Annotated in this window: 53 protein-coding genes and 1 pseudogene (2 of these 54 cut by a window edge); 27 read left to right on the top strand and 27 right to left on the bottom strand. The window is 57.8% G+C overall.

Going from position 1 to position 56773, the window contains the following annotated elements:
- Positions 1-501 carry the 5' portion of an alpha/beta fold hydrolase gene (locus ACZ1GS_RS14870; protein WP_472695949.1) on the bottom strand. The gene continues 135 nt to the left of window position 1, outside the view, so the window shows 501 of its 636 coding nt (coding positions 1-501); the start codon lies at positions 499-501; its stop codon lies off the left edge, out of view.
- Positions 395-805, bottom strand: coding sequence for an alpha/beta fold hydrolase (locus ACZ1GS_RS14865; RefSeq protein ID WP_472695948.1), 411 nt, complete (start codon positions 803-805; stop codon positions 395-397). The genes ACZ1GS_RS14870 and ACZ1GS_RS14865 overlap by 107 nt, the downstream gene beginning before the upstream one ends.
- 246 nt (positions 806-1051) lie before the next feature.
- On the opposite strand from ACZ1GS_RS14865, the gene ACZ1GS_RS14860 reads away from it, so the two are divergent.
- Positions 1052-3541: a TonB-dependent receptor gene (locus ACZ1GS_RS14860; protein ID WP_472695947.1), complete on the top strand. Its 2490-nt coding sequence runs from the start codon at positions 1052-1054 to the stop codon at positions 3539-3541.
- A gap of 203 nt (positions 3542-3744) precedes the next feature.
- The gene (locus tag ACZ1GS_RS14855) at positions 3745-6186 is read left to right on the top strand and encodes a TonB-dependent receptor (protein WP_472695946.1); all 2442 of its coding nucleotides are present in this window, start codon (positions 3745-3747) and stop codon (positions 6184-6186) included.
- A 71-nt stretch (positions 6187-6257) separates the two neighbouring features.
- On the opposite strand, the gene ACZ1GS_RS14850 is transcribed toward ACZ1GS_RS14855, so the two are convergent.
- Positions 6258-7115, bottom strand: a complete 858-nt coding sequence (locus ACZ1GS_RS14850; protein ID WP_472695945.1) for an alpha/beta fold hydrolase — start codon at positions 7113-7115, stop codon at positions 6258-6260.
- A 28-nt stretch (positions 7116-7143) separates the two neighbouring features.
- Positions 7144-8565 carry a flavin monoamine oxidase family protein gene (locus tag ACZ1GS_RS14845; protein ID WP_472695944.1) on the bottom strand — a complete coding sequence of 474 codons (1422 nt, stop codon included), beginning with the start codon at positions 8563-8565 and terminating at the stop codon, positions 7144-7146.
- A gap of 74 nt (positions 8566-8639) precedes the next feature.
- Here ACZ1GS_RS14845 and ACZ1GS_RS14840 point away from each other — a divergent pair, with 74 nt between their 5' ends.
- Positions 8640-9416, top strand: a complete 777-nt coding sequence (locus tag ACZ1GS_RS14840; protein WP_472695943.1) for a hypothetical protein — start codon at positions 8640-8642, stop codon at positions 9414-9416.
- Between the two features lie 9 nt (positions 9417-9425).
- Here ACZ1GS_RS14840 and ACZ1GS_RS14835 read toward each other — a convergent pair whose 3' ends face one another.
- From ACZ1GS_RS14835 to ACZ1GS_RS14825, 3 genes are all read right to left on the bottom strand, one after another.
- Positions 9426-10235, bottom strand: coding sequence for a hypothetical protein (locus tag ACZ1GS_RS14835; protein WP_472695942.1), 810 nt, complete (start codon positions 10233-10235; stop codon positions 9426-9428).
- A 69-nt stretch (positions 10236-10304) separates the two neighbouring features.
- Positions 10305-10793, bottom strand: a complete 489-nt coding sequence (locus tag ACZ1GS_RS14830) for a nuclear transport factor 2 family protein (protein WP_472695941.1) — start codon at positions 10791-10793, stop codon at positions 10305-10307.
- Positions 10790-11605 carry a sugar phosphate isomerase/epimerase family protein gene (locus ACZ1GS_RS14825; protein WP_472695940.1) on the bottom strand — a complete coding sequence of 272 codons (816 nt, stop codon included), beginning with the start codon at positions 11603-11605 and terminating at the stop codon, positions 10790-10792. Before ACZ1GS_RS14825 ends, ACZ1GS_RS14830 begins: the two co-directional genes overlap by 4 nt.
- 198 nt (positions 11606-11803) lie before the next feature.
- Here ACZ1GS_RS14825 and ACZ1GS_RS14820 point away from each other — a divergent pair, with 198 nt between their 5' ends.
- Positions 11804-13384 carry a fatty acid--CoA ligase gene (locus ACZ1GS_RS14820; RefSeq protein WP_472695939.1) on the top strand — a complete coding sequence of 527 codons (1581 nt, stop codon included), beginning with the start codon at positions 11804-11806 and terminating at the stop codon, positions 13382-13384.
- Positions 13385-13410: 26 nt separating this feature from the next.
- Here the strand turns inward: ACZ1GS_RS14820 and ACZ1GS_RS14815 are convergent, their stop codons facing one another.
- The 4 genes from ACZ1GS_RS14815 to ACZ1GS_RS14800 are packed head-to-tail and all read right to left on the bottom strand — an operon-like array spanning position 13411 to position 16175.
- Positions 13411-14169, bottom strand: a complete 759-nt coding sequence (locus ACZ1GS_RS14815) for an SDR family NAD(P)-dependent oxidoreductase (protein WP_472695938.1) — start codon at positions 14167-14169, stop codon at positions 13411-13413.
- A 43-nt stretch (positions 14170-14212) separates the two neighbouring features.
- The gene (locus ACZ1GS_RS14810) at positions 14213-15004 is read right to left on the bottom strand and encodes a ThuA domain-containing protein (protein ID WP_472695937.1); all 792 of its coding nucleotides are present in this window, start codon (positions 15002-15004) and stop codon (positions 14213-14215) included.
- Positions 15001-15549, bottom strand: coding sequence for a VOC family protein (locus ACZ1GS_RS14805; RefSeq protein ID WP_472695936.1), 549 nt, complete (start codon positions 15547-15549; stop codon positions 15001-15003). Before ACZ1GS_RS14805 ends, ACZ1GS_RS14810 begins: the two co-directional genes overlap by 4 nt.
- Positions 15546-16175 (bottom strand): glutathione S-transferase family protein, encoded by a 630-nt coding sequence (locus tag ACZ1GS_RS14800; RefSeq protein ID WP_472695935.1) that lies wholly within the window; start codon positions 16173-16175, stop codon positions 15546-15548. Before ACZ1GS_RS14800 ends, ACZ1GS_RS14805 begins: the two co-directional genes overlap by 4 nt.
- Before the next feature lie 178 nt (positions 16176-16353).
- Here ACZ1GS_RS14800 and ACZ1GS_RS14795 point away from each other — a divergent pair, with 178 nt between their 5' ends.
- Positions 16354-17934, top strand: coding sequence for an aromatic ring-hydroxylating oxygenase subunit alpha (locus ACZ1GS_RS14795; RefSeq protein WP_472695934.1), 1581 nt, complete (start codon positions 16354-16356; stop codon positions 17932-17934).
- A gap of 4 nt (positions 17935-17938) precedes the next feature.
- On the top strand, positions 17939-18346 hold the full coding sequence (locus tag ACZ1GS_RS14790; RefSeq protein ID WP_472695933.1) for a PaaI family thioesterase: 408 nt from the start codon (positions 17939-17941) through the stop codon (positions 18344-18346).
- A 44-nt stretch (positions 18347-18390) separates the two neighbouring features.
- Here the strand turns inward: ACZ1GS_RS14790 and ACZ1GS_RS14785 are convergent, their stop codons facing one another.
- From ACZ1GS_RS14785 to ACZ1GS_RS14760, 6 genes are all read right to left on the bottom strand, one after another.
- Positions 18391-19203, bottom strand: coding sequence for a helix-turn-helix domain-containing protein (locus ACZ1GS_RS14785; RefSeq protein WP_472695932.1), 813 nt, complete (start codon positions 19201-19203; stop codon positions 18391-18393).
- Positions 19204-19335: 132 nt separating this feature from the next.
- Positions 19336-19569, bottom strand: coding sequence for a biotin/lipoyl-containing protein (locus tag ACZ1GS_RS14780; RefSeq protein WP_472695931.1), 234 nt, complete (start codon positions 19567-19569; stop codon positions 19336-19338).
- A 2-nt stretch (positions 19570-19571) separates the two neighbouring features.
- Positions 19572-20564, bottom strand: coding sequence for an alpha-ketoacid dehydrogenase subunit beta (locus ACZ1GS_RS14775; RefSeq protein ID WP_472695930.1), 993 nt, complete (start codon positions 20562-20564; stop codon positions 19572-19574).
- Positions 20561-21544, bottom strand: coding sequence for a thiamine pyrophosphate-dependent dehydrogenase E1 component subunit alpha (locus ACZ1GS_RS14770; RefSeq protein ID WP_472695929.1), 984 nt, complete (start codon positions 21542-21544; stop codon positions 20561-20563). The genes ACZ1GS_RS14775 and ACZ1GS_RS14770 overlap by 4 nt, the downstream gene beginning before the upstream one ends.
- A gap of 107 nt (positions 21545-21651) precedes the next feature.
- On the bottom strand, positions 21652-22410 hold the full coding sequence (locus tag ACZ1GS_RS14765; protein ID WP_472695928.1) for an N-acyl homoserine lactonase family protein: 759 nt from the start codon (positions 22408-22410) through the stop codon (positions 21652-21654).
- Between the two features lie 12 nt (positions 22411-22422).
- A complete protein-coding gene (locus ACZ1GS_RS14760) occupies positions 22423-23382 on the bottom strand; it encodes a Kelch repeat-containing protein (RefSeq protein WP_472695927.1) in 960 nt (319 codons plus the stop codon).
- Between the two features lie 115 nt (positions 23383-23497).
- Here ACZ1GS_RS14760 and ACZ1GS_RS14755 point away from each other — a divergent pair, with 115 nt between their 5' ends.
- The 3 genes from ACZ1GS_RS14755 to ACZ1GS_RS14745 all read left to right on the top strand — a co-directional run bounded on the left by ACZ1GS_RS14755 (position 23498) and on the right by ACZ1GS_RS14745 (position 26991).
- Positions 23498-24502: an NADP-dependent oxidoreductase gene (locus ACZ1GS_RS14755; RefSeq protein ID WP_472695926.1), complete on the top strand. Its 1005-nt coding sequence runs from the start codon at positions 23498-23500 to the stop codon at positions 24500-24502.
- Positions 24503-24628: 126 nt separating this feature from the next.
- Positions 24629-25840 (top strand): acyl-CoA dehydrogenase family protein, encoded by a 1212-nt coding sequence (locus tag ACZ1GS_RS14750; RefSeq protein WP_472695925.1) that lies wholly within the window; start codon positions 24629-24631, stop codon positions 25838-25840.
- A gap of 11 nt (positions 25841-25851) precedes the next feature.
- Positions 25852-26991: an acyl-CoA dehydrogenase family protein gene (locus tag ACZ1GS_RS14745; protein ID WP_472695924.1), complete on the top strand. Its 1140-nt coding sequence runs from the start codon at positions 25852-25854 to the stop codon at positions 26989-26991.
- A 16-nt stretch (positions 26992-27007) separates the two neighbouring features.
- On the opposite strand, the gene ACZ1GS_RS14740 is transcribed toward ACZ1GS_RS14745, so the two are convergent.
- Complete coding sequence (locus ACZ1GS_RS14740) at positions 27008-27388, bottom strand: nuclear transport factor 2 family protein (RefSeq protein ID WP_472695923.1); 381 nt, start codon at positions 27386-27388, stop codon at positions 27008-27010.
- Positions 27389-27483: 95 nt separating this feature from the next.
- Between ACZ1GS_RS14740 and ACZ1GS_RS14735 the strand changes: the two genes are divergently transcribed.
- From ACZ1GS_RS14735 to ACZ1GS_RS14710, 6 genes and pseudogenes are all read left to right on the top strand, one after another.
- Entirely contained in the window at positions 27484-28254 is a 771-nt protein-coding gene (locus ACZ1GS_RS14735) for an SDR family NAD(P)-dependent oxidoreductase (protein ID WP_472695922.1), read from the top strand.
- Between the two features lie 79 nt (positions 28255-28333).
- Positions 28334-28741, top strand: a complete 408-nt coding sequence (locus ACZ1GS_RS14730; protein WP_472695921.1) for a Zn-ribbon domain-containing OB-fold protein — start codon at positions 28334-28336, stop codon at positions 28739-28741.
- A gap of 32 nt (positions 28742-28773) precedes the next feature.
- Positions 28774-29919, top strand: coding sequence for a thiolase family protein (locus tag ACZ1GS_RS14725; protein WP_472695920.1), 1146 nt, complete (start codon positions 28774-28776; stop codon positions 29917-29919).
- 116 nt (positions 29920-30035) lie between these two features.
- Positions 30036-31210, top strand: a pseudogene (locus ACZ1GS_RS14720) (acyl-CoA dehydrogenase family protein).
- Between the two features lie 3 nt (positions 31211-31213).
- The gene (locus ACZ1GS_RS14715) at positions 31214-32236 is read left to right on the top strand and encodes an NADP-dependent oxidoreductase (protein WP_472695919.1); all 1023 of its coding nucleotides are present in this window, start codon (positions 31214-31216) and stop codon (positions 32234-32236) included.
- Positions 32237-32266: 30 nt separating this feature from the next.
- Positions 32267-32659: a limonene-1,2-epoxide hydrolase family protein gene (locus ACZ1GS_RS14710; RefSeq protein ID WP_472695918.1), complete on the top strand. Its 393-nt coding sequence runs from the start codon at positions 32267-32269 to the stop codon at positions 32657-32659.
- Here the strand turns inward: ACZ1GS_RS14710 and ACZ1GS_RS14705 are convergent, their stop codons facing one another.
- Positions 32660-33424 (bottom strand): SDR family oxidoreductase, encoded by a 765-nt coding sequence (locus tag ACZ1GS_RS14705; protein WP_472695917.1) that lies wholly within the window; start codon positions 33422-33424, stop codon positions 32660-32662.
- Positions 33425-33696: 272 nt separating this feature from the next.
- Here ACZ1GS_RS14705 and ACZ1GS_RS14700 point away from each other — a divergent pair, with 272 nt between their 5' ends.
- The 4 genes from ACZ1GS_RS14700 to ACZ1GS_RS14685 all read left to right on the top strand — a co-directional run bounded on the left by ACZ1GS_RS14700 (position 33697) and on the right by ACZ1GS_RS14685 (position 39126).
- Positions 33697-36153, top strand: coding sequence for a TonB-dependent receptor (locus ACZ1GS_RS14700; protein WP_472695916.1), 2457 nt, complete (start codon positions 33697-33699; stop codon positions 36151-36153).
- 172 nt (positions 36154-36325) lie between these two features.
- Positions 36326-37129 (top strand): SDR family oxidoreductase, encoded by an 804-nt coding sequence (locus ACZ1GS_RS14695; protein ID WP_472695915.1) that lies wholly within the window; start codon positions 36326-36328, stop codon positions 37127-37129.
- Between the two features lie 110 nt (positions 37130-37239).
- Complete coding sequence (locus tag ACZ1GS_RS14690) at positions 37240-38508, top strand: NupC/NupG family nucleoside CNT transporter (protein ID WP_472695914.1); 1269 nt, start codon at positions 37240-37242, stop codon at positions 38506-38508.
- Between the two features lie 12 nt (positions 38509-38520).
- Positions 38521-39126, top strand: a complete 606-nt coding sequence (locus tag ACZ1GS_RS14685; protein ID WP_472695913.1) for a CDP-alcohol phosphatidyltransferase family protein — start codon at positions 38521-38523, stop codon at positions 39124-39126.
- On the opposite strand, the gene ACZ1GS_RS14680 is transcribed toward ACZ1GS_RS14685, so the two are convergent.
- The 3 genes from ACZ1GS_RS14680 to ACZ1GS_RS14670 all read right to left on the bottom strand — a co-directional run bounded on the left by ACZ1GS_RS14680 (position 39123) and on the right by ACZ1GS_RS14670 (position 44261).
- Positions 39123-41276 carry an FAD-dependent oxidoreductase gene (locus ACZ1GS_RS14680; RefSeq protein WP_472695912.1) on the bottom strand — a complete coding sequence of 718 codons (2154 nt, stop codon included), beginning with the start codon at positions 41274-41276 and terminating at the stop codon, positions 39123-39125. The genes ACZ1GS_RS14685 and ACZ1GS_RS14680 overlap by 4 nt on opposite strands.
- Positions 41277-41411: 135 nt before the next feature.
- Entirely contained in the window at positions 41412-41861 is a 450-nt protein-coding gene (locus ACZ1GS_RS14675; RefSeq protein WP_472695911.1) for a (2Fe-2S)-binding protein, read from the bottom strand.
- A 3-nt stretch (positions 41862-41864) separates the two neighbouring features.
- Entirely contained in the window at positions 41865-44261 is a 2397-nt protein-coding gene (locus ACZ1GS_RS14670) for a xanthine dehydrogenase family protein molybdopterin-binding subunit (RefSeq protein WP_472695910.1), read from the bottom strand.
- Positions 44262-44449: 188 nt separating this feature from the next.
- Between ACZ1GS_RS14670 and ACZ1GS_RS14665 the strand changes: the two genes are divergently transcribed.
- The 8 genes from ACZ1GS_RS14665 (at position 44450) to argC (ending at position 53129) form a co-directional block, all read left to right on the top strand.
- The gene (locus tag ACZ1GS_RS14665) at positions 44450-45244 is read left to right on the top strand and encodes a hypothetical protein (RefSeq protein ID WP_472695909.1); all 795 of its coding nucleotides are present in this window, start codon (positions 44450-44452) and stop codon (positions 45242-45244) included.
- Between the two features lie 133 nt (positions 45245-45377).
- The gene (locus tag ACZ1GS_RS14660) at positions 45378-45557 is read left to right on the top strand and encodes a hypothetical protein (protein ID WP_472695908.1); all 180 of its coding nucleotides are present in this window, start codon (positions 45378-45380) and stop codon (positions 45555-45557) included.
- Positions 45558-45669: 112 nt separating this feature from the next.
- The gene (locus tag ACZ1GS_RS14655; protein WP_472695907.1) at positions 45670-46425 is read left to right on the top strand and encodes a glucose 1-dehydrogenase; all 756 of its coding nucleotides are present in this window, start codon (positions 45670-45672) and stop codon (positions 46423-46425) included.
- Between the two features lie 91 nt (positions 46426-46516).
- Positions 46517-48058 (top strand): flavin-containing monooxygenase, encoded by a 1542-nt coding sequence (locus ACZ1GS_RS14650; protein WP_472695906.1) that lies wholly within the window; start codon positions 46517-46519, stop codon positions 48056-48058.
- A gap of 55 nt (positions 48059-48113) precedes the next feature.
- Positions 48114-49625 (top strand): flavin-containing monooxygenase, encoded by a 1512-nt coding sequence (locus tag ACZ1GS_RS14645; protein WP_472695905.1) that lies wholly within the window; start codon positions 48114-48116, stop codon positions 49623-49625.
- A 43-nt stretch (positions 49626-49668) separates the two neighbouring features.
- Positions 49669-51090, top strand: a complete 1422-nt coding sequence (locus ACZ1GS_RS14640) for a leucyl aminopeptidase family protein (RefSeq protein WP_472695904.1) — start codon at positions 49669-49671, stop codon at positions 51088-51090.
- 158 nt (positions 51091-51248) lie between these two features.
- Positions 51249-52187, top strand: coding sequence for a C40 family peptidase (locus ACZ1GS_RS14635; RefSeq protein ID WP_472695903.1), 939 nt, complete (start codon positions 51249-51251; stop codon positions 52185-52187).
- 9 nt (positions 52188-52196) lie between these two features.
- Entirely contained in the window at positions 52197-53129 is a 933-nt protein-coding gene (gene argC / locus ACZ1GS_RS14630; RefSeq protein ID WP_472695902.1) for an N-acetyl-gamma-glutamyl-phosphate reductase, read from the top strand.
- A gap of 4 nt (positions 53130-53133) precedes the next feature.
- On the opposite strand, the gene ACZ1GS_RS14625 is transcribed toward argC, so the two are convergent.
- The 5 genes in view from ACZ1GS_RS14625 to pyrE are tightly spaced (at most 12 nt apart) and all read right to left on the bottom strand, a layout consistent with a single transcriptional unit that may run on beyond the window.
- Positions 53134-54207 (bottom strand): AI-2E family transporter, encoded by a 1074-nt coding sequence (locus tag ACZ1GS_RS14625; protein WP_472695901.1) that lies wholly within the window; start codon positions 54205-54207, stop codon positions 53134-53136.
- The gene (gene lepB / locus ACZ1GS_RS14620; protein ID WP_472695900.1) at positions 54204-55133 is read right to left on the bottom strand and encodes a signal peptidase I; all 930 of its coding nucleotides are present in this window, start codon (positions 55131-55133) and stop codon (positions 54204-54206) included. The genes ACZ1GS_RS14625 and lepB overlap by 4 nt, the downstream gene beginning before the upstream one ends.
- Positions 55134-55145: 12 nt before the next feature.
- A complete protein-coding gene (acpS, locus tag ACZ1GS_RS14615; protein WP_472695899.1) occupies positions 55146-55550 on the bottom strand; it encodes a holo-ACP synthase in 405 nt (134 codons plus the stop codon).
- On the bottom strand, positions 55547-56281 hold the full coding sequence (locus ACZ1GS_RS14610; RefSeq protein WP_472695898.1) for a pyridoxine 5'-phosphate synthase: 735 nt from the start codon (positions 56279-56281) through the stop codon (positions 55547-55549). The genes acpS and ACZ1GS_RS14610 overlap by 4 nt, the downstream gene beginning before the upstream one ends.
- A gap of 11 nt (positions 56282-56292) precedes the next feature.
- On the bottom strand, positions 56293-56773 hold the 3' portion of the coding sequence (gene pyrE, locus ACZ1GS_RS14605; RefSeq protein WP_472695897.1) for an orotate phosphoribosyltransferase. The gene runs 101 nt beyond the window's last position; only the last 481 of its 582 coding nucleotides appear in the window; the start codon falls outside the window, past its right edge; its stop codon occupies positions 56293-56295.

Raw genomic sequence — 56773 nt, 5'->3', positions numbered from 1 at the left:
CAAGCTACTGCCGGTGGTGATCAGCAGAACCGGCTGCGTGACTTTTCGAAACCGGTCTTCCGCCGCATAGGTGAACACCGCATGATAGGCCTGCCAGCAATCGGGATAGCATTGCATCAGATCGTTGAAATGCTCTTGTCCCCGCGCGAGCGGCAATCCGGCATCGAGCGCGCCGGTGGCAAAGGCCCATTTGCTGGCGAGATGCGATCCATCCTGCTTGACCGGATCGGGTACCGCGTTGCGGTCATAGGCGGCCTGGCGTTCGGTTCCGGTGAAAAAGGGCAGGCCGGGCAGCACCAGGCGGCGCACCAGGTCAGGATGCAGCGCCGCCAGTTCTGTCGCGATCAGGCAGCCGGTATGATAGCCGAGCAGATCGACCGACCCGCTGTCCGCGTCATATCCCAGCTGTTTTAAAGCCGCGGCGGCCGATCGCGCATAATCCGCTATCGATGGCAGCGCCTGGGGGATCCGAATCGCCGTAACCCGGCGTATCAATGGCAATGACTTTGCGATCCCGCGCCATTATGCGGATGAACGGCATGAAATAGTCGCTGGAATAGGGGGTGGGATGGAACAGGACCAGCGGAGGTTTGTCGGTAGCGTGCGCGGGTTCGGCAATCCGTACATGAATTTGTCCAAAGGGACCGGAAACAAATTCACGCCGGATGCTGATATCGCTGGCTGACGGTTTGGCGCTGCCGGCGCTTTGGGTTTCCTTGCCGGTCAGCAGATAGGCTTCGGCAGATGCGAAGGTGAATGGCGCGATCCAGCAAGCGAGGCCGATGAGAATGTTAGAAAACCGCATGCAATCCCCTTTCTTTCCATTTTTCCCAAGCTGACCGGGAAATGCAAGAAAAATGTCCGGACAAATTATATTTCAGCAATGACTGATTTCCAACGCGATTTATGCTCAATACCAACATATGTGATATTATTGTTACAGTTTTTGCACAATTCTGCCTCAAAAAAAATTTGTCTGGACAAATTTCCCGAGAAGTGAAATCCGACAAGGGAGTTCAAGATTCCGGAAATCCGGCAAGGGAGGATGCAGATGACTATTTTATTGAGGGCCGCCTTATTGAGTGCGACCGCTTTGGCGGCTGTGCCGGTTCACGCGCAGGAAAATCAGGATAACGGTGCCGATGAAAATGACGGTGTGATCATCGTGACCGCCCGGAAAAAAGAGGAAACGCTTCTCGATGCGCCCTTGGCGGTGTCGGTGATCGGCGAGGCCGAACTGGAAGGCGCTGGCTTTCAGGACATAACCGAAATTACCAAGGCCGCCCCCGGTGCCTTTGTCGAGCCGTTTGGCGACAATACCAACGGGTCGGCACGGATCAATTCCACGCCCCGCTTTCGCGGCATCACCGTGATCAGTGGCAACCGGCTGCAACAGACCGCAACGGTTTTTCTGGATGGCGTGTTCCTGAGCGGCGGCGCGCAGACAATCGGCATTAATGAGCTGCAGCGGGTCGAAATCATCAAGGGACCGCAGTCGGCCTTGTTCGGCCGCAATACTTTTGCCGGCGCGATCAATTATGTGACCAAGGATCCCAGCGACGAGTTTCAGGTGGATCTGAGTGTGACGGCCGCAACGCGGGATGAATATAATTTCGCGGCCGGGATCGAAGGTCCGATTACCGATGGCCTGTCCTACCGGTTAAGCGGCAATTACGACACCAAAGATGGCCATTTTGCCAATGTCGCTGTGCCCGGACAGCGATTGGGCGATGAATCGCAATGGGCGATCAGCGGAACCCTTCTGATCGAACCGAGCGATGGTCTGCGCCTGAAATTGCGTGGTTCTTATCAGGAAATTGACGATGGTCCAGCGGCCTCGGTCTCCTATTTCGGCACCAGCCAGCATAATTTTGGCGGGTTCCAGATCGTCAACGGGATTGCCGATCAGAGCGATTCTGTCGTGCCCTCTCCAGGGGGCGGCCGTGGAGAATCGGTCTTTCGCGGACGGATCACCCAGCCGCCAGCCAACCGGATCGGGGTCAACTCCGCGCCGGAAAATATTCAGGCCTATCTCGGTTTCCTGAACGATGCGCGGTCCGACCCGTCGGATGCCATATTCGGGTTCAAATATAACCCGACCACCGTCGATGATTTCGGTCTGAATCTCGATTCGCTCCGCCTCAGCGCGCAAGGCTCTGCCGATCTTACGGACAGCGTGACGTTCAGTTTCCTGACCGGGTTTAACCGCGAACGGTTCGGTTTCTATTCCGACTTTGACGCGACTCCGGACAATAGTTTCACCAGCTTCACCAATCGCGAGACCGAAGACCTGACCATAGAAGGGCGCCTGTCAGGCGCGTTCCTCGACGATCGTCTCAATCTTTCGGTCGGTGCGAGCTATGTGAAAATCGACATTGAAGAGCTTGGCGGAACCGCCAGCTTCTTCGGACCGGCGATTTTCTTTGGTGACCTGTTCCGGTCAGATCCCTTCATCTCCGGGGCCGAGACGCTCGGCTTCTTCGGTTCGATCGACTATCAGCTTACCGATCAGCTCTCCATCACCCTGGAAGGCCGGTATCAGAAGGACGAATTCAGCAATCCCGAGATTAACGCGAACCTGGCGGTGCCGATTTCGCCCGGCAGGATCAACAGCTTCCTGCCCCGCGTGACCGTGCGCTATCAGCCCTCGGATTTCACCACTTTCTACGCGACCTATAGCGAAGGCAATTTGCCGGGTGGCTTTAATCAGCAGATCGCGGAACTGGATGCTGGGCAGCTGGCCGAACTGCAGGCGCTGGCGCCGGATGCCAATGTGCTGTTTGGCGAAGAGCAGCTGACCAATTATGAATTTGGCTGGAAGCAACAGCATCCGAGTGGTGTCTTCGCGTTCAATCTTGCCGCCTTCTACATGGAACGGACCAACGAGATTTTCAGTTCGATCGAGGTGGTCAGCGATACCACGCCTGGTGCACCCAATCCGTTCCGCACCGTCAATTTCACATCCAACGGCGCGACGACCGATATTTATGGGGTGGAGCTTGATGCGACCCTGAGCATCAGCGAACAGCTGACCATGCAGGGCTCCTTTGCCTATATTGACGCAACCATCGCTTCGTTCCCGGCCAATGGCGGAACCGGCGACTTTGGTGATATTTTTGGCCCCACAGCGGATATTGCCGGACAACAGGCGCCACGCTTTCCGCCGATAACCCTGTCGCTGGGCGCAACTTATGAAGACGAATTCAGCGGCTTTGGTGATCTTTTCGACAGCTGGTACTTGCGCAGCGATCTCTATTTCACCGGCAACTATTTTGACAGCAATGCCAATGTAGCCAAGGTTGAGGAGGCGACTGATCTCAATCTCCGCCTGGGCTTGCGGGGCGAAAATGCCGATATCGAATTTTTCGTCACCAATCTGCTGAACGAAGATGCGCCGACAACGGCCTTCAATTTCGCTGATACCAGTTTTGGTACGCGCACATTGCCGGGCGGCTTTTTCAACTTCAGCCGCGAAGGCGACCGGGTCGGGCTGCGCGACAAGCGGCAGTTTGGCGTGAAACTGAAATATACGTTCCGATAGATACGGCTAGCGACCGCATAAGCGGGAACAGCGCACGCAGTGTGATCGCGGGGGGGGGCATCCCGCGGTCAAACTGTGATATTTTTGTTACAATCCTCCTCATCCCCGATCCGCCAGCACAAATTTGTCTGGACAATTAATGCCATCAATGGAATTCCGGTGTGGGAATTTGTCCAGACAAATTAGGATGAGGAGTCCGTATAATGAAATTCATTTTGAAATCGGCATTGCTAACGGCAACCATGTTAGCCGGGGCACCAGTTTATGCACAGGATAGCAGCGCAGACGACGGCGCGAGTGATGGTAATGTAATCATCGTGACGGCGCGGAAGAAAGAAGAAAATTTGCAGACCGTGCCGGTCACTGTGAGCGCATTTAGCGAGCAACTGATTGACGATGCCAATATATCTGGCCTCGAGCAGCTTTCCGATTTCACGCCAGGCTTTCAGTTGCAATCGGCTTTCGGTCGTGACGCAGACCGCCCTATCATTCGCGGTGCCTCCAATATTCTGATCTCCGAGGGCAAGGTTGGCTATTTCATCGACGGTGTTCCGTTCGTTGGCGCTTCCACCGCCCTGGATCTGGAAAACTTCAGCCGGGTGGAAGTTCTAAAGGGACCACAAAGCGCTGTATTCGGCCGCGGAACATTGTCTGGTGCGGTCAACTATGTTTCCAAAAAACCAGCAGATGAATTGAGCCTGGAGTTTGAGCTGACCGCAGCGACTCATGATAATTACGAAGTTTTCGGGCGGGTGTCCGGACCATTGGCTGATGGTCTGAGCGGATTTGTTTCGGGCAAATATGACAGCTTTGGCGGGGATTATACCAATGCCGTAACCGGCGAAGACCTCGGCCAGGAAACGTTGACGATCTCCACGGGTCTAACCTACGAGAGCGATGATTTCGAAGCCAGTGTGATGTATATTCATTCCGAGGATGATGATGATCACTACGCCATCGGATTGCAGGATTCGTCGTTCAACAATGTGTTTACCGCCGGAAGCCGCGGATATTTCCAAGGTGTCGTGCAATTGCGCGAACCGATCGGGCTCAATACGGATGCGCTGATCGAACCCGGCATCAACCGAAAATCGGACCGTATCATTGCCTCCGCTACGGCAGACCTCGGTGGTTCCGGATTTACGGCATCAGCTTTGTTTGGCTATACCTCGATTACCGAACGGACGGGCACCGACCAGACCTTCAATGATCAAACGGCGTTGTTCATCACGTCTCCATTTGTGTGTGCCTTTTTCATTCCCGATTGTGTGTTTGGTGTCTCGCCGTTCAACACGGATAGCGAGATTGAGCGCGAGGCGATTTCTGCCGAATTGCGGTTTGCTTCTCCCCAGGACCGCCCAATCCGCGCGGAAATTGGTGGTTTCCTGTTCGACGACACGGTGCGCGGTACCACCTATGGACGCAAGCAAACCGAATTTGGTTTTGACAATGTCAACGAAACCAGCGTGACCCGAAATCTGGCGCTGTTCGGCGGTGTCGAATTTGACGTCACGGACGAGTTGACGATTGGTGGCGAAATCCGGATTGGCAATGATAAAATTGGCACCCGGCCCGGCGCTTCCTTCCGCTTGGGCGACGTTTTTGCCAGCCCGCAATTGTCGGCCACGCGGTCCCTGGATGATATCATCGCTGGCGATGGATCGGTTCGCAATGCGACCTTCAATTCGGTCTTGCCACGCGTTCATATCGATTATCAGATGAATGAAGACACGCTGATTTACGCAGTCTATTCCGAAGGAAACTCACCCGGCGGATTCAACGCAGATGGTGCTCCGGTCGCAACCTTTGGTGAAGAAAAACTACAAAATTACGAAATCGGGATCAAGGCGCAACCCATGGATGGTCTGCGGGTCAATCTTTCCGGATTCTACAACGAATATGGCAATCAGGTCCTGACCAGCAACTTCACGACACCGCTGGGGGGTGTAAACTCGTTCAGCGACAATATCGGTGATTCCGAAATTTGGGGTCTTGAGCTGGATGCGTCCTGGAGCGTCACAGACTATCTGACTTTTTCGGCAACCTATGCCTATCTTGATGCTGAAGTTGTCAGGGGTTCCAGCGCCGATCAGGCGGTGTTGCTCGGCGGGACCACCGGTACTGGCACCGTGGCTAATCCGGCCGGCGGTGCTCCGCTTGTGACGACAGACGGCTGTACCAACCCAGCAGCAACGCTTGATGCGGGGCAACTGCTTGGTGATGGCACGTTGACGACCGGCCCGACATCCTGTGCGGTATTCGCTGACGTAACCGGCCAGACCCCGCCGCTGGTGTCCAAACATCAGGCGACCTTTAGCGCAGCCGTTGATGTCCCCTTGGGTGACAGCGATTGGGATATATTTGCCCGGGGTGACTTTATTTATCGGTCATCATTTTTCGCCCAGATCCACAATCTGGCTGAAACAGGAGATACAGCGAAAGCCAATTTCTCTTTGGGTGTGCGCAACGAGTATCTGACGATACGATTCTGGGTCAAAAATGCGTTTCAGGATGACACGCCAAGAGGCATTTTGCGCTATGTCGACTTTGCGGCGCCACAAGCCAATGGGGTTCGCCAACGGGCTTTCGGTATAACGCCGCCTGAGCGCCGCCAATTCGGACTGACCGTCAGCGGTTCATTCTAAAAAAGACGATCCGAAACGCGTATAAAGGGACCGCTGAAAGGCGGTCCTTTTTCGTTTGCTCATCACCACGATTATGGGAGGAAAATATCGACCAGCTTGTCGGGCGCGGTGATCATTGCATCATGGCCGGTTGCCACGGGATAATAGGCCCAGCTTTTGTCCTTTTGGACCTGGTCGGCATGCCACGCAAAGCTGCTGTTCGGCAGGACCGGATCGGTGCAGTGGATATAGGTCCGCTTGAGGCCATCCGAGCCGCCATTGGGCAATGCGATCGGATCGAGCCAGGTTTTCAGCGGATGTGGCGTCAGTTTTGCCTCCACCCGGGCATAGCGCGGATGCTCGGGCGGTATCCCCAGCAGGCTGGGCGGGAATGCTGCCATGGCGATGCCGTCCGGCGCGAGGCCGGCCAGGCTTTTTCGGGTGCGCTCGAGAATCTCCGGGCTGCGCGGAGGACCCTGGCTGATCATGGTTTGGCCATTTTCGGGCCGCGCCGCGTCGAGATAGATGATGTGTCGGATGCGGTCCTTCATTGCGTCGGCGACACCGGTGATAACCATGCCTCCATAGCTATGTCCGACCAGCACGATATCGGTCAGGTCTTCATAGGCGATCAGCGCCATGATGTCGGTGATATGGGTCTGCAATCCGACCTGTGGGGATAGCAGATGGGCTCGGTCGGCGAGGCCGGTCAGGGTCGGCGCAAGCACCCGATGGCCGAGACTTTCCAGCCCTGTCCGGACATCCCGCCAGCACCATCCGCCATGCCAGGCGCCGTGGACCAGCAAAAAGGTGAGAGACGCTTCGGTTGCCGGTGTCCCGCGCTCGGGCGCAGCGATAACCGGGGTGCAGCCAAGCACGCCAGCGCTGGCGCCCAGGGCAATGGCAGTTTTGAGCAGGGCGCGCCGATTGGCCTGGCTTGGCTTGGTCATCGGAGGCTTTCCTCTTTGATAGCGTTGGTCATAAGGCTTCGAGCACGCTTGCGGCGGCGCGCTCGGCGGTTTCCAGCGCGCCTTCCATGCCCGGCCACATTTGGGTCATATGTTCGCCGGCGAAATGGAGGCGCTGGCCTTGATATTGGACGGTTTCCGCCAGCGCAGCGCCAAGCCCGGTGCCGATATGATGATAGATGCCGCGCGCAAAAGGTTCTCTTTGCCAGCTGAACATGTGCAGATAGGATAATTTGCCGCGGGCAGACGGCCGGATGGTCTCGATCCGCCTGATCATTTCCGCTGCTGCCTGCTCGGGATCCATGACGTCGAGCGCTACGGCAGCAGGGCCATTGACCCAGACCTTGAGCAGCGGGGGATTGCTGTTGAGAGTAAAGACTCGCCCGATCAGCGGATCATCGCTCCAGATATAGTCCGGCAATCCATCCTCTTTCCAGAAGGCATCCTGCGCGCGCAGGAACATGAAGCTGGCTTTGGTATAAGGCAATTGTTGCATGGTTTTGCGAAAGGCCCGCGGCAAAGGCGCTTCGATCTTCATCCGCCGGACCGTGCTGAACGGGGCGGTGCAGATCACCTGTCGCGCGCCAAATTTGCGCCCGTCGGTCAGCGTGATCTCGACGCCGTCGTCTTCATCTTCGATCACCGCAACCGGAGCGTTCAGAATAATATCCGATTTCAACGCATTGGTCATGGCGTCGGTCATGCGCTGGGACCCGCCGCGGACAAATTTTGTCGGACCGGGATTGGCCCGCCGCGCGGCACCAAACATGGCCAGTGTGCGCTGCATGTGGAGCATCGACATCTCGTCCAGTGTGCGGCCATTGAGATTCGCGTTCATCAACCGCATCGCTTCGTCCGATGCGCCTTGCTGTTTCAGCCAGCTGGCGAGAGAGATATCTCGGGCGGCGGTTTCCGGCAGCATCCAGTCGGTGGTTTTCTCCAGCGCCGGCAGCTTGCGGAGATAGCTGAAAAACTGGGCATCGGGTGCGGTCTTTTTCTCGTCGGCCGACAGTCTGTTTTCCGGCAAGTCTGCCCATTGCTCTTTCAGGAATGTTTGCCCGCGAACATTGTAGAGATAGCCGCCCGAACCGCTGTCCGGCAGATAGCGCTCGACTTGGAGACGGTCGGCGATGCGGTTGAACCGTTGATAAGCGGCACCGACCTGAACGCCGCCCGCGTCCGGTTTGCCAGGTATGGAATCGAGCGTGTGGAGACGGCCGCCGGTCCGGTCATTGCCTTCGAGCAGGATGACCTTGTTGCCGGTCTGCTCGATCAACCAGGCCGCATGCAGCCCGGCCAGTCCGGCGCCGATGACAATGACGTCGGCGGTGGTGCTGTTCCATGTTCGGCGGGGGGCGGCAGCGGAGATCAGCGACGCACTCAAGCCGCCGACAAAGGCGCGCCTGGTGATCGGAAGGGATCGAATAGTCATGGCGCTATATTGACAGCAACCCGGCGCGCAAGGCAAGGTAGAATTTGTCCGGACAATTAAGAAAGAACTCCGCCATGATGCGCTTCATTCTCGCCTCGCTATTCAGTCTGTGCATCGGCGTGAGCGGTCCGGTTGCGGCGGAGCCGCGTGCCGCAGAGGAGCAAGCGCTGAGCGGAGCGGAAATATTGGCGATGGCGCGCACCGCAGCCGGGGGCGATGATTGGGCCAACGCCCGGACCCTGGCGCTTTCGGGGCGCGCGATATTCTATGGCGCTACCGGTCCGGAGCCCCGGGTGATTGCCACCGATTACCGGATGTGGCGGGAATTTGACCGCAACCGCACCGTTGCGCACGGCGCCGATGGCAAGGTCCGGATCATCGCCCGCAACCCGGAACGATTAATTTTCGAAGTGGGCTATGACGGTGAAACAACCTGGACCGAAAAAGGCATCACACCCAAGGCGGAAGCGGATAAATTCTGGGCCAGCAATTTCGGCTTCGGGATCATTCGGCACGCCGACAAGCCGGGCTTTGTGGCGACCCGCCTGCCTGACGACAGCATTGCCGAGCATCCACTCTATATGGTCGAGCTTACCGATCCCAAGGGTGGCAAGACCCTGTTCGGCGTGGACCAGCAAAGCCATGCCATCCGGACGCTTGGCTTTCGCACGCCCAAAGGCTGGCATGTGCGGGTCTATGATGATTTTGTGCGCTTGACCGATCCCGACTGGCTGCAGGCGCGGCACGTCACGCTCTATTATGACGGGCGCAAATCCAACGAAGTGTTCTGGACGAAAACCACGGTCAATCAGCCGATCGCCAGCGCGCGCTTTCAGCCTCCGTCCGAATAAGCCCGGCGCTTAGCCGCGGAAATTCTGCGGTGTCACCTCGGAATCGCGCTCTGCTCCGATGATCGTGCAGCTTGACTGCATCCAGCGCAAATTCAGGCCGACCCGGCTCGCGTTGATGTCCGCCCAGCTGTAACTGACGGCACTATCCGGTGCGTCCGGCTTGTGGACATAGAGCACCATACTGGGGCGGTTGGTGCTTGGCGCAGGCCAGTAGACCGCACGCATTCTCAGGATCAATGGATCGGCACCGCTGTCTCCGCCACCGACCATCACGCGCCCGCCCTGATCATGCAGCTCGAGCTTTTGGGCAAAATGCCAGTCCGGGCTGCCATCGGCTTTGGGTTCCGATTTTTTGACCGCGGCCCAGCACTGGACCGGCCGTGCCCGATTGAGCCGGGTCTCGGTGCCATCGGCCAGGCGCAGCGTGAGACCGTTCGCGGTGATAGCGATAATCTGGAACGGCTGGTTGCAGCGTTTGCGATTTTGCAGCGCGCTATAGGTCCAGCCGCTTTCCGTGCGATCAAAATTGCGCGTACAGGTTCCGACGGTCACCTGATCACGCTCTGCTCCGCTGCGTGTCTTTACCGCCTGGTCCGGGCCCACGGGTGTTCCAAAGGCATCGATCGGCGTGAGGGTTAGACGGTCCTCGCTCTTTTCTATGCGCAGGGCGGTCCACGGCGGCGGGATGCGACCGGCATCTTTCTCAAAATAGGCCTGTTCTTCATTGGTGAACATGCCCGTCAGCTGGGCCTCCAGAGCCGCTGCACCGGGATCGGTAGCGGCCAGGGTCAGGGCCGCGAGGCTGGTGGTCAAAGACATGCCGGTTTCTCCGTCAGATAATTTGTCCGGACAACATTAGCATGAAGCAAGACTGGCGCAATCTTTTCCTTAGACCGTTGCGGCAGCCGCGCGCTGGGCCGCCAGTTCGAAAAGACCACGATCGCCCATTTCCCAGGTCACGTTCAGCGTGGTGCGGCAGATCAGCCAGCTGCTGTCAGAGCCTTCGCCAACCCGCTGCAATTCATGGACATAATAGCCGCCGATCGAGTTCATATGGCGCTCTCCATCAACCACCAGATGATGATGCGCCGTGCCATAGCAGGTGCACCGGGCTTGATCGCCATCCGCTTCTACCTTGAAATTTGTCAGGACATGCTGGGTGGCGTCAAAGGGTTCCAAGGTGGTGCGCACGCCGGTCACCCAGTCGTCGGCAGCCATGGGTGCGGCCGGGCTCCCCGACCAGGACGAGAAGTCCATGACAATCTCGTCGGCGAAGATCGAACGATACAAGTCCCACTGACGGCGATCGATCCCGGCGGCATATTGCAGCACATGATCGGTAATGGTGGCGCGGTCGAGCAGTTGTTCCAGAGTCATGATACAGGTTCCTTATTGGTGATCAGAGTACGGCTGGCAGCGATTGCGCGATGGGCCCAGCTGTCCAGATCGTCGGTCGGCCCGGCGCCGAACCAGGGGATTTCGATATCGATGTCGACATGCGGACCGAGCAGGTTCAGCATCCCGGCCAGGGGAAAGACGCCGTCGCCGGGGATCATCCGGTTCATCGCCTCGTCGACATAGCTGCTGCTCACCCGGAAATCTGGGCCATCGCAAATCTGGGCATAGCAGATACTGACCGGATCAACCGCTGCCAGCTGTTCCAGCGTGCCGCCAGTGCGGAACAGATGCAGCGCGTCGATGGCGATACCAAGATTGTCGCAGGCGAGGTCACGATGCAGGGCAACGGCTTCGGTCAAGGAGGCGCAGCCGCCGGCAAAACCGGTAAATTCCAGTCCGACCTCAAGGCCATGCGCCCGGGCGCTGGCGCACAGCTGGTGCAACTGATCAACCTTGCGCGCCGGATCGGTTTCCTGGACATGGGTGACGATGCGTTTCGCGCCCAGCGCGGTGGCCAGCGCGATCGCCGGCTCATAAGTGGTTACGTCCCGATCCGGCAATACCGGGAAATATTCGGCGTTGATGACGCGGATATCATTGTCAGCCAGCAACTGGCGAAAGTCCGATTTCTCGCGATTGCTCACCACCGGGAACATGGCGCTGCCATCCGGTGCTTGCGGCGATGCGGTGAACAGGCAAACCCCCTCGAGGCCAGCCTCCGCCGCAAAGGACACCAGCCCTTGCGGGCCGTCGCGCATCATCGTGATCTGGTGCAGGGCCAAATGGGTCATGCCGGGATCATAGGAGAAGCGGGCCCCATTGCACCTATCAATTGCCCCAAGGCCGGAGGCGGCTGGCTTGGTCAGGACGGGCGACGGATCCGGTTCAGCAGGCTAATCAATATGCTAGGCCGGTTTGGAGATGGCCGGCATTAGATAGGAAGGCAGAATCGGTTTTCTTGATAAGACCGCAAACCATAGGACAGGATCATGTTGAAAGAGCAGATTATCACCATCGCGGACGTCATCAGGCATCAGGCAGAAGAACTGGGCGACGCGCTGGTCTTCACTTTTGAAGGCGACACGGTCAGCTATGCCGGCTTGCATGCACAGAGTAGCCAGGCGGCCAATGGTCTGACCGCGCTGGGGGTTAAGAAGGGCGACCGGATCGCCTATATGGGCAAGAATTCCCATCTCTATTTCGAGATTTTGCTCGGCGCCGCCAAGATCGGCGCGGTGATGACGCCGGTAAACTGGCGTCTGGCCGGTCCGGAAGTCACCTATATCGTCAATAACTGTGAAGCCAAGATCCTGTTCATCGGCCCCGAATTTGTCGATCTTGTGCGGCAGATCAAGCCGCAGCTGGAGCATGTCGAGACGATTATCTGTTCCGAACAGGCGGAAGAGGACTTTCCTGGCTATCCGGACTGGCGTGATGGTTTCAGCAGCGATGATCCCGCCGTGCCCTGTTCGCCCGATGATGATGCGCTGCAGCTCTACACCTCTGGCACCACTGGCCATCCCAAGGGCGCGATCATGACCGGCCGCTCGATTTTCGGACAGCGCGCCAAATTATCAGACGATGATCTGGCTGAATGGCAGAAATCGGTGCCGGGCGAAACTATGTTGCTCGCCATGCCCTGTTTCCACATTGGCGGCACCGGTTCCGGTCTCGGCAATATGTACACTGGCGGCCATGCCGTGGTGGTACGCGAATATGATCCGACCGAAGCGCTCGATTTTATCGAGCAATATGGCATCGGCAAGATCTTCATGGTGCCGGCCGCAATCCAGATTCTGCTCAACCATCCCCGCGTTGGCGAAGTCGATTTTTCCAAGCTCAAATATATCAGCTATGGCGCCTCGCCGATCCCGCTCGAGATGATGAAGGAAAGCATCGATATTTTCGGCTGCGAATTCATCCAGATGTACGGCATGACCGAGACATCCGGGACGATTGTTGCGCTGCCGCCCGAGGATCATGATCCCGATGGCAATGACAAGATGCGGTCCGTGGGCAAGCCGCTCCAGGGTGTCGAGGTCAAGATTATCGACGAACAGGGCAACAGTGTCCCGACCCGCGAAGTCGGCGAGATTGCGACGCGCTCTTCCTATAATATGAAGGGCTACTGGAACATGGACGACGCCACCGCAGCGACGATTGACAGCGATGGTTGGCTGCGGACGGGTGATGCCGGCTATTTTGACGAGGATGGCTATCTCTATATCCACGATCGGGTGAAAGACATGATCATTTCCGGCGGCGAGAATATCTATCCGGCGGAAGTCGAGAATGCGATTTACGGCCATCCTGCCGTGGCGGATGTCGCTGTGATCGGGATACCGGATGAAAAATGGGGCGAGGCGGTCAAGGCCTGTGTGGTTTTGAAAGCCGACAATCAAGCCAGCGAAGCCGATATTATCGGCCATGCCCGGACCAATATTGCCGGGTTCAAATGTCCGAAATCAGTGGATTTCATTCCCGCCTTGCCGCGCAATCCGTCGGGCAAGATCTTGCGCCGCGAATTGCGTGCGCCCTATTGGGAAGGAAAAGACCGGGCGGTCAACTAGACCGCCCGGCTTTCGACGAAAAAGCGTTAGAACTGGACGCGCTTGGTAAAGCCGCCATCAATGACGAGATGCGCGCCGGTCGTATAGCTCGACGCCGGGCTGGCGAGAAACACGACGCTGCGGGCGACGTCATCGGCCCCGCCAAAGTCACCCAATGCAAAACCGGCTTTGGTTGCTTCATAAAATTCCGGCATGCCCGCTTCGATCTGGGACCAGTTGCCACCAGGGAATTTGATCGGACCCGGCGAAACCATATTGACGCGGATTCCTTTCGGACCCAGCGCCTGACTGAGCTGGCTGCCATAGGTGATCAGCGCGGCTTTCATCGCGTTAAACGCCTGTGGCGCAACAAAGGTTTCGAAGGCTGCGGTGGATGACATGAAAATCACCGATCCGTCGTCGGATTTTTCGAGATGCGGTTCGAGCACTTCAAGCGCCTTGACCGCGCCAATAATGTCGGTCTGGAAGGTGACTTCCCAGTCGCCGGTTGCGCCGGCACCGGACGAACTGACATTGTGGATGAAGATATCACAGCCGCCCAGTTCGCCAGCTGCCTTTTCCAGCCATTTGGGATAGCCTTCTGCATCGGTCATGTCGAACGCTTCGGCAAACACCTTGCCGCCATGCGCTTCCAGTTCGCTCTTAGCCGCAGCCACCTGCTCGGCATTGCGGGAGAAGAACGCGACGTCCGCGCCTTCCTTGGCGAAATGCTCCAGCGCCGCGCGGCCGAGGCCGCGGCTGCCGCCCGTGAGAATGACTTTCTTGCCCTTGAGTCCTAAATCCATTTTGCTCTCCTTTTGAGTTTCGTTTCGGGGTTGGAATATGCGCCTAGAATTTTGCGATGGCGGGTTGGCAAACCCATTTGATGCCTCGCCGCAGCAGGTCGTAGATAATCGGCTGCTGCCAACCGGAGCGGTCCACTTCCGGCCACCAGTCGAGCACCGGATCCATGTCATAATGGCCGCGGCAATGGCCCATGGTCAGATAGAGCACCGCGCCTTCGCCCATTTTGCGAATATAGAAAACCGGGTGGCGGCTCTTTGTGATGTCGCTGTGGACGAAGCCGCTAATGTCATCTTCACCATTATATTCGGTGTCGAGCAGCACGTCGATTTCCGCGCGGGTTTCGACAAGATATTGCTCGTCCACCGTTTCAAAGCTCGGAATGCCCTTGACCAGCGGATGATCCGGCTGGGCATTGTCGACGGTGAAGGGAATGATCGGCGGGTGGGACAGGAAGCGGCTGCCCAGCGTGTCGACAAAGGTCGGCATGTCATCCGGCGCATCGACCCGGCCATCTTCGAGGAATTTCAGCACGCTGTTGGTGCCGTGTAGCGCGAAATATTGCCCGCCGCCCTTGACGAAATTCTGGATGTTTTTTTGCGCTGCTTCGCTGGGGAGCAAGTCGCAGGTATAGCTGATCAGGACATCCGCATTCTTGATTGCATCCAGATTCTCGTAATCTTCAAAGACCCGGACACGGATCCGATCATCTTCAGCCAGCAGCTTGAGGATCTCGAGCCGGGCAAAATCAATGTCATGATATTTGCCGGCTGCGACCAGCACGCATTTGATCGGTTTCTGATCCGGGCGGCGTTCGGGAGGGGTTTCGCTCATCATTCTTTTCCAATCACAGGGTTGGTGACTCCATCCCAGTCGAGATGGGCCTGACGCATCGCTGCAAAGCCATCAAGACCCGGCTGCGGGATTTGCAGATATTCGATAATCGTCCCCGGTCCGCCGCCATAGTCGGCATAAAACGCGCCGCCGACACCGCCCGGCAAGGAAACCTCCTGGATCACTTCGCCGCCCTTGTCTTCGGTGATTCGCCGGGCCTCGGCCAGATCATCGACGATGATGCAGAGATGCTGGACGCCTTGCAGGCCTTTTTCGCGCCAGTCCCTGAACATCGAGGGCGCGTCATTATTCGGCCGGATCAATTCGACCTGAACATCCCCCCAATAGCCAATCGCCATGGAAAACTGGATGTCGGATGGTTCGCCGCGATATTTGACATTTTCGACAGCGACGACCTCGGTGTGGAAAAACGGACCGGCCCCCATTTTCTGGGTCCAGTAATCCAGCGCGGCGTCATAATCGTCGGGCACATAGCTGATCTGCATGATCGTGCCGAGCTTGGCGAGAGTGGCGGGCGTCGACGTCATTCTGCGCCGCGCCAGATTTCGGCCGACGGACGCTCTTCCATCATCGCCGCAAAACGCGCCAGATTGTCGGTGCCGTCAGGCAGGGTCCAGCCGACCGTACCGCCAAATTTGATGAAACAGAAGGCAACCAGATCAGCGAGAGTCAGCCGGTCCTGGCAGATATAATCCTTGGTGCCGAGCTGTTCGTCGAGCCAGATCCAGGCCTTGTCGGACATGGCTGACAAGTCGGCTGCGCCTTCCGCGCCGACCACATTCATGCGCGGTTCGAACATCGGCCGGCCCGCGCCGCCGCGAAAGCCGAGCGTCATCGGAATGGCGATTTCATGGTCAATCCGCCGCGCCCAGCGCCGGGTATCGGCGCGTTCTGCCGGAGTCGACCCGATCAACACGGGGTCGGGCTGAATCTCCTCGAGATATTCACAGATCACCACCGATTCCGTCAGCAGCGTGCCGTCATCCAGTTCGAGCGTTGGCGTGGTCTGCAAGATATTTTTTTCGGCATAGTCCGGGCTGCGATTCTCGCCAGTGATGATATCAAGGTGGACGCGCTCGACTTCGATATTCTTTTCAACCAAGAACATACGAACAAGCCGGGGATTGGGGCCTAGACTCGAATAGAGTTTCACGGATTTGCTCTCCTTCTGGGCAGACTCGTGCCTGCTTCTTGAAACGCAAGATACACAGGTAAACCTTGCAAACGGTCCTCTCAAAAACAGTAGGCCATGCTGCCAGATTCACTAGTGGAATTTGCCCGGCTTTGCGTTAGCCTGAGCGGTGAAAAGGTAAAGTTCTCAGGAGAAAATAATGGTCGAGACGCTCACAGGTCATAATCGGTCCAACGGTATTGCCTATACCGAGCTGTTGGAAGGCGACAAAGTTCGTGCGCCGGATGTTTATTTTGAAGAGTCTCCGATGGAACCGGGCCTGACCGAAGTCGAAGTCAGTCGCTACTGGACCAAGGAAGAGCATGACCGCGAAGTGGAAATGCTGTGGAAGCGGGTCTGGCAAATGGCCTGCCACAAGGATGACATCAAGGAAGTCGGCGACACGTTTGTCTATGATATTGCCGGGCTGTCCTTCATCATCGTGCGCGTCTCGGAAGACGAGATTAAAGCCTATCCGAACAGCTGCATGCACCGTGGCCGCGCTATTTGCGACAATCACAAAAAGGGCCAGAAGGCGCTGCGCTGCCCGTTCCATGGCTGGTCCTGGGAACTGGATGGCAAGCTCAAGGAAGTGCCCTGCCAATGGGATTTTCCATCCGTCAGCGAAGAAACCCACAGTCTGAAAGCCATTAGCGTCGGCGAATGGGGCGGCTTCGTTTTCATCAACCCCGATCGGGATTGCGAACCGCTGGAGGATTTCCTCGGCGATATTGACCGCCATTTCCAGATCCCGTTCGAGCGGCGTTACAAGGCGGCGCACATGATCAAGCGGCTGCCATGCAACTGGAAAATCGCGCAGGAAGCGTTCATGGAATCCTATCATGTGGTCGGCACTCATCCCGAATTGATGCCGGCTTTCGCCGATGCGAACAGCAAATATGACGTGTGGCACAATATGTCGCGCGCGATGTCAGCGCACGGCGCGCCGAGCCCGCATACCGATCTCGAAAAGCCCGATCCGACCGCTTTCCCGGACCAGAAAGCGTTTCAGAGCTTCATCCATCCGATCAGCAAGCACAAATTCGAGCGGTTGGAGGAAAATCGCGTCAAAGTATCCCTGCCCAACGGCAAGAGCGGTATTTTCGACATGGAGGCCAATTATATCGAAGGCGATCTGAAATCCGCTGATCCGCATATGTGCAACTGGATCGGCGGCAAGATCGCTCCGGAAGAAGAAGATACGCCGATGATCTATACCGACGTTTCGGCTCATGCCTTGCGCGACGAAGCAGCGCAGGCGCGGCGCGAGGAAATGCGGCCGACCTGGGGTGATATGGTCGACAATATCAGTGATGCCGATTTGACCGACGCGATTTTCTACAGCGTCTTTCCGAACATGAGCCCCTGGGCGGATTTTAATCCGATCTTCTACCGCTTTCGCCCCGATGGCGACAATCCCGAGCAGTCGCTTCACGAAGTGATGTTCATGGTCGCCCTGCCGGAGGGCGCCGAGCGTCCGGAACCGGCAAAATGCACCTTTCTCGATCTGCACGACGATTATACCGAGGCGACCGAGTTTGGCAGCTATCTGAACAAGATCTTCAATCAGGACTATCTCAACCACAAGGCGATGCAGAAGGGCGTGAAAAACCAGCCCCATGGCGTGTCGATCTTTGCCAGCTATCAGGAATCGAAGCTGCGCCATTTCCATGAAACACTGGATCTGTGGCTGAACAGCGAAGAGCCGCCCAAAAGTCCCAAGCTGCAAGCTGCGGAATAGCGGCTTGGTTGCCATTCCCGAAGGGTTTGCGCCCGCCACATTCTCGAGTGGTTTTCTCGACGTGGCGGGCCCCTATTTTACCCGCAAGGACGCAGACCATATCGCGGTCGGCATTCGGATCACCAAGGGGCATCTAAATGGTATCGGCGTGGCGCATGGCGGGGTTCTGACGACGCTGGCCGATGTCGCCCTGAGCTATCAGCTATTTGTCAGCGAACGTCCGCGATTGCCGATTGCGACGGTCAATCTCAACACCAATTTCCTGAGCGGTGCCAAGGCCGACGAGTGGGTTGTCGCCCATGCCCATATCGACCGCAAAGGCAAACGCATGGCTTATTGCCACGGTGAAATTGTCACTGGCGATAGGGTATTGATGACGATGACCGGAGTTTTCGCGCTGTTGCGGAAATAGCCGATAGGGCTCGGATTCGGGATGGCGACTACGGCGGAAAATCGTCAGTCGGTCGCGCCCAGATAGCCCAGTTGCCCGGCCTTGAAGATGGTCTGCCCGCGGTTGACGCTGTTGAGTTTCTGGCCGGCGCGGTTGACGTGATAGCGGATGGTCGCGTGGCTGAGCGACAGGATCATGCTGATTTCCTTGTCAGTCTTGCCAATTGCTGCCCAGTGCAGACATTCGGCTTCACGTTTGGAAAGAATGCAATTGGCCGGCATGCGGTGCTTCTTGCGCATCGCCAGAACATAGCCGGTGACAAAGCGGCTGGTCACCAGGGCGAGAAAATCGGAATAGAGCCGATAGGGTTCGCTGAGATCGGACAGATCCTTGTCGGTCGGCGTGAAGCTGACCGCCGCGATCTGGCCGAAGGGGAGGTGAACCGGAATCAGGATCGCGGATTTCGACCCGGCATCATCGGTGTAGAAATCGGTCAGATCAATCTCGTCGAGATAATCATTGTGCCAGTGGCCATGAAATCCGTCGGCATTGCACCAGACCGGTTCGCTTTCATAGCGGCAGGCGCGCGGCAAGGGGGAGCTCAGGGCCAGCCGGGTATCTTCCCACCAACGCTCGCCTTCGGCCACCCATCCGAAGACATCCTTATTGATCAATTCGCCATCGGCGTCGACCATATGGGCTTTGGATGAAATGTCGGCACTGACCGCGATGCGCAGGTCATAGGATTGTGCAATGTCATGGATCGCTTCCGCCGCAGGGCGTATCTCGGCGGCGCTGGTAATCGTGACGCTGTCGATATTCCGGCGAAAGGTCGCCTTGGTAACGTCAGGTATTTCCTCGACAAAATTCTCTGCCATCAAAGCTCGCTCTCTCCTGGGAGGCGTTTACCGCCCCTTTCATTGCGCATGCTTTTCGCGTTGTTTGGTTTTGCAGTCAACCAAACATTACTATTAATAATGACAGGGTCCCGAGGCTTTTGCCCGAAGCGATTATTCTATCGTGCCGATCAGCTCCCCAACCGGATATTCCGCACCGGTCTCCGAAACGATGATTTTCAACGTCCCGGTTGCCGGCGATTCGACTTCCTGAGTCGATTTGTCGTTTTCGAGCGCATAAATGTCCTGACCCTCGGTAACCTGAGCGCCATCGGGAACCAGCCATTCCGCCAGCGTTCCGACTTCCATGCTGAATCCCAATTTCGGTATGCGTATTTCTGTCGCCATATTTACCCCAATAGCTTTCTGATTTCGCGTTCAATATCGTCTTCGCTGAACATCCACGCCTTTTCGATCGTCGGCGAGAACGGCACCGGCGCGTAGCCGGATCCGACGCGACCGACTGGACCGCGCAGGTCAGCGAACAGTTCCTCGTGGATGCGCGATGAAATTTCGGCACCGGTGCCGAAATTCTTGACCGCCTCATGAACCACCACCGCTGCCTTGGTCTTGGCAACGCTCTTCAACACGGTTTCCTCGTCAAACGGCGCAATCGTACGGAGATCGACAATCTCGACCGAAATGCCTTCGCCCGCGAGCTTTTCGGCCACGGCATGGGCCGCACCAACCCCGCGGCTATAGGTAATCACGCTGACATCCGTGCCTTCGCGGGGAACCGAAGCCTTGCCGAGCGGAACAACATGATCCGGCGCGGGCGCGGGCCCCTTGGTGAAATAGGTCGGCGTATTCTCGATGAAGATCACCGGATTGGGATCCATGATCGAAGAATAGAGCAGACCATAGGCATCAGCCGGATTGGACGCCGCAACGACTTTCAGTCCGGGAACATGCGCCAGCCAGGCTTCGAGCATATCACTATGCTGGCCGCCGAGACCGGTGCCTGCGCCGGTTGTGGTGCGGATGGTCAACGGCACACTGGTTTGCCCACCCGACATGAACCGCAGTTTCGCGGCATGATTGACCAATTGGTCCATCGCCACGGTGATGAAATTCATCAGCATGATTTCCGCCACCGGCTTGTAGCCGACCAGAGCGGATCCGACGGCAGCACCGACAATCGCCTGCTCCGAAATCGGTGTTGACCGGACACGGTCGGTGCCAAATTGTTCGGACAGACCGGCGGTTACCTTGAACACGCCGCCACCCTGTTCATCGGCAATATCCTCGCCCATAAGGATGACTTTGGGATCATCGGCCATCGCCTTGGCCATTGCCATGTTACAGGCCTGAGCGAACATGATTTCTGCTGGTTTATCGCTCATGCTGCAATCTCCACGTCGAGGACATCAATGCGATATTCGTCTCCCGGAGGATAATCGCTGTCCATCGCAAATTGGGCGGCTTCTTCAATAATCGCCGCGTTTTTCGCTTCGATCGCGGCAATGTCCGCATCGCTGACCTGAATATCGAGCAATTGCTGGCGCAGGATCGGCATTGGGTCATCTTTCAGTGCCTGTTTCATTTCCGCTTCAGGAATATAGTGACCGGTGTCGCCGAGCAGATGGCCGTGGAAACGGAATGTCATCGCTTCGATCAGCGTCGGTCCGTGGCCGGCGCGGGCATATTCGACCGCTTCCTTGGCCGCCGCATACATTTCGCTGGCGTCATTGCCGTTAACCCGGACCGAGCGCATGCCAAGGCCTTCGCCGCGCTGCTTGATGGTCTCCGAGCTAGTCGCGAATTCCATCGGCGTGTGCTCGCTGTAGAGATTGTTCTGGCACAGGAAGATAACCGGCAATTTCCACACTTGCGCCATGTTGAGGCCTTCATGGAAAGCGCCGATATTGGATGCGCCATCGCCAAAGCAGCAGACCGTAACCTTGCCGTCCTTGTCGAGCTGGCTGGCCAGCGCCAGGCCGTTGGCAATCGGAATGCCTGATCCGACAATACCGGTGGTGACCATCACCCCGGTTTCCGGATGGGTGATGTGCATGGGGCCACCTTTGCCCTTGCAGGTGCCGGTCACCTTGCCGGCAAATTCGGCCCAGAGGTCCTTGGAGGGAATGCCCTTGGCGAGCTGGTCGTGGAGACCGCGATAGATGGTAACGAGATAATCTTCCTGATTGATCGCCGCCATCATTGCCGAGGACACGACTTCCTGGCCGCGGACGGGATAATAGACGATCTGCAATTGTCCGGCGCCGATCATTTTTCGAAACTTGATATCCGACTGCATGATCAGGTCTGCGCGGGTGAAGATATCCACCAGGACATCTTTGTCTGCCATTTCACTATTCGCCAAGTTTCGCTCCTTTTGGTGATCCGCCCTCTACCGGGACTCTCTGTGTCATTTCTTCATAGCGCAGGGGGATGCGCTCGCCACTATTGTTATAGGGAGTGAGCGGCCGTTTACAGAGCCTGCAGATCGAGTTTTTCGGCCTGCGGGACGGTCGACCAGAAATCCGGATCATGGCCATAAAAAATCGTCGCACCGGCGCGGCGCAACTCAGAAAGGGTTTCGAGCGAGCCGCGATACTGGTCGATATTGTAACAGTGATCCGGCAGATGCATGTCATCCAGCGACTGGCGCATATTGCAGCAATCCGCCGCGAGCACCGCGTCGCCGCCGATCGTGCGCACCCGAACCGACTGATGGCCCGGGGTATGGCCAGGCGTCGGGAAGATCACGATACTGCCGTCACCGAACAGATCATGCTCCCCGTTCAGTCGTTTGACCGGCTGGCCGAGATCAAAGTCGATCGCGTCATAGGCCGTGTCTTCCCCGCTGGTTCCAAAATCCCATTCCGGTGTCTGCACCAGAATTGTGGCGTTGGGAAGCATATGATTGCCGCCCGCATGGTCGATATGGAGATGGGAGTTGATGACATAGTCAATCTGCGCGGGATCCAAACCGATCGCTTCAAGGCGGTTGGCGATGGTCTGGTCCGCCGGCATGTCGACAATCTTGCCGAGGCCGCTCTCCAGTCCGACAAACCGGTCGCTAAAGCCCGTATCAAACAGGACTTTGCCCTTAGGATGATCGATCAGGAAAACACAGGCCGGGACCTTGGCCTTGCCCGGCTCTCCGTCGAGAAAGAAGCTCATCGGCAAGGTGATATAGCCGCAGGTAAAGGCGTAGAGCAGCGGCCCGTCGGATGGATGTTGCATGATCGTCTCCTGCTAGTTTGCGACTCGCTGAACGGTTCCCGTTACGGAGTAAATCGTGTGCATCCCCGGTTTCGCCCCGCCACCGATCACTAAGACTTCATCACTATCGGGTGAGTCCGCAACCGCAAAGCCATGGCGTGCAGCGGCAAGCGGCGTACCGGTGGTCCAGGTTAGCGACGCCAGATCAAGAATGTCGTGCCGGTTGATCACATTGCCCCCGGTCAGCGATTCGCCGCCAATGATATGCAGCTCGTTGTCCCGGACAAAAGCGCCATGGCCGCCGCGGCCAATCGGCATGTCGGGCAGCGTTGCCCAGCGGTCTTCGGCAAAGTCATAGGCTTCGATAAGGGCAATCTCGCTGCCCAGCGCAGCGCTCCGGCCGCCAGTGACGTAGAGCGTGCCGGCGGTCACTGCGATCGCATGGGAATGGCGCGCGGTCGGCATCGGGCTGAGCGCGGTCCATGCGCCCGAGGCGAGATCATAGGACCAAAGGCTTGCCAGATCTTCTGACCCATTTTGGCCGCCGATCAAATAGAGTCGCCCATCCCGGTAGAGCATCGCGTGCTGACCGATCGGATGAGGAAGTTGAGCGCGTTCGGTCCAGCGCTGGCTGCCGCGCACCAGCTGGAACAGGCCGGGTGTCTGGTCCTGTTTGAACGGCAGCGCAACATAGCCACCGGATGCGAATATCCGTTGCGGCCCGGCAGCCATCGCGACATGATGCAGCGGGCGGGGCAGGGTGCCGCAGCTATCCCAGCTGGCGGCAGCGCGATCAAAGACTTCACAGCTGTCGAGCACGCGAAACAGGCCGATACCACCGGCTATATAGACTTTGTCCGCGCGCGCAGCGGCGTGAATTTCGGAGCGCGGCTGGTCCATTCCATCGTCCCATCCCTGGGCAACCCGAAAGACATAGATGGAGCCAAGCAGCACAAGGATCATCGCCAGAAGGATAAGAAATATTCTGCGCATCGGCCTGCTATGCCACATCTCAAAGCGAAGGCCATCCCCCTCAGGCTATCAAAGCTGGCAGTTATGTAGCGGCTTGTCCGTGCCCTATCACGACCGCGATCAAGCAATGGAGAAAATGATGACCGACAACAGGCAATGGCTGATTAACGGACGCCCCAAAGGACGTGGGCTGGTTGATGACGACTTCAAGAAAGTGGTCACTGCGGTGCCGGAAACAGCGGAAGGCCATGTTCTGGTCAAGAACGAGATTCTTGGATTTGATCCGGCCCAGAAAGGCTGGATGGAGAATATTGGAGGCTATGTGGCGCCGACCGAAATTGGCGAAGTGATGCGCGGCAGCGGCGTAGGCACGGTGATCGAGTCGCGCCATCCCGGCTTTGAAAAGGGCGACAAGGTGATGGGCATGTTGCGCTGGCAGGACTATGCGCATGTCCCCGGCGGGGAGCTCAACAAGATTCCCGATGACGAACTGCTGTCCGCCAATCTGGGCGCGCTCGGCACGACCGGCATGACCGCCTATTTCGGCCTGCTGAAACATGGCCGTCCCCAGCCCGGGGACACGCTGGTGGTTTCCGGCGCGGCGGGCGCAACCGGTTCGATGGTTGGCCAGATCGGCAAAATTGCCGGCTGCCGGACTATCGGCATCGCGGGCGGCAAGGAAAAATGCGACTGGCTGACCGGCGATGTCGGCTATGACCATGCGATCGACTATAAAAATGAAGATGTCCGCTCCAAGCTGAAAGAGCTGTGCAACCAGTCGATCAATGTCTTTTACGACAATGTCGGTGGCGCGATATTGAACGACGCGCTGGGGCATCTGGCCATGCACGGCCGGGTGGTCATTTGCGGTGGTATTTCGCGCTATGAAAAAGGCGATATGCCAGCCGGGCCGGAAAATTATTTCAACCTGATTTTCAAGCGCGGCACAATGTCCGGCTTTATCGTGCTTGATTATATGAACGAATATCCCGAAGCGCAGAAACGCATGCGCGAATGGATTCGCGAAGGCAAAATCACCTTCAAGGAAGATATTCAGGAAGGGTTTGACAATATTCCCGATACGCTCAAACGCCTTTTTGCTGGTCAGAATTTTGGCAAGCAAATGCTGCGTCTGGACTAAATGGTCCGCATCTGGCGGGCAAATAGGGGAAAGTGCAAATCATTGGCAAAATTTGTCGCTAACTATTTGCGCAGTCCCCGCCGGGGAACGACTGCAATATGACGGTTGGGTTACGAGAGGCATGTTATGAGTGATCTGGATCAATTTCGCGCGGAAGCACGGGCATGGATGGAAGCCAATTGTCCGCCGGAAATGCGCGATGGTGATATCACGGCCGAGAACCAGTGCTGGGGTGGCCGGCTTTGGGAATTCCAGTCCGATGCGCAGAAACAATGGTTCGATGCGGCGGTAGCCAAGGGCTATACCGTGCCGACCTGGCCAAAGGAATATGGCGGCGCAGGGTTGTCGGCCGACGAAGCCAAAATCCTGACCGAAGAGCGTGAACGGATTAATGGCCGCAAACCGTTGAGCAATTTCGGCATATCTATGCTCGGCCCCGCCTTGCTGGCCTATGGAACCCATGAGCAGAAACTCATGCATCTACGCGCCATTGCCCAAGGGGAAATCCGCTGGTGCCAAGGCTATTCGGAACCGGGTGCCGGTTCCGATCTCGCATCGCTCAAGACCAAATGCGAGGACAAGGGCGACCACTGGTTGATCAATGGTCAGAAAATCTGGACATCCAATGCCGATATTTCCGACTGGATATTCTGCCTGGTCCGCACCGATCCGGATGCGCCAAAGCATAAAGGCATCACGTTCATCCTGATCGATATGGCCAGCGAAGGCATTTCGGTGAAGCCGATCGTCCTGATTTCCGGACATTCTCCCTTTTGCGAAACCTTTTTCGACAATGTCAAAGTCCCGAAATCCTATGGCGACGGCAATCTGTCGGTGGTTGGCGAAGTCAATCGCGGCTGGGACGTCGCCAAGAACCTGCTGGTCCATGAACGCGGCATGCTGGGAACAATGTCGCCGCTGAAAGGCGCCAAGGGCCCTGAAAATCTGGGCGGCTACGCAGCCGAGGCAATCGGAGTTGACGCCACCGGCCGGCTGGAAGATCCCGCGCTGCGCCAACGGATTGCCCAGGCCGAGATAGACGATTGGGCCTATACTCTGACAGTCGAACGGATGAACGATGAAGCCAATGCCGGCAACGGGCTGGGGGCGAAATCATCGATGCTGAAATATACTGCATCCGAGCTGACCAAATTGGGCAGCCAGCTGCGCATGGATATCGGCGGCACCGAAGCCGCGGCGATCGGACCGGACGGCATAGAATATGAAAGTCTCGCCAATACATGGCTTTATAACCGGGCCTATTCCATCCTCGGCGGCACCACCGAAGTGCAGCTCAACATCATTTCCAAGCGCGTCTTGGAACTGCCCAGCGCATAGGTCACGCCGATATGTCTCTGATCCTTACCGAAGAACAGGAAATGCTGCAGGATTCCGCCAGCGGGTTTCTCACCGAAAATGCGCCGGTGTCGTCCTTGCGGGCGTTGCGGGACAGCAAGAATCCGGATGGATTTTGCCGTAAGCTCTGGCAGGATATGGCGGATATGGGTTGGGCCGGAATCATTGTCGACGAGGCTTATGGCGGCAGTGATTTTGGCTATGTCGGTGCGGGGGTTCTGGCGGAACAAATGGGCCGCAACCTGACCGCCTCACCGTTTTTCTCCACTGCCGTTTTGGGCGCGACCGCGATCCAGCGTTACGGCACCCAGCAACAGAAGGACCAGTGCCTGGCCGCGATCAGCGTCGGGGAAATCCTGATGGCGCTGGCGGTTGACGAAGGCCCACGGCATCGCCCCGAGCATATCGCCTTTTCGGCCAAGCCGCATGGGAATGGCTATATTTTGTCCGGCGCGAAGACTTTTGTGGCCGACGGGCATGTCGCCGACAAACTGATTATCGCCGCCCGGACATCGGGTGAAACCAGAGATGAGGACGGCATTACGCTGTTTCTGGTCGATGCCGATGCCGCCGCGATCGAGCGCGAACATGTGCCGATGATCGACAGCCGCAATGCCGCCAATATCAAAGTCAATGACCTTGAAGTGACGGGCGATGCAATACTGGGAGAGCTCGACGGCGGATTTGAAGCGCTGGAAGGGATCTTGTCAGCCGGACGCGCGGTGCTCGGCGCCGAGATGTCCGGCGCGTCGCAACAGGTGTTCGATATCACCACCGATTATCTCAAGGAACGGGAACAATTCGGCCAGAAAATCGGCTCTTTTCAGGGCCTTCAGCATCGGGCTGCGCATCTGGCGACAGAAATCGAAATGACCAAATCAGCGGTGCTGAAATCCCTGCAGTTGCTCGATGACGATTTTGAAAGCGCTGCCGCGACCTGTTCGATGGCCAAGGCAAAGTCCGGCATGACCGCGCAGCTCTCGACGCAGGAAGCGATTCAGATGCATGGCGGCATTGGGGTGACCGACGAATATGATGTCGGCCTCTATTTTAAACGGGTTCATGTTGCGCAGCAGATGTTCGGCGATGCCGGCTTTCATGCAGACCGGTTGGCCAAGCGCTCCGGTTATTGACCTGATCGCGCTCCGGTCATTGCGCGCGGTGGGAGATGTTTTCTGGTCCGAAATGCGCCGTCATCTTCGCCACTTTCCCGTCCTCGTCAAATTCGAAGACGTCGATCACTTCCACGACCAGAGTGCTGCCGTCCGCCTGGCCGATTTCGGCGCGAAACGGGAAAGCGGCCGTGCGGGCGCTCAGCCGGACACTGTCGGTCAACGCCACTTTCGCGCCGTTGGAAAAGGCATTGGTGTAAAATTCCAGAATCGCCGCGCCGCGTTTCGGTTCCGTGCCGGCAGGGTCTTCCACCGCGGCATTGTCGGCAAACAGGGCCATGACGGCTTGCATGTCGCCGGCATTGATCGCGGCGAGATAGCGATTGACGGTTTCGCGTAAATGGTCGGCTGTGGGCATGGCTGGGCCTTTCTGTTGCGGGACATAGGGGAGAATAAGCCGAAGCGGTGGCGCTCTGCGTCTGCCGAATTTGATAGGGATCATAGGAGATCGACATGACAGGACGTTTGGCAGGCAAGACGGCAATCATAACCGGCGGCGCGAGCGGGATCGGCGCGGCGATGGTTGCGCGCTTTGCCGAAGAAGGCGCACAAGTGCTCTCGACCGACGTGCAGGTGGCGCTGGGGCAGGACGTTGCCGACGCAGCCGGCGCGACGTTTCTGGAGCAGGATGTTTCCACGGCTGAGGGCTGGGCGACCGTAGTTGGCAAAGCCCAGTCCGACTGGGGGCGCCTGGATATTCTGGTCAACAATGCCGGAATCGTCGCGGCCAAGTCGATCGAGGATATTGATCTGGAAAGCTGGCACCATCTGCTCGGGATCAATCTGACCGGCGTGATGCTGGGGTGCCAGAATGCGATCAAGGCGATGAAACAGAATCCGGGCGGCTCTTCGGGTTCGATTATCAATATCGCATCGACCTCTGCCTTTGCGGCTCTGCCGGGAGATGTGACCTATACCGCGTCCAAAAGCGGTGTTCGTATGTTGACGCGATCCGTGGCGGCGCATTGCGCCCAGCAGGGGCTCAACATCCGGTGCAATAATATCGTGCCGGGCGGCACCCATACCGGGATTATTGATGCGGCCAAGGAATTCGTGCCGGATATTTACGATCGGGTGGCCGCGATGTCGCCGATGAACCGGATGGGGCAGGGCACGGACATTGCCGGTGCGGCGGTCTATCTGGCCAGCGACGATGCCGGCTTTGTGACCGGCAGCGACTTGCTGGTCGATGGCGGCATGCTGGCGGTGCATCCCGGCTACTAGACATTTCCCTAGCCGTTTTGGCAGTTATTGACCGACGGCAATTGGCCTAGTCCTTTGAACCGACAAAAGGAGAGAGCGGATGAGCCCACGGCCGATCGCAGACAATCTGTTTACCGATGATGAGATGACCGCTTTGGTGGGTGCGCGGAACACCGAAACCGGGCAGATATTCTTCCCGTTGCCCCTGACGCCAAGCGATCATATCGAGCCGATAGCGCTGGCGACGCGGGGCACGGTGTGGACGTATACCGTGCAGCGCTTCCCGCCGAAAACGCCTTATGCGGGACCGGCTGATCCGATGAATTTCAAGCCCTATGTGGTGGCCTATGTGTCGCTGCCCGGCCAGACCATGGTGGAATCGCGCCTGACCGGCGTGGAACCGGAAGATGTCAAAATCGGCATGGAAGTCGAGCTGACCGCGATCCCGCTCGACCCGGACGCGCCGGCTGACGAGCAAGTTATGATCCACGCTTTCAAGCCGGTCTGACCGACCCGGAAGCTGTTTGAGGAGATGTTGAGATGAGCGATGTATGTATTGTCGGCGCCGGAATTCATCCGTTTGGCCGGACCGAGGGCCGCGACGGCATGGACCAGGGCATTTATGCGGTGAAACAGGCCCTGGCCGATACCGGCATCGCCTGGGAAGATGTCGAATTTGCCTTTGGTGGTTCAAGCGCCTCCGGCAATGCCGACAATATGGTATCGCAGCTTGGGCTGACCGGTATCCAGTTTATCAATGTGTCCAACGGCTGCGCAACGGGCGGCTCTTCGCTCAATGCCGCGGCCAGTGCGATCAAATCGGGCGAATATGAACTTGGCATGGCGGTTGGTTTTGACAAGCATCCGCGCGGGGCGTTCAACGCCGATCCGGCGGCTTACGGCCTGCCCAACTGGTATGGCGAAGCGGGCTATATGCTGACCACGCAGTTTTTCGGCGCCAAGATCATGCGCTATTTACACGAAAATGGTCTCAGCGTCGAAGCGCTCGGCCGAGTGGCAGAAAAAGCGTTCCGCAACGGCGCCAAGACCGACCATGCCTGGCGGCGCAGCGAGGTCGATCTCGAGACCATCATGAACGCGCCGATGATCAGCGACCCGCTTAACAAATATATGTTCTGCTCTCCGGCCGAAGGCGCGGTTGCGCTGATTCTGGCGAGCGAGAAAAAAGCCAAGGAACTGGGCGGGCCGATTATCCGTCTGAAAACCTCGGTCATGCGCACGCGTCCGCCCGGTTCGTTCGAGGTGTTCGCCGCATCAATTGACAATGAACGCGGGGGCACGGCGACCGAGCTGGCGGCAAAAGCGGCCTTCGAGCAAGCCGGTTTGGGGCCGGAAGATATCGATGTCGCGCAGCTGCAGGATACCGAAGCCGGGGCCGAGATCATGCATATGGCCGAGAACGGCTTCTGCCCCCATGGCGACCAGGAGCAATGGTTGATCGAAGGCCGGACCGAAATCACCGGAGAACTCCCGGTCAACACCGATGGTGGTTGTCTTGCCTGCGGAGAGCCGATCGGCGCCTCGGGCCTGCGGCAGGTCTACGAAAATGTTGTCCAGCTCCGCGGCACCGCTGGTGAACGCCAGGTTCCGGGTGATCCCAAGACGGGCTATACGCAGGTCTATGGGGCGCCGGGCGTGTCGGCCGTGACGATATTGCAGCGGTAGATTTTTCTGTTTCCATCGTCCCGAACTTGTTTCAGGAACTGAGGGGGCTAGTTTCAAACGCCCGAGATGCTGAAACAGGTTCAGCATGACGCATAATCATTGATCAAGGAAGACCGTTGAACCACGAAATTAGTGCCGAAGCCCGCGAAATCGCGACCAATGTCGAAACGTTTGTCCGCGAGAAAATCTTCGCTTTTGAATCCGACCCGCGCTGTGAGGATCACGGCCCGACCGATGAACTGGTCCAGGAAATGCGCGCGCTGGCCCGGGAAGCCGGGGTGCTGACCCCGCATATTCGCGAAGATGGCAGCCATTTGACGCATCTCGAGACGGCGCTGGTTCTGCGTAAGTCCGGATTGTCTCCGCTCGGCCCGCTGGCGGTCAATACTTTCGCGCCGGATGAGGGCAATATGTATTTGCTCGGCAAATGCGCTTCGCCGGAACAGCAGGAGCGCTTTCTGGCGCCGCTGGTCGACGGGAGCGCGCGCTCGGCTTTTTCATGACCGAACCGGCCAGCGAAAATGGCGCGGGATCGGATCCCAGCATGATGCTGACCACTGCGAAACCGGACGGCAATCACTGGGTGATCAACGGCCGCAAGACCTTCATCACCGGGGCCAAGGGCGCCAAGGTCGGGATCATCATGGCGAAGTCCGAAGATGGCGCCTGCATGTTCCTTGTCGACCTGCCCGATCCGGCAATCACGATCGAACGCGTGCTCGATACCATCGACAGCTCGATGCCGGGCAGCCATTCGGTGGTCAATATCGACAATCTGCGGGTGCCGGCGGATCAGATGCTCGGCGTCAGCGGAGAAGGCTTTAAATATGCCCAGGTTCGGCTGGCACCGGCACGGCTGACTCACTGCATGCGCTGGCTGGGATGCTGCGATCGCGCGCAGGAAATTGCCAGTGATTATGCCTGCCGGCGGCAGGCCTTTGGCAAGCCGCTGGTGGATCACGAGGGTGTCGGTTTCATGCTGGCGGAAAACCAGATTGATCTGAAACAGGCGGAACTGATGATCGACTGGTGCGCCAAGGTGCTCGACACTGGCGATCTGGGTACGACCGAAAGCTCGATGGCCAAGGTGGCGGTGTCCGAGGCCTTGTTCCGGATCGCCGATAATTGTGTTCAGGTGATGGGCGGCACCGGCCTCAGCCGGGATACGGTGGTTGAACAGGTTTTCCGCGAGGTCCGGGCGTTCCGCGTCTATGACGGCCCGACTGAAGTGCATAAATGGTCGCTCGCCAAGAAAATTAAGAAGGCCCACCGCATTGCAAATGAAGGATAGACCATGACCAAGAACCGCAAATTTACCCTTGTCAGCCGCCCCCAGGGGGAGCCCAGGGAGAGTGACTTCGCGCTGGTTGAAGAAGATCTGCCGGAATTGGATGATGGCGCTTTTCTGGTCCGCAATCATTATATTTCGCTCGACCCTGCACAGCGCGGCTGGATGAGTGATGCCGAGAGCTATATGCCGCCGATTGCCTTGGGTGCAGCGGTGACGGCCAGCGCCGTAGGCCGGGTTCATGCCTCGAAAAATCCCGACTTTCCTGAAGGCCAATGGGTTGTCGGTCTCGCGGCGATGGAGGAATATTCGGTGGTTCAGGCCGGCGGCTTTACCGCACCGGTGGATGCATCGCTGGTGCCCTCGCCGACCAATTTCCTGTCGGTTCTGGGTGCGGTCGGCATGACCGCCTATTTTGGCATGATCGATGATGGAAAACCCAAAGAGGGTGAGACCTTACTGGTCACCGGCGCGGCAGGCGCTGTTGGGTCGCTGGTTGGCCAGATTGGCAAGATCAAGGGGTGCCGGGTCGTCGGTATTGCCGGCGGCGCGGACAAATGCGCAAAGCTGGTTGACGACTATGGCTTCGACGCGGCGGTTGATTATCGCGGCAAGAACCAGGCGCAGCTCGAGGCAGAAATCGCTACCGCCGCGCCGGATGGCGTCGACCTGATCTGGGAAAATGTTGGCGGCGAAATCATGGATGCCGGCATTGCGTCGATCAACGAATATGGGCGAATGGTGCTGTGCGGTCTGATCAGCGAATATAACAGTCCTGAGCCCATCGGTACCCGCAATCTGTGGTATCTCATCTCGCGTCAGGCGACGATCAAGGGCTTTCTGGTGCGGGATTATCCACCGCGCTTTCCCGAGGGCATTGCGCAAATGGGGCAATGGCTGGCCGAGGGCAAGCTCAAGCACGAAGAGGATATCGACAAGGGTATCGAAAACAGCTTCGCCGCATTCATGAAACTGTTTTCGGGCGGCAATCAGGGCAAGATGATCCTCGACGTTTCGCCTGATGCCTGACGTTTCAGTGCTTTGAACAAGGAGATTGATATGGCTGATAGCAAACAATTGGTGCTCGATTTTATCGATGCCTGGAACCGTCTCGACTATGATGCGATCTATGCCGCGATGAGCGACGATATCTTCTATCACAATATCCCGATGGAACCCTGTGTCGGCATTGCTGCGGTGCGGGCCTTTTTCGACGGCTCCGGCATGGGGTCGGACGGCGCGGAGTGGATTGTGCACCATATTGCGGCGGATGGCGACACCGTGCTGACCGAGCGCACCGACAAGTTCCGGATCAACGGCAAATGGATTGCCATCCGGGTGATGGGCACGTTTGAAATGGAAAATGGCAAAATTGCCAAATGGCGTGACTATTTTGATCTCGCCGAATTTCAGACCCAGATGGCGTCGGTGATGGGCGCCGGTGGCGCCTGATCACAGTTGCGGTTGGTACAGGGTTCCGTTTTCAACCGGATATTCGCCGGCAGTCATGAAGCGGGACGCGTCACTCGCAAGATAGACGCAAAGTTCCGCCACATCTTTCGGGTGACCGAGATCGCCGAGCGGGATCATTCCGGTTTCCGGTGTTTCCGCCCCTTCCGCCCCGACCGCTTCCTGGCGCACCATGGGTGTGTCGATGCCAGAAGGATGGAGACTGTTGCAGCGGATCGGATAATTTTGTTCCTTGCAATGCAATGCGATCGACTTGGTCATCGACCGCACGCCGCCTTTCGCCGCCGCATAGGATAGAAACGGCGAATAGCCCTGCAGTGCGGCCATCGAGCTCATATTTATGATGGCACAGGGTTCGGTCTGCGTTTTCATCGATCGCACGGCTTCCCGGCACCCCAGAAACACGCCCTCCAGCATGATCGCATTGGTTTTGCGAAATTGCTCGAGGGTACAATCTTCAATTGTTGCCGGAATGACCAGGCCGGCATTGTTGACGAGGATATGCGGCGTGCCAAAATGACGGGTCGTCTCGGCAAATACCTCCTGCCAGCGGGATTCGTCGACCACATCCTGATGCATCGCGGTGGCCGATTGACCAATATTTTGGGCCACGGCTTCCGCCTTTGCGCTGTCTATGTCGGTCAGGACAACCCTGGCGCCTTCCTGTGCAAATGTTTCGCTGATTGCCTTGCCCAGGCCCGAAGCGGCTCCCGTGACGACTGCGATTTTCCCGTTCAGACGGCCCATTTCCATTCCTCTCAACATTATTCTTCAGCGATCATAAACTCCCAGAGTCCCGTCTATAGCAATGCTTATTATCGCTAGCATGCCATCCCGATTTTACAGCGTTCACGACCATATGTTGCGCGAATATCACAGTTTCGCATATTTGCTATCAAATTGGCTAGCAGAGCGACGCCAAACTCCTGCTTAAGATGAAGTTATACGAAAAGCGGGAAAACCGCTGAGAGTTTAGGATTGGCCCGGTGGTTACCATCGCGCTATTTTGGGAGAGAAGCATGTCTAATTCATCGTCACGTACAAACAAAAGCGTTGCTCAATTGTCGATGCGCGGTTTGCTGTTGGGATCAGCGGCCAGCTTGGCATTCATGGGCGCAGCATCGCCAGCGCTCGCGCAGGACGCTGCGGAAGAGGATGACAGCAATGTCATTACCGTGATCGCGCGGAAGCAGACGGAAACCTTGCAGGAAGTACCGGTCACGGTCACAGCCATTGGGGGTGAGACGCTTGAAAATTTCCAGGTGAACGAGATTGCCGACGTGGTGAGCCGCGTTCCGGCTCTGAACGTGCAAGTGGGCGGTTCCGGTTCGGGCGGTCAGATCAGTTTGCGCGGGGTTGGCTCTTCCAACATTTCCGCTTCGTTTGACTCTGCGGTCGCGTTTGACTTTGACGGCGTGCAGGTCAGCACCATGCGCCTGGTTCAAGCCGGATTTTTCGATGTCGAGCAAATTGACGTTCTGAAAGGGCCGCAATCGCTGTTCTTCGGGAAAAGTGCCTCGGCCGGTGTTTTTGCTATCCGTTCCGCCAACCCGACCCCGGATTGGGAAGTTGGCGTGAAGGCCTCCCAGGAATTTGAGGAAAATGGCACGACGGTCAGCGGTTATGTATCGGGCCCGATTTCCGATGCTCTGGGCATCCGGGTGGCGGCGCAGTTCAACAATATCGAAGATTATGTTGACCTGGCGCCGGGCACCGCAGCGTTTAATCCCAACGGATCGCGCCGGACAAGCCGCGGATTGCAGAATTTTGTCAGCCGCGTGACCTTCCAATGGGATCCGTTTGACAATTTCAGCGCCAATCTGAAACTCAATTATACCAAGAACGAGAATGATGGCGCGATTGCCCATTCGGATATTAACTGTGGCCCCAATGGCGTCGCGGATTCTATCTTCCTGCTGGGCGGCGGTGTGGTCATCCCGTCCAATGCGGATTGTAATGACACCGATGGTCTCTATCACCATACCGATGCTGCCGCAGCCTTGCGGTCGGGTGTTCCGGATGGTTCCGCCGGACAGGGACGCTTCGAAAACGGTATTCCGTTCGGTGAGACCGACATTTTCTTTGGCCGGTTGAAATGGGATCTTGATGTATCCGATACACTGACCCTGACGTCGGTATCCGGCTATCTTAATCTCGATGCTGTCGACACGGACTGTTACGGCTATGTCGGTCAGTTTGGCAATGTGCCGGCCGGTGTCGGGTGTAGTGATCCGCGGAACCGGACAGAGCAGTTTACCCAGGAATTCCGGATTGCCAGCGACTATGATGGCATGTTCAACTTCATGCTTGGTGGTTTCTACGAGAGCCGTGAAATTGATTTCGATACATCACAACAGGGTGTGAATATCTCTTTTCTCGGACCTGATCCGATCACGGGCAACACCTATGACTGGTTCAAGAAGCACAATACCAAGACCGAGGCGATATCCTTCTTTGGTAGTGTGACGCTGGATCTGACCGAGCAACTCGAATTGTCGGGCGGTGTGCGTTGGACCGACGAGAAAAAGGTCAACACCATTACCGTGCCTTATGTCCACGCCTTCCTGGCGGCGGGTCCGGCCTTTATCGACAGCGGCTTCTTCTCTGGACCGATCCGGTTCAGCGACAGCAACTTCTCTCCGGAAGTGTCGCTTAAATATCAGGCGACTGATGACATCAATATCTATGCAGCCTTCAAAACCGGCTTCAAGTCAGGTGGCATTGACAATAGTGCGTTGCCATCGTCCAGTCTGCTAGGCTTTGACGATCCCGATCCGGCAGTGCGTCAGGCAACCGCTGATGCGCTGATCTATCAGTCGGAAACCGGCCTCGGCGGTGAAGTCGGTGTGAAAGCACAGTTTGCTGATCGTTCGATCACACTGAACACTTCTGTATTCTACTATGTGTTCGATGATCTTCAGGTGCAGAATTTCGATGCAACGACCATTCAGTTCCAGACCTTTAACGCTAGTCAGCTGACCAGCCAGGGTGTGGATGTGGAATGGGCCTGGCGGACGCCGGTTGAAGGCTTGAGCCTGTCTGGCGCCTTGGCTTATACCGATGCCGAATTTTCCGCACCATTTGTGACAACATCGGGCGAGGACATTGACGGCCGGGCCGCTGCACGGGCTCCGAAATTTGCTGCCAATGCCGCGTTCGACTGGATGATTCCGCTGAGCGATGATTTCGAGTTCGGAATTAACGGCAATGTCCAATATAGCGGATCCTATTTCACCAACGAAGATTCGCTGACCGATTTGCGGCAGGACAGCTATGTTTCGATCGACGGCTCGATTTCTGTCGGGGATCCGGATGGGGCATGGAAATTGTCCTTGGTCGGCGTGAACCTGACCGATGAAATCTGGATCAACACCAGCGGCGGCCGTCCGTTCCTGCAGCCCGGCGTTGGTGATGACCTGGTGGTCACACAGAACCGCGGCCGTCAGGTCTTCGTGGAAGCCAGCTTCAAGTTCTGATCAACCTCCCGTTGATCAATTCGAGGGCCGGACCAGTACCGCTGGTTCGGCCCTCTGTTTTTGCGTGGAATCGTCTCAACAAAACGCCGAAAGATAGCCATATTGAGAGTGGCGCCAAGCGGCATGATCCGTACCTTGGGACGCAATAGAGATAATTGAAAAGGAGCAGGATATGGGACGTTTGGAAGGCAAAAAGGCAGTGGTGCTCGGTGCGGCTGGTCAAGGCAATATGGGACAGGTGATCGCGCAGCGCCTCCGCGACGAAGGTTCTGACGTGCTGGTTGCCGGTCGCAAGGAAGACGAGTTAAAACGCTTTTCCGGCGAGCTGGGCGGTCATTATGCGCTCTGTGATCTGACCAAAGAAGCCGATATTACCGCCTTGGCCGATACGGCGGTCAGCAAGATGGGCGGAGTCGACATCGCCGTCAATGCAACCGGTCTCGGGTTTCTCAAGCCCTTTCTGGAGAATACCAAGGAAGAGCTCGACATGATGACCGCGCTGCAGTTTACCGGGCCATTCCAGTTTTATCAGGCAATGATCAAGGCGATGAGCGACACCGATCCGCAGGGCGGTTCGCTGATCCAGATCAGTTCCGCGACCGCGACGGTCATGCTGAATGACCATGCCGCCTATATGGGGACCAAGGCCGGCACTGACCATGTGATCCGCTGTGTCGCGCACGAATTTGGCGACCGTAATATCCGGGCGAACAGCATCTCACCCGGCCTGACGCGCACGCCAATGACCGCTGGCGTCGACCAGGTGCCCGGTCTGGTGGAATCGTTTGAAGCGCGCTATCCGCTTGGTCGGATCGGCACCAGCGAAGACATTGCCGCAGCAACGGTCTTTCTCGCCAGCGACGAATGTTTCATGACCGGCGAAAATCTGCAGGTAAATGGCGGGCTATGCCTGCGCGGCAATCCGACCCGCAAAGATCAGGAACTGATGATGGGCGCGATTGCTGCGGCTTCCTGAGCCGTTCAGATTGACGAAGTTGCGCAGGATATCGTGTAAATCCCGGTTGGCGCTTTGGTAAATTTCCGCCATGGTGATGCATTGTTGCATCGGCATGGGGAATACCGCACTTGCTTGAACTTGTGAGCCAGTTTCAAGGCCTGATCGGGATTGCCTTCATCCTGACGGTTGCGTGGGCGGTGTCCGAGAACCGCAAGGATCGGCCGAGCTGGAAATGGATTGCCGGCGCGATCGCGGTACAGTTTGTCCTGGCCGTTGCGATCGTGCGTATCCCGATTATCTGGGACTTTATCGGGCTCGCGAATCAGGCGGTCCAGGCGATTGAGCAGGCAACCCTGGTCGGCTCCAGCTATATGTTCGGCTATCTCGGTGGCGCCGATCTGCCCTTCGCGATCAAGGATGGCGCTGCATCGCCGCTGATCATTGCGTTTCAGATCTTGCCGCTGGTGATCGTGTTTTCTGCTCTTGCCGCGCTGTTGTGGCATTGGCGGGTGTTGCAGATCATCGTCAAAGGCCTGTCCTGGGCGTTGCAGAAAAGCCTCGGCGTAAGCGGTGTGGTCGGATTGAGCGGCGGCGCGAATATCTTCCTCGGCGTGGTCGAATCCCCGCTGGTGGTACGCGCCTATTTCGACCGCATGGCGCGCGCCGAATTGTTCACTATCATGGTGCTCGCAATGTCGACCATTTCCGGTGCGATACTGGTGCTCTATGCCACGACGCTTGAGCAGACCGTGCCCAATGCGGTCGGTCATATGATCTCAGCGTCGCTGATCTCCTTGCCCGCTGCGATCCTCTTGGCCCGTCTGATGGTGCCCGGCGGCGGCGACACGAAAGTGGATCGCGATGAGCCCGGGCTGAAATATGACAATAGCTTCGATGCGATCATCAAGGGCACGATGGACGGAATGCAGCTGTTCCTCGCGGTGATTGCAGTGATCATCGTGATTTTTGCCTTTGTCGCGCTGATCGATCAGATTTTGACGCTTTTGCCGCTGGTGCAGGGAGAAGCGCTGACCCTGAAGCGGATATTCGGCTGGCTGTTCGCGCCGCTGATGTGGATGATCGGCGTGCCGTGGGACGAATCCGCAGCCGCGGGGTCGCTGATGGGCACCAAGGCGATCCTCAACGAATATGTCGCCTATCTCGAACTGGCGGCGCTGCCGGCCGACACATTCAGCGCCAAGGGCCAGCTGATCGTGACCTATGCGCTGTGCGGGGTGGCGAATCTGGCGAGTGTTGGCCTGATCATTTCAACCATCGGCACCCTGTCCCCCGATCGCCGCGCCGAAGTGGCCGGACTGGGGATGAAGAGCTGGCTGGCGGGTAATGGCGCCACGGCGATGACCGGCGCGGTGATCGGGATCATCACATGGGTGTAAGAGGCAGCCACCATGTTTGACGCCAAACTGCGTCCGCTGATCGATCCGCCGCTCAATGCCGCGGGCCGGGCAATTGCCAGGGCGGGGCTGACCGCCAACATGATCACCCTGCTCGGCCTGGCCTTCGGTCTCGCGGGGGCCTATCTGATCACGCTCCATCTCTATGGCTGGGCGCTGGCGTTGATCCTGATCAGCCGAATTTTGGATGGCCTCGATGGAGCGGTGGCGCGCGCGACCCAGAAAACCGCCTTTGGTGGCTATCTCGACATTGTCTGTGATTTTCTTTTCTACGTGTCGGTGCCGACCGCTTTCGGCTTTGCCGCCGCAGAAAATCTGCCTTATGCGCTGGTGCTGGTGGCGGCGTTCACGGTGACCGGGATCAGCTTTCTGGCCTATGCGGTCATCGCGGCGGAACGCGGTGCGGTGACCAGCGCGCATGGCGAGAAGAGCTTTTTCTACAGCACCGGGATCGCCGAAGGGGGAGAGACCATCGCCGCCTTTGTGGTCATGTGTCTGCTACCCGGCCAGTTTCCGCTGATTGCCTCGGTCTTTGCTGTGTTGTGCGCGATTACCGTCGTGCAGCGCAGCGCGCTCGCCTGGCGTAGCTTCCGGTCCTAGCTCCGCGCCCAGCGGAAATAGCGGGCGAGCAGATCCAGGGCCCATTCCGGCTTGTTTTTCTTGCGCCATTCCCCGGCTGCGAATTTATTGGCTTCGGCCATGGTCGGATAGGTGTGGATCGTACCCATGATCTTGCCGAGGCCGAGACCATGTTTCATCGCCAGGACAAATTCGGTGAGCAGCTCGCCGGCATTTTGTCCGACAATGGTCACGCCCAGGATCCGGTCCTTGCCCGGCTGGGTCAACACTTTGACAAAGCCTTCGGTGGCGCTTTCGGCAATGGCGCGATCGAGATCGTCGAGATCATAGCGCGTGACCTCATAGTCGACGCCATCTTTCCGGGCCTGCTGTTCGTTCAGACCGACATGGGCGATTTCCGGATCAAGGAAGGTGGTCCAGGGCAGAAACTCGTAGCTCGGCTTGAATTTCTTGAACCGCCCGAACAGCGCGTTGACCGTGGCGAACCAGGCTTGATGCGAGGCGTTATGGGTCAGCTGATAGGGCCCGGCCACATCGCCGGCCGCGTAAATATGCGGGAAGGTTGTCTGGAGATGGTCGTTGGTGACCAACGTGCGTTCGGTTTCCACGCCCAGCTCCTCGAGGCCAAAGCCCTCCAGCCGCGCGGCGCGGCCGACGGCGATCAGCAGGTCGTCAAACGGCAAGTTCTGCGTACCCGTGTCGCTTTCGACCACGATCTGCTTGCCGCCATCGGCAATCTGCGTCCGGGTCGCCTTGTGGCCGGTCAGCACCGTGACGCCTGATTCCTGCAACGCGCGGGTTGCGACTTCGGAGACATCCTCATCCTCAATGCCCATGACCCGGTCGGCCATTTCGATCAGCGTGACATCGCTGCCGAGCCGGGCAAAGGATTGCGACAATTCGCAGCCAATCGGCCCACCGCCGAGAACAACCATCTTTGCCGGCACGGCGTCACGCTTGGCCATCTCGTCCCACAGCGTGTCGGAGGTCAGGTAGCCGGTATCTTCAAGACCGGGCAGAGGCGGAACAAACGGGCGCGCACCGGTTGCCAGCACGATCGCCTTGGCGGTCAATATCTGTTTTTCCCCGTCATTGCGGTCAATCGATACGGTCCACGGATCAGTCAGCCGAGCATAGCCCTGCACAACGTCGACCCCGAGCCCTTCGAACCGTTCGACACTGTCATGCGGTTCGATTGTCTTGATGATCGCGTGAACGCGGGCGATGACTTTCCTGAAGTCAAGCTTCGGTTCGCTGGCTTCCAGACCATAACGCTCGCCATGGCGGATCTGGTCCGCGACCTTGGCGCTCTTGATCAGCGCCTTGGAGGGCACGCAGCCATAGTTGAGGCAATCCCCGCCCATTTTACCGGACTCGACCAGCGTGACCTTGGCGTTGATCGTGGCGCCGATCAGGGCCGAGACCAGCCCACCCGATCCCGCGCCAATCACGATCAGATTGCGGTCAAAGGATTTCGGCTGTTTCCAGCCCTTGTAGATTTTGCGGTTCTTGAAAAAGGCCATGATCGCCTTGGCAATCCAGGGGAAAGTTGCCAGCAACACGAACGACCCGATAACCGAAAGCGAAAAGACTTCGCCCACTGAATTGACCTGCGACAATTGGGTGCCAGCATTGACATAGACGATCGTCCCCGCAAGCATCCCAATCTGACTGGCGAAGAAATAGACGCCCAGCCGGATTTTGGTGAGGCCCATCAGCAGATTGACCATGAAGAACGGGAAGGCGGGCACGAGCCGGATTGATATCAGGTAAAAGGCGCCATCTTTCTGGACCCCTTCATTGATATTCTTGAGCCGCTGGCCGAACCGCTGCTCCACCCAGTCACCAAGCAGATAGCGGGACGCCAGGAAGGCCAGCGTGGCGCCGATGGTCGAAGCGAACGAGACGATAATCGTACCGACAACGACGCCGAATAGCGCGCCAGCCGCCAGTGTCATCACCGCCGCACCAGGGATCGAAAGGGCGGTTACGGCGACATAGAAGAGGAAAAAGGCCCCGATAACCAAGAGCGGATTGGCGTTATATTGCGCGTCAATCGCGTCTTGCTGGGCCTTGAGGTTTTCAATCGTCAGCAACGATCCCAGATCATAGTGGAAAAATGCAAAAATGGCCGCTGCCACGACGACCAGAATACCGATTTTCTTGAACATGGCGGCTTCCCCTTAACCCTCAGCAATTTGTGATATCTGCTGTTCGCCGACCGGGCATAAACGGTTACAGCGTTGCCGTCGATGCACAGTTGATCCTGTTGGCCAAATGCGCCGGAACATTGCCCGCAGCGAGGTTTAGCCAGCGGCTTGCTTGATCGCGCGCCGGATGCTCATATAGGTTGCACAGCGACAGATATTGCCGCTCATCGCTTCATCAATATCCGCATCACTCGGATTGGAATTTTCAGCCAGCAGCGCGGTGGCCGCCATGATCTGGCCCGACTGGCAATAGCCGCATTGCGGCACGTCATTCTCGACCCAGACTTCCCGAATGGCATCGGCAGCCGCACCCTCGACCCCTTCGATCGTGGTCACCTGGGCATCGCCCAGCGAGTCATGCGCGGTCACGCAGGACCGGGTCGGGGTACCGTCGACATGAACGGTGCAGGCGCCGCATTGCGCAACGCCGCAACCAAATTTGGTGCCGGTCATTTTGAGATGATCGCGCAGGACCCAGAGCAACGGCGTTCCAGGCGCTGCATCAACCGTTTCGCTTTTGCCATTGATGTTCAAACTGGTGGTCATGATCTATCCCTCCCCCGTGGTGGTTGTCTCGGTCGGCAGTGTCAGCCGGTTGCCGCTTGCGCCGATAACCGGCAAAGTCCGGATACGGTGCCCGGTGGCGTTGAATATGGCGTTGGTCAGCGCCGGGGCGGCTGGCGGAGTGGCTGGCTCGCCAACGCCGGCCGGTGCGGTGTTCGAGGCGATAATATCCACTTCGAAAGCGCGCGGCGCTTCGCCCATGCGCAAGACCCGCCAGGATGGGAAATTATCCTGTACAATCGCGCCATTCTTCGCGGTGATCTCGCCAAACAGGGCATTGGACAGGCCATAAATAGTGCCGCCTTCCATCTGTGCGCGAGCGTGGCGCGGGTTGATCACGGTGCCCGCATCAACTGCGAGCCACACGCCGGGAATGGTCAGTGCACCTTCCGGTGTCACCGCGACTTCGACTACTGTGGCGATATAGGACAGGAACGACCGGTGTACCGCAATACCCAGGCCGCGACCGGCGGGCATGTTGCGGCCCCATTTGGCCATGTCAGCCACGCGGTTCACGACATTGGTCAATCGCGCGGTTTCTATGGGATAGTCTTCGAGCGACGCATCATAATTGGGATAGGTTGCCCCTTCCGCATTGGGATCAATCGTCCGTGCGCCGCCAATCAGCTCGAGCAGATAGTCTTTCTGATCCTTGCCTGCCGCCTCGGCCAGTTCCGCCGCAAAGCTCTGTACCGCGAAGGCGTGATAGATATTCGACACCGATCGCAACCAGCCAATTCGCACATGGCCCTTGGCGTTGCCGGATTCCACCTGCAGGTTGGGCATCGCAAAGGGTACATCGGTGGCCCCAAGACCCATTTCGCCGTCCGTCGGCACATCCATGCCCGGTGCAAAGGTCGAGGCAATGGGCGGGAAGACGGTGCGATGGAGATAGGATGTACAGGTGCCGTCGCTGTCGAGCCCCGCTTCCAGCCGCTGGGCGCTGGCCGAATGATAATAGCCGTGGCGGACTTCGTCTTCGCGGGTCCAGGTCACCTTGACCGGTTTGCCCACTTCCTTGGCGATCAGCGCTGCCTCAACGACAAAATCCGGTTTCGATTTGCGTCCGAACGCCCCGCCCAGCCAGGTTGCGTGGACGGTGATATTTTCCTTGTCGATCTTCAACAGATCGGACAGCGTCTGGCGCGTCGCCTGGGGATCCTGAACGCAGGCCCAGCACTCGAGCTTGTCTCCGGTCCATTCCGCGGTTGCGGCTGGCGGTTCCATCGGCGATTGCGACAGATGCGGCGCGTAATATTCTGCGGTGATGGTCCGGTCTGCGCTGGCGAGACCAGCAGCGACATCGCCGCGCTTGCGCCGAACCGTGCCTGCACGCTGTGCGGTCTGTTTCATCTGTTCGGCGAAACTTTCCGAATCATAACCGGCATTCGGGCCATCAATCCAGTCGACTTCCAGCGCGTTGCGGCCCTGAATGGCGGCCCAGGTGTCGGTCCCGACAATCGCGACGCCGCCAAGGGCCTGAAACAGCGCCGGGGGTTTCGCGTCGGGCAGCCTGACGGTCTGCAGTACGCCCGGAATAGCCAGAGCGCCGGCATCGCGAACCGCACCGGTCTTGCCGAATAGCTGCGGCGGACGGGCGACAACCGCATAGACCATGTTGGGGCGATCAACATCAATACCGAACGTGCCTTCGCCGCGGGTAATGCGCGGGATGGTCAGGGACGGAATTTCCTTGTTGATATAACGCCACTCGGACGGTTCCTTGAGCGTGACCGCGGCTTCCTCGGGGACCTGCAGCCGGGCCGCGAGCTTCGCAAGATTGCCATAGGAGAGAGTGTCGCTATTCTGGTCATTGCTAACCAGACCTTCGGCCGCCGAGCAGGCAGACGGATCGATCTTCCAATAGACCGCAGCCGCCTCGGTCAACATCTGTTTCATCGCCGCACCGGCAAGGCGCAGGCGATGGAAATTATAGCGCACCGATCGCGACCCGTCGGTATTTTGGTCGCCATAGCGTTCATGACCCTCGGCTTGAACAATCGTGACCTTGTCCCAGTCGGCTTCGAGCTCATCGGCGACAATCTGGGCCATGGAGGTCCAGACCTGCTGGCCCATTTCCGAACGGTGGCAGGTAATCTTGACCGTCCCGTCCTCTTCAATTGCAATCCATAGCGCGGGCGTGGCATCGCCGCCCTTGACCTCGGTCAGCGGACTCGGTCCGGCTTCCGGCAAGTCAATCGCATCGGCATCGATTATGGGTTCTTCGTAACGGGAACAGCCGACCAGCGCGACGCCAACGACAAACAGGCTGGATCCGACCACAAAGCCGCGCCGCGACAAATTGGTGATTGCACGCTTTTCTGTTCCGGCCGCGCCGCTTTTCGTCTCGCCGGGAAGGACCCCAATATCGTGCAAAAACATCCATCGTCTCCTGTTGTCCGGCTCAGCTTACAGATAATGTTTCGATAATGCGAACGGCTTCTTGAACTGCGCGATGACCATCGCCAAAAGCTGACCCCAATTCATCTGCTGCCATTACTGTGCTCTTGCAAAAGCCATGATCTCAGGCATTGTCCATCGCCCGTCTCCGAACAAATCTGGGAATTTAAATGTCCTTTCTGCTTACCTTTCTGCTCGCTGCATCGTCTCCTGCCAATCCCGCGACGGATGCCTCGCCCGATGCCGAAGATGCGTTGGTAGAAGGCCATGCCCAAGCGGTTGACCGATATGCACAGTTGGAAAAACTGGCCGAGGCCGCTGACTATCTTGCGATTGGCGAGCGGATCAATGTGCCGGAATCCCAGGCGATGCAGGATCCGGATATGCTGTGGCTGCAAAGAAAGAGCATGAACAGCCGTTCGGCCTATTTCCCGATGCTATATGGCGCGCGCTTGTGGCAGATGGTCGACCAACTCGATGGTCCACAGTCTGACCAGATCAGACAAACCGCTGTGGCGATGTTGCTTTTTACGCTGTCGATAATCGATATTGACGGCGCGCGTTGCCAGGACTCGTCTGCTCCGGCTGGTCGAGCGCAGAAAATAATGGCGCTGTTTCCCGGTGCATTGGATTATGCGCACCAAATGGATGAAGATATGAAGACGAGGATTGCAACGCTGGTGGTGCGTTTGGACCTCAGAAATGCGGGCGCCCGCGCGGTCAATTTTGACAAGAAATTTCTCTGTTTCGGCGGCATGCATCATATCCAATATGGCTTGACCCATGGAACCACCAAAGAACGTCCCGCAAAAGACGGTGAATTTGGACGGCAATTCGAAGTTGGAGATGGCGGAACATATGATGCCCCGGAAATCGCCTATGACAAGTGGACGGCCATCGCGGGGGAGAAAAGGGGTCGGTTGGCCGCTGACCTGCTGAAATTGATGACAGAAAAGAAGGATTAGCCCTCCGTCTCCACCGGACACGGTCTTGAAACACAGGCGACTGTTGGAGTTTCCGGAGCGTGGTCGGCATTTGTCGGCCATTCGAAGCCAGGAAGGGTTGGCCGCAGCTCGGCAGCCGTGATAGGCGATGACCATGAAAGATCGATTTGAACGCCACAAACATCCCTGGACGTCCGAGGAAATCCAGAAGCTTCATGCCTTTGCCAAAAAGGGCATGACCTTGAAAGCGATCAGCAAGGCGCTGACCCGCAGCGAGGAATCGATCAAGAAACGGGCCAAGCAGGACAAGCTGAAAATCGCCAAGAAACGGTGATAGCCGGGCGGCCTGGACCCGCGCCCGTGGGTCTATCTATTCTGGTCATTGCCAGCGCGCCGCCGATGTGATCATCCCGCAGCGATAGCAACCATCGGCGAAGGGAATGAACATGGGGCGGGTACAGGACAAAATCATATTGCTGACCGGAGGCGCAATGGGTCTCGGCAAGGCGGCAGCGGCGCGGCTAGTGGAAGAAGGCGCGCGGGTGATCATCACCGATCATAATGTCGAGGCGGGGATGCAGACCGCCGAGGCGCTGGGGGAGCGGGTTAGCTTTCTCGAACAGGATGTGACGGATCCGGACCGCTGGACCGATGTGATTGCGCAGGTCGAGGCGGACCATGGGCGGCTTGATGTGCTGGTCAACAATGCGGCCGTGACGGTGTTCGGATCGATTGCCGATGTCAGCTACGAAGATTTCCGCCGCTGTTACACTGTCGATGTCGATTCGATCTTTCTCGGCTGCAAGGCCGCCATGGATCTGATGAGCAAGACCGGTGGCTCGATGATCAACTTTTCATCCGCCGCGGCGATCAACGCCAGCGCCGATCTGGTGGCCTATAATTCGGCCAAGGCGGCGATCCCCATGCTGACCAAATCCATCGCGCTTTATTGCGCGCGGGAGAAAAATGGCGTGCGGGTCAACGCGGTTCTGCCGGGCACGATCATGACGCCCAATGTTCAGAGCGTCATCGACGGCACACCGGATCCGGCGGCAACCGCGGAGCAATTCGCACTCGCTCAACCGGTGGGGCATATGGGCGAACCCGATGATGTCGCCCATCTGATCGTCTATCTGGCATCGGACGAAAGCAAATTTGCTACCGGAGCGGCTTTTGCGGTCGATGGCGGCCTCAGCATCTAGCGGACCGCCGGCTTAACCGGGCAATTAAATTGCCGTTTGCAACCTTGTCGCGAGAATGGCATAACCGGAGCATAGCTGGGAGAGACGGCCAATGGCAACGCAAGTAAAAGAGCAAAGCGGGCAGACGGATGGAAACGCAGTGGAATCGGTCGATGTTCTGATCGTTGGTGCGGGGATTTCCGGCATTGGCATGGCGGTTCACCTGCGCGACAAATGCCCCGGCAAAAGCTTTGCCCTGATGGAGCGGCGTGACGAGATTGGCGGGACGTGGAACCTGTTCCAATATCCTGGCATCCGGTCCGACTCGGACATGCACACGCTGGGCTTCAAATTCGAACCCTGGACCGAACAGAAAGCGATTGCCGACGGTCCGTCGATCATGAACTATCTCCACCGGATCAAGGCCAAGCATGATCTGGAAAAGCACATTCATTTTGGCCACAAGGTGCTCTCGGCGAGCTGGTCGAGTGAAGCGGCGCGCTGGACGGTCACCGCGGAAAAATCCGATGGCAGCCAGAGCGTTGTTCACGCCAACTTCCTCTATATGGGGGCGGGCTATTATGACTATGACAATCCCTATGATGCGCAGATAACCGGGCTGGAAAATTTCAAGGGCGATGTCGTGCATCCGCAATTCTGGCCCAAGGATCTGGACTATAGCGACAAGAAAGTCGTGATCATCGGCAGCGGCGCGACCGCCGTAACGATTGTTCCGGTCATGGCGGAAAAGGCGGCGCATGTGACGATGTTGCAACGGACCCCGACCTGGTATTTTGCCCGCCCGGCCAAGGACTATCTCGCCAATTTCCTGCGCAAGATCATGCCCGAACAATGGGCCTATAATATTATCCGCTGGAAAAATGTGAAGATGCAGGACCTGACCTTCAACATGGCGCGGAACAAGCCGGAAAAAATCGTCAAGAAACTTGAGAAACCGCTCAAGAAAGAGCTCGGTGACAAATATAACAAGGCGGATTATACGCCGCCTTACGGTCCCTGGGAACAACGGCTCTGTCTGGTTCCGGACAGCGACATGTTCAAGGCGATCAGCGCCGGTACCGCCGATGTCAAAACCGGCCATATCGAAAGCGTCACCGCCGATGGCATAAAGCTGAAATCCGGGGAAACGCTGGATGCCGATATTCTCGTCACCGCAACCGGGCTACGACTGGCCGTGGCCGGCAAGGTCGCGTTTGAAGTGGATGGCAAGCCGGTACACTGGCCGGATCATTATTACTACAAGGGCTGCATGTTCTCAGACATTCCCAACATGGCGATCGTGTTCGGCTATCTGAATGCGAGCTGGACCCTGAAAGCGGATATTGTCTCGGAATATACCTGCCGCCTGCTCAACCATATGGATGCCACGGCGACCCGGATTGCCAATCCGGTGCTGGGCAAGGAAATTGAGCAGGAAGAACTGTTTGACTTCTCTTCCGGCTATATCAAGCGGTCCCTCGACGAACTGCCGCGCAATGGCACGCAAATGCCATGGAAGCTCAATCAGGACTATCTTTTCGACAAGAAGATTTTGCTCAATGATCCGGTAGATGACCGGGTAATCCAGTTTTACGGCCCGAATAGCGCTGCTGCGGATCGGGATGACAGTCCTGCGCTGGAAGCTGCTGAATAACAGCGATTTTGGCAAAAGCCTTGTATATTGACATCAATGTAAGTAGTGGCTGTGCATGAATGATGAAATTGTCGATGTTCTGATCGTTGGTGCTGGCCTGTCGGGTATTGGCGCTGCTGTCCATTTTTCCAAACGCTGCCCCAACAAGAGCGTGGCGATTGTCGAGGCGCGGGAGCGGCTGGGCGGAACCTGGGACCTGTTCAAATATCCCGGCATCCGATCGGACAGCGACATGTACACGCTTGGCTATAATTTCAAACCCTGGACCGCTCGCAAGGCAATCGCGGATGCGCCGTCGATACTGACCTATCTCAACGAAACCGTCGATGAATATCAGCTGCGCGACAAGATCCGCTTCAACCAGAAAGTCGTGAATGCCAGCTGGTCCAGCGCCGAGGCGCTGTGGACGGTGACGCTGTCCGCGAATGACGGACAGAGCAGCATCATAAAATGCAATTTCCTGCACATGTGTTCCGGCTATTACAGCTATGACGAAGCCCATAATCCCGACTTCCCCGGCAAGGCGGATTTTGCCGGACAGGTAGTCCATCCGCAATTCTGGCCTGATGATCTCGACTATGCCGGGAAGAAGATTGTAGTGATTGGCAGCGGCGCAACGGCGGTCACCCTGGTCCCTTCGATGGCGGAGACAGCCAGCCATGTCACCATGTTGCAGCGGTCGCCAACCTATATCGTCTCGCTGCCCGGCGAGGACAAATGGGCCCTGCGGTTCCGCAAGGTCATGCCGAACAAGCTGGCCTATCTGGTGACTCGCTGGAAGAATGTGCTCTGGGGGTTGTTCACCTTCAATCTCGCCCGCAACAAGCCGGGCATGTTCAAGAAGCGTATTCTCGACATGGTCAAGGAAGAAATGGGCGAGGGTGTCGACATGACTCATTTCACGCCGGACTATAATCCTTGGGACCAGCGCCTGTGTCTGGTGCCGGACAGCGATCTGTTTGCCGCGATCAAGTCAGGCCAGGCGTCCATCGTCACCGATCAGATCGCAAATTTCACCAAAGATGGCATCCTGCTGCAATCGGGTGCCAGCCTGGAAGCGGATATCATCGTCACCGCAACCGGCCTGAAAATGCTCACCGGCGGCAGTGCGACGATCACCGTTGATGGCAGCCCGGTCAATTTCGCCGATACGATCAACTATAAAGGCGTCATGTTCTCCGGCGTGCCCAATTTCGGCATGACCATGGGCTATACCAACGCCAGCTGGACGCTAAAGGCGGATCTCACGAGTGAATATATTTGTCGTCTGGTCAATTACATGGACAGGAACAACACGCCGATTGCAACGCCAACCTTGCCGGCGGACGGATCGGTCAGCACCGAGCCGATGCTGGACTTTACCTCTGGCTACGTTCAGCGCGCCATCAAGGATCTGCCCAAGCAGGGCGATCGCAAGCCATGGCGCCTGAACCAAAACTATCCCAAGGATATTATCAATTTGCGCCACAAGGCCGTCGATGATGGCGTCATGGTTTTTACCAAGGCGCAGCCCGATGACCGGACTCCCGCAGAGCCGAGCGTCGAACCCGAGAGCATGCCCGCCTGAATAGAGTCTCGCGCTTCCGCTTTTGTGAGTCTATAGGATAGGGATGACAGACTTTAAGACATTGATAGAGGCCGATAAAGGCCAGCCGGCGCGGACCATCCAGATCCTGGATATTCACAATTTCGAGGATTGGTTCAAGGCGCAGCCCGAGAGTATCCGCAGCATTGTGAATGCCTATAAATTTGTTGCCAATCCGGACTCCTATCTGATTCTGCCCGCGTCCGGTAAAACCGACAAGCAGGACAAAAGCGAACAGAGCGACTTCACGGTGGTCGCCGGTGTCGTCAATCACAAGCAATTGGATCCCTGGTCCCTGGCGAAACTGGGTGGCAAGCTGCCCGAGGGCAACTACCGTCTGGCCGGAGCCAGCCCGAAAGGCGCCTTGTTCGGCTGGCTGATCCCCCAGCATGTTTTCGATCAGTATAAGGACCTCTCCGATCAACAGGGACCAAGCGTCCTGTTGTTGAAAGAGGGTCTGTCGCAGGTCGACGAAGCCGTTCGCCAGGCCGAAGCCACCGCGCTGGTCCGCGATATGGTCAACACGCCAGCGGCCGATATGGGGCCGGACAAGCTTGAGGATATTGTCGAGAAGCTGGCCGGCGCCCATGACGCTGATCTCAAGGTCACGCGCGGCGATACGCTGGAAAAGAATTTCCCGATGATCCATGGGGTTGGCAAGGCGGCCATGCGCGACCATGCCCCGCGCTTGATCGAACTCAAATGGGGCCAGGCGGACCATCCGAAAATTGCCATTGTCGGCAAAGGTGTGACCTTTGACAGCGGCGGTTTGTCGATGAAATCACCGGCCGGCATGTTGCTGATGAAAAAGGATATGGGCGGCGCCGCCCATGCGATCGCGCTGGCCAAGCTGGTGATGGAGGCGAAATTACCGGTGCAGTTGCACTTGTTGGTGGCGGCGGTCGAGAATGCAATTGACGGCCATGCCCTGCGCCCGGGTGATATCTTGCACAGCCGCAAGGGTCTGACCGTTGAAATTGGCAATACCGATGCGGAAGGCCGACTGGTGCTGGGTGATGCCCTCACGCTTGCGGGTGAAGAAGAGCCGGAGCTTATTCTGGATTTTGCGACATTGACCGGGGCCGCGCGGGTCGCGCTCGGGCCGGACATGCCTGCGCTGTTCTGCAATGATGACGCGATGGCCAGCGCGTTGCTCGATGGCGGAGACGATGAAGATGATCCACTGTGGCGGATGCCGCTATGGGCGCGGTACGAATATCGCCTCAACAGTCAAATCGCGGATACCAATAATGTCGCACCGGGTTCCTTTGCCGGCTGTATCACGGCCGCGCTGTTCCTGCAGAAATTTGTCCCGGACGGCGTTTCCTGGGCCCATTTCGACACTTATGCGTGGCGCCCAGCCAGCAAGCCAGGGCGCCCAAAGGGCGGCGAGGCCCTCGGTTTGCGTGCCAGCTGGCATTATTTGAAAGCGCGTTTCGCGGCTTGACCAGGACGGCGTCAGCAGTCGCAACTTGATCCCGTGGCCGTTTCTCGGTTAAGGCGCGCTGTCATGACATTGTCATAATCGATGGACGGCTTGCAAATGGAGTTCCATGGTGATGGGGCAATCGCAATCGCACCATGGAAACTGGGGTAGACAGAGTAATGAACATTGCCGGAAATATGAAGGCAGCCAATCTGCCGGAACGCACGAAATTCTCGTTGCACGGGCCAGAAGAACAATTTGATGCCCGCGTGACCGCTCATCGCGGTGATCTCGCCGATATTGCACTGGCTGGAAAGCTGTTTTCCCCCCATTATGCCGAAGCCTTGCCGATGCGCTGCGCGGCGCCGAAAGCGATGATCCGCAAACAGGGCGGCAAAGATCATGTGGCGGTGACCGAGCTGCTCCATGGCGAAGATTTTCATATGCTCGATGTGGTCGGAGACTGGGCCTGGGGCTTTTGTGTCCATGACGGCTATGTCGGCTATATTCCCGTCCACGCGCTGCAGCATCAGCGCAAAACTGCCGAGCCGACGCATCTGGTATCCGCTCGCGCCGCGTTGATTTTCATCGAACCGGATATCAAGGCCGGGGTGATGAAACGCCTGCCCATGGGATCGCGGATCGCGTGCGGTGAAGCCAGCGAATGCGGCAATTTTCTGAAATCCGGCAAGGGCTTTGTCCATGTCCGGCATGTCCAGAAAATTGGTGCGAAACTGGTTTTTGACGGGCGTAACAGCGCCGTCGATTTTGCCGAACAGCTGATTGGCGCGCCCTATTTGTGGGGTGGACGCAGCGGAGACGGACTGGATTGCTCCGGCCTTATCCAGACCGTTTTGGGACTGACCGGTACGGCGGTTCCGCGCGACGCGGATCAGCAGTTGCAATCGGTTGGTACAGAAATCCCGGCGGAAGAGCCTCTGCAGCGCGGCGATATTGTCTTTTTCCCTGATCATGTCGGCATCATGGCCAATGATCAGGATATTATTCATGCCAATATCCATTGGATGCAGGTCATTTCCGAGCCGCTCGCCGATGTGGTTGCGCGCTTTGGTGACGATGTCGCCGAGCCGGTCCTCGCCCGGCGGCGTTTGCGCTAGCAACCGGTCATGACACATAGCCTTTTCATTGATGGCGCTGCAGGAACGACCGGCCTTGAAATTGCCGACCGGCTCGCGTCTCGGCCCGAATTTGCGATCCAGACTTTGCCCGATGATCAGCGCAAAGATCTGGATGCGCGGCGTGCTGCGATCAACGACAGCGACTTTGTCATTCTGTGTCTGCCAGACGAAGCCGCGCGAGCGGCGGTCGCGCTGATCGATAATGATCGCACGCGGGTGATCGATGCGTCATCGGCCCATCGCACGGCCGATAACTGGGTGTTCGGCTTTGCTGAATTCCGCAAAGGGCAGCGCGAAAAAATTGCCAATGCGCGGTTCGTCTCCAATCCTGGCTGTTATCCGACCGGCTTTCTCGGACTCGTCGCACCGCTGATTGCCGACGGTCTGCTGCCCGCCGACTGGCCCTACTCGGTCAATGCGGTGTCCGGCTATTCCGGTGGTGGCAAAGCGCTGATTGAACGGTTCGCGCAAGAGTCCGATATTGGCTTCCGGAGCTACGGGCTGACGCTGGACCACAAGCATATGCCGGAAATGAAGCGCCATGCCGGCCTCGTTCATGATGTGATTTTCGCCCCTTCCGTCGTCCGCGCCTATCGCGGGATGGTGGTCGAAGTTCCGCTCAATCTGGCGGCCATGGGTGGCGGGCGCAAGGCGAGCGAACTGCTCCAGGCGTTGCAGGACCATTATCAGGGATCGGCTATTGTCGGCGTGCATGACGGTCAGGACATGACCGAATTGCTGCTCAATGAAAACGGGCCGGCTACGGATCGACTGGAGCTCTATGTTTTCGCCAATGAAAGGGGTGACCAGGTCCGGCTGGTGGCCAGGCTGGACAATCTCGGCAAAGGCGCAGCCGGCAGCACCGTACAGGATCTCAATATCATGGCGGGTCTCGATGAAACGCTGGGCCTGCGTCTGTAGACGATCAGTGGCCTTCGAGGATGACCGGGTCGGGCTTGTCGTCCTGTTTTGACCGTTGTTCCAGAAACACCTTGATCATCGCGATAATCGGATCGGCCAGTGCCAGTCCGAGAATGCCGAACAGCGTGCCGAGCAGGATCTGCGCGCTGAGCAACAGGGCGGGAGCCAGATCAACCGCCCGTTTGGCGACCATTGGTACAATGAAATTGCCGTCGATAATCTGCACGACCTGCCAGATGATCAAACCGTAAATTCCGGTTTCGGTGCTCACTGAGAAACCGACCAGTGCGATCAATATACCCGATACGAGTGAACCGATATTGGGAATGAAGGCCAGCAATCCGGTGATCACACCCAAAATGGCCGCCATTGGAATGCCGGCCAGCAACAGCAACAGCCAGGTTCCGACACCCTCGACAAACATGCCAAGCAACCGGCCGGCCATCAGACGCCGCAGGGTCCAGCCGATTTTTGCGGTGGTGCGGTAAAACTCATCACGGCTTTCGAGTGGCAGCATCCAGGCAAAGCCGCGCTCATAAAGACGTGGTTCGGCGGCGATAAATACCCCCAGCACGATCATCATGACGAGACTGGCAACCGTGCCGATCACCGAGGTCACCGCGCGCGTGACTTGTCCGACGCTGCCGAGAACCTGCTGCCCCAGTTCTTTCAGATCATCGGCAGTTGCTGTCAGGCCAATTTGTGCGGCCCAGTCACCGATCCGATCAACCTGGCTTTCCAGCGTGACTTGCAAAATCGCGACCTGTTCGGACAACTGGGACCCGGTCAACCAGACGGTCCAGGCGAGGAAAGAGAAACCGGTCAGGACCACGATCGCCAGACGAAATCCGCGGTGAATGGGCAAGGCCCGGCCGAGCAGCCGGGTGCCACCGTCCAATATGGTCGCAATGACCAGGCCGCCAATGATCAGCAGGATCGGCTGCGCCAATATCGCGATCAGATAGACCGCAACCGCAATGCCGATCCAGATAGCGGCTTTCTTAAATTCTCGCTTGAGCGCCGGATCGTGCAGTTCGGACGGGCCGGGTTTTTCTGTCTTCCGCGGCTTTTCGGTCATTCTTCCGGTGCAGCGCTATTGTCCATGGGCGCAGTTTGCACGCCCACTTCAGGTCGCAGGCTCGAACCGGCCCGGCCACTGCGAAAGGATCCGATCCAGCTCAGCGGATTGAGCGTGGTGGAACCATCGAGCGAGAAGGTTATGAATTCCGCGCGGCCACCAATATTCTCCCACGGGATGGTGCCGTTGAGACCCAGCGGGCTCGCGACCCGGCTGTCCGCCGACAGATCGCGATTGTCACCGAGCAGATAGACATGGCCCTCCGGGATGATGATCGGTTCGATATCATCAGTATATTGCGGGCCGAGATCGATAATATCATAGCTGACGCCATTGGGCAGGGTTTCGCGCAGGATCGGCAAGCGGCAGACCGAATTGCCCGCTTCATCCGTGTCCTTCAAGCCGGGAAATTCCTGGTCACCGCAAGGCGCGTTGGCGTCAATCGGCAGGCTGAGATCCGGCTGGACTTCCTGATTGACCGGGACGCCATTGAGAAAGACCTGTCCGCCGCGCAATGCGATTGTATCACCCGGCAAGCCGATGACGCGCTTGATATAGTCGCTGCTCTGGTCTTTTGGCGTCAGGATCACGATGTCCCCGCGCTCCGGCAGGGATCCGAACAACCGGCCTTCCATCCGCGGCAGGATGTGAAATGTGGGCGAGACCCAGGACCAGCCATAGGCATATTTGCTGACAATCAGCCGGTCGCCGACGAGCAATCCGGGCATCATCGATACCGAAGGAATGTAAAAAGGTTTCGCGACCAGGCTGTGAAACGCGAGCACGGCAAGCAACAGCAAGCCAATGCTTTTGGCTTCGCCGATCCAGTCGGTTTTTTCGTCCGCGCTGTCGGTCGGGCCTGATTTGGGGGCGCTCGTGTCTGCCTGATCCAGTGCCATATCCTGCTTTTCTTCTTCAACCGCCATGGAAGCTGCCCTTTATTCGGAAGGCACGGCTTCGATAATTACGAATGCTTGCGCCCATGGATGATCGTCAGTGAGTGTGAGATGAACAAGCGCCTCATATCCTGCCGGAGTTATAGCGTCGAGCCGTTTTTTTGCCCCGCCGGTCAGAGCAAGCGTCGGTGCGCCGCTCGGGGCATTGATAACGCCGATATCTTTCATGAACACCCCGGCCCGAAACCCGGTCCCCACCGCCTTGGAATAGGCCTCTTTGGCGGCGAAGCGTTTGGCGTAGGTGCCCGCCTTTGTATAGGGCCGGCGCGCGGCCTTGGCGCGTTCCTTTTCGGTAAAGACCCGGTTTTCAAAGCGTGCGCCAAAGCGGTCGAGCGAATTCTGGATGCGCTCGATATTGCACAGGTCAGAGCCGAGTCCGATGATCACCGGGCTTCGTCCATCAGCGCGCGCATCTGGCGGATGCTGCCGTCCAGTCCCGAGAAGATCGCTTCACCGACCAGGAAGTGCCCTATATTCAGCTCCGCCAGTTGCGGGATGGCGGCGATCGGGGTGACATTGTCAAAGGTCAGGCCATGACCGGCATGGGGCTCGATTCCGTTTTTTGTCGCCAGCGCCGCGGCATCGCTGATCCGGCGCAACTCCGTTTCGCGCTCCGCACCGCTGACTTCGGCATAGTGGCCGGTGTGAAATTCGACGACCGGAGCGCCGAGATGAATGGCCGCTTCAATTTGACGGGGATCGGGCTCGATGAACAGGCTCACCCGGATATTGGCTTCCCGCAGCTGTCCGACGAAATCGGTCAGCCGGTTATGCTGTCCGGCGGCGTCGAGCCCCCCTTCGGTGGTTCGTTCTGCGCGATTTTCTGGCACGATGCAGGCGGCATGGGGTTTATGACGCAGCGCGATGGCCAGCATTTCGTCCGTGGCGGCCATTTCCAGATTGAGCGGGATGGTCAACATATCCATCAACGTCAGCAGATCATCGTCGCGAATATGACGGCGGTCTTCGCGCAAATGGGCGGTAATGCCATCGGCTCCGGCTTCTGCGGCCATGGTGGCCGCGCGCACCGGTTCGGGATGGTCGCCACCCCGGGCATTCCTGATGGTTGCGACATGGTCGATATTAACACCGAGGCGGAGAGGAGTGGGGGTTGTCATTCTGTCCCGCCTCAGGCCTTGCGGCTGCCGGGTTTGCTCGCCGGAATGGCTGCCAGTTCGGGGGGCAGCGCATCTTCGGCATAAGTAGGCACGGCCAGCGCGATCAGCGGGAAAAACGGCACGTCAAACCGGGCGGCTCCGTTGGACCGATCGACTAGCGCCCCGGCGGCAATCACGTCACCGCCCGCCGCGGTAATCGCGGCAATCGCTTCGCGGGATGACAGGCCGGTGGTGACGACATCTTCCATCATCAGCACTTTCTGACCGGGTTCGAGCCGAAATCCCCGGCGCAATTCAAATGTGCCTTCCGGACGCTCAAGAAAAATCGCCTCGGTGCCCAGCGACCGTCCCATTTCATGGCCGACAATCACGCCGCCCATGGCTGGTGAAACGACAATGTCGATGGCGTCGCGGATAGCGGCGGGCATTTTGGCCACCAGCGCATCAGTCAATCGCGCGGCTCTCGCAGGGTTCATCAGCACCCTGGCGCAT

The sequence above is a fragment of the Parasphingorhabdus sp. W113 genome (assembly GCF_055693205.1).
The sequence above is the reverse complement of the archived record's forward strand: the minus strand, read 5'-3'. Positions and strand labels throughout refer to the sequence as shown.

What these genes read in the sequence shown, in the direction of transcription:
- ACZ1GS_RS14725 (WP_472695920.1), top strand. Translation starts at nt 28,774, where the DNA reads ATGAGCGATGTATGTATTGTCGGCGCCGGAATTCATCCGTTTGGCCGG.
- ACZ1GS_RS14825 (WP_472695940.1), bottom strand. Translation starts at nt 11,605, where the DNA reads ATGACCCATTTGGCCCTGCACCAGATCACGATGATGCGCGACGGCCCG.
- ACZ1GS_RS14695 (WP_472695915.1), top strand. Translation starts at nt 36,326, where the DNA reads ATGGGACGTTTGGAAGGCAAAAAGGCAGTGGTGCTCGGTGCGGCTGGT.
- ACZ1GS_RS14850 (WP_472695945.1), bottom strand. Translation starts at nt 7,115, where the DNA reads ATGACCAAGCCAAGCCAGGCCAATCGGCGCGCCCTGCTCAAAACTGCC.
- ACZ1GS_RS14775 (WP_472695930.1), bottom strand. Translation starts at nt 20,564, where the DNA reads ATGAGCGATAAACCAGCAGAAATCATGTTCGCTCAGGCCTGTAACATG.
- ACZ1GS_RS14755 (WP_472695926.1), top strand. Translation starts at nt 23,498, where the DNA reads ATGATGACCGACAACAGGCAATGGCTGATTAACGGACGCCCCAAAGGA.
- ACZ1GS_RS14670 (WP_472695910.1), bottom strand. Translation starts at nt 44,261, where the DNA reads ATGTTTTTGCACGATATTGGGGTCCTTCCCGGCGAGACGAAAAGCGGC.
- ACZ1GS_RS14675 (WP_472695911.1), bottom strand. Translation starts at nt 41,861, where the DNA reads ATGACCACCAGTTTGAACATCAATGGCAAAAGCGAAACGGTTGATGCA.
- ACZ1GS_RS14640 (WP_472695904.1), top strand. Translation starts at nt 49,669, where the DNA reads ATGACAGACTTTAAGACATTGATAGAGGCCGATAAAGGCCAGCCGGCG.
- ACZ1GS_RS14650 (WP_472695906.1), top strand. Translation starts at nt 46,517, where the DNA reads ATGGCAACGCAAGTAAAAGAGCAAAGCGGGCAGACGGATGGAAACGCA.
- ACZ1GS_RS14855 (WP_472695946.1), top strand. Translation starts at nt 3,745, where the DNA reads ATGAAATTCATTTTGAAATCGGCATTGCTAACGGCAACCATGTTAGCC.
- ACZ1GS_RS14655 (WP_472695907.1), top strand. Translation starts at nt 45,670, where the DNA reads ATGGGGCGGGTACAGGACAAAATCATATTGCTGACCGGAGGCGCAATG.
- ACZ1GS_RS14715 (WP_472695919.1), top strand. Translation starts at nt 31,214, where the DNA reads ATGACCAAGAACCGCAAATTTACCCTTGTCAGCCGCCCCCAGGGGGAG.
- ACZ1GS_RS14740 (WP_472695923.1), bottom strand. Translation starts at nt 27,388, where the DNA reads ATGCCCACAGCCGACCATTTACGCGAAACCGTCAATCGCTATCTCGCC.
- ACZ1GS_RS14785 (WP_472695932.1), bottom strand. Translation starts at nt 19,203, where the DNA reads ATGGCAGAGAATTTTGTCGAGGAAATACCTGACGTTACCAAGGCGACC.
- ACZ1GS_RS14810 (WP_472695937.1), bottom strand. Translation starts at nt 15,004, where the DNA reads ATGATGAGCGAAACCCCTCCCGAACGCCGCCCGGATCAGAAACCGATC.
- ACZ1GS_RS14840 (WP_472695943.1), top strand. Translation starts at nt 8,640, where the DNA reads ATGATGCGCTTCATTCTCGCCTCGCTATTCAGTCTGTGCATCGGCGTG.
- ACZ1GS_RS14710 (WP_472695918.1), top strand. Translation starts at nt 32,267, where the DNA reads ATGGCTGATAGCAAACAATTGGTGCTCGATTTTATCGATGCCTGGAAC.
- ACZ1GS_RS14660 (WP_472695908.1), top strand. Translation starts at nt 45,378, where the DNA reads ATGAAAGATCGATTTGAACGCCACAAACATCCCTGGACGTCCGAGGAA.
- ACZ1GS_RS14860 (WP_472695947.1), top strand. Translation starts at nt 1,052, where the DNA reads ATGACTATTTTATTGAGGGCCGCCTTATTGAGTGCGACCGCTTTGGCG.
- ACZ1GS_RS14610 (WP_472695898.1), bottom strand. Translation starts at nt 56,281, where the DNA reads ATGACAACCCCCACTCCTCTCCGCCTCGGTGTTAATATCGACCATGTC.
- ACZ1GS_RS14730 (WP_472695921.1), top strand. Translation starts at nt 28,334, where the DNA reads ATGAGCCCACGGCCGATCGCAGACAATCTGTTTACCGATGATGAGATG.
- ACZ1GS_RS14765 (WP_472695928.1), bottom strand. Translation starts at nt 22,410, where the DNA reads ATGCAACATCCATCCGACGGGCCGCTGCTCTACGCCTTTACCTGCGGC.
- ACZ1GS_RS14680 (WP_472695912.1), bottom strand. Translation starts at nt 41,276, where the DNA reads ATGTTCAAGAAAATCGGTATTCTGGTCGTCGTGGCAGCGGCCATTTTT.
- ACZ1GS_RS14665 (WP_472695909.1), top strand. Translation starts at nt 44,450, where the DNA reads ATGTCCTTTCTGCTTACCTTTCTGCTCGCTGCATCGTCTCCTGCCAAT.
- ACZ1GS_RS14645 (WP_472695905.1), top strand. Translation starts at nt 48,114, where the DNA reads ATGAATGATGAAATTGTCGATGTTCTGATCGTTGGTGCTGGCCTGTCG.
- ACZ1GS_RS14780 (WP_472695931.1), bottom strand. Translation starts at nt 19,569, where the DNA reads ATGGCGACAGAAATACGCATACCGAAATTGGGATTCAGCATGGAAGTC.
- ACZ1GS_RS14795 (WP_472695934.1), top strand. Translation starts at nt 16,354, where the DNA reads ATGGTCGAGACGCTCACAGGTCATAATCGGTCCAACGGTATTGCCTAT.
- ACZ1GS_RS14735 (WP_472695922.1), top strand. Translation starts at nt 27,484, where the DNA reads ATGACAGGACGTTTGGCAGGCAAGACGGCAATCATAACCGGCGGCGCG.
- ACZ1GS_RS14760 (WP_472695927.1), bottom strand. Translation starts at nt 23,382, where the DNA reads ATGCGCAGAATATTTCTTATCCTTCTGGCGATGATCCTTGTGCTGCTT.
- ACZ1GS_RS14830 (WP_472695941.1), bottom strand. Translation starts at nt 10,793, where the DNA reads ATGACTCTGGAACAACTGCTCGACCGCGCCACCATTACCGATCATGTG.
- ACZ1GS_RS14750 (WP_472695925.1), top strand. Translation starts at nt 24,629, where the DNA reads ATGAGTGATCTGGATCAATTTCGCGCGGAAGCACGGGCATGGATGGAA.
- ACZ1GS_RS14845 (WP_472695944.1), bottom strand. Translation starts at nt 8,565, where the DNA reads ATGACTATTCGATCCCTTCCGATCACCAGGCGCGCCTTTGTCGGCGGC.
- ACZ1GS_RS14865 (WP_472695948.1), bottom strand. Translation starts at nt 805, where the DNA reads ATGCGGTTTTCTAACATTCTCATCGGCCTCGCTTGCTGGATCGCGCCA.
- ACZ1GS_RS14745 (WP_472695924.1), top strand. Translation starts at nt 25,852, where the DNA reads ATGTCTCTGATCCTTACCGAAGAACAGGAAATGCTGCAGGATTCCGCC.
- ACZ1GS_RS14835 (WP_472695942.1), bottom strand. Translation starts at nt 10,235, where the DNA reads ATGTCTTTGACCACCAGCCTCGCGGCCCTGACCCTGGCCGCTACCGAT.
- ACZ1GS_RS14635 (WP_472695903.1), top strand. Translation starts at nt 51,249, where the DNA reads ATGAACATTGCCGGAAATATGAAGGCAGCCAATCTGCCGGAACGCACG.
- ACZ1GS_RS14625 (WP_472695901.1), bottom strand. Translation starts at nt 54,207, where the DNA reads ATGACCGAAAAGCCGCGGAAGACAGAAAAACCCGGCCCGTCCGAACTG.
- ACZ1GS_RS14820 (WP_472695939.1), top strand. Translation starts at nt 11,804, where the DNA reads ATGTTGAAAGAGCAGATTATCACCATCGCGGACGTCATCAGGCATCAG.
- ACZ1GS_RS14815 (WP_472695938.1), bottom strand. Translation starts at nt 14,169, where the DNA reads ATGGATTTAGGACTCAAGGGCAAGAAAGTCATTCTCACGGGCGGCAGC.
- ACZ1GS_RS14805 (WP_472695936.1), bottom strand. Translation starts at nt 15,549, where the DNA reads ATGACGTCGACGCCCGCCACTCTCGCCAAGCTCGGCACGATCATGCAG.
- ACZ1GS_RS14700 (WP_472695916.1), top strand. Translation starts at nt 33,697, where the DNA reads ATGTCTAATTCATCGTCACGTACAAACAAAAGCGTTGCTCAATTGTCG.
- lepB (WP_472695900.1), bottom strand. Translation starts at nt 55,133, where the DNA reads ATGGCGGTTGAAGAAGAAAAGCAGGATATGGCACTGGATCAGGCAGAC.
- ACZ1GS_RS14705 (WP_472695917.1), bottom strand. Translation starts at nt 33,424, where the DNA reads ATGGGCCGTCTGAACGGGAAAATCGCAGTCGTCACGGGAGCCGCTTCG.
- ACZ1GS_RS14685 (WP_472695913.1), top strand. Translation starts at nt 38,521, where the DNA reads ATGTTTGACGCCAAACTGCGTCCGCTGATCGATCCGCCGCTCAATGCC.
- argC (WP_472695902.1), top strand. Translation starts at nt 52,197, where the DNA reads ATGACACATAGCCTTTTCATTGATGGCGCTGCAGGAACGACCGGCCTT.